Raw genomic sequence first — 56,796 nt, 5'->3', positions numbered from 1 at the left:
TCTCGATCCACGGCACCACGGAATTCGACTTCGTCGACAAGCGCCTCTCCTTCAAGGGACCGTTCAAGCGCGTGCCGATGCCGGATGCCGTCAAGAAAGCGACCGGCATCGATTTCCTCGCCATCAAGACCGATGAGGAAGCCCGCGCCGCCGCCAAGGCTGCCGGCTTTGCGGTCGAGAAGGACTGGACCTGGGGCGAATGCCTCGCCTTCATCTTCGAGGAAAAGGTGGAAGCGACACTGATTCAGCCGGCTCACGTCACGCATTTCCCAAAGGACATCTCGCCTTTCGCCAAGGAAGTGCCGGGCGAGCCGCGGCTTGTCGAACGCTTCGAGACCTATTGCAACGCCTGGGAACTCGGCAACGCCTTCTCCGAGCTCAACGATCCCGAAGAGCAGCGCCGCCGCATGGTCGAGCAACTGGAACAGGCGCTCGCTCGCGGCGAGAAGGAAAAACAGCTGGACGACGAATTCCTCGACGCGATCGACCAGGGCATGCCACCTGCCGGCGGCCTCGGCATCGGCGTCGACCGGCTGATCATGCTTCTGACCAACGCTCCGTCGATCCGCGACGTCATTCTCTTCCCGGCCCGCCGCAACAAGGCCGACTGACAGGAAAAAAATCGGAAAAAGCAAAGCGGGGGTGCCGGCCGGCGCTCCGCTTTTTACATGCCGCCCGTTCAGTGGGCCTTGGGGGCTTGCGCCGGCGGCTCTTCGGCCGGCGCCTCGGCCACCGCATCGGCGCCGTGACTCTCTGCAGCTGGCGGCGCTTCGCTTTCGGCAGCCGGTGCCGCGCCGTGTCCGCCGCCCTCGGCCTTGTTGTCCTTATCCTCAGTCTTCTTGCCCGTCGCCTCGCCCTTGGTCGATGCAACGGCGACCGGATCGACACAATCCTCGGGATCCTTGAACGAAGCGCTGATCATCGCGATCTCGTCGGCCGGCAGTTCGATGCGCTCGCCGAAGAACAGCCCGTTTTCGCTGGCCTTGCCGTCATAGTAGCGTGCGGTATAGCGCTTGTCGTCGAGGCCGGGAACGGTCTCGTCCGGATGCGGGATGAAGACGACATCAGCTCCGATCGCCCGACCGCGAATATCGGCACGCAGCGTCGGGCCGTTCTCATCAAGCACCACCACCTGTACCAGATCCGGTTTCTGCGCGGCATAGACGGCCTGGGCAACACGAAGTGCAGTCCTGACCCGCGTCATGCCATCGGTCGGTTCGGTCTTGATGTATTTGCGGACCCAGACATGATCCTGCTTCCTGATCGTCACGAGGTTGACGTCGCTGCATTCGAGCCCATGACCGCCACCAGAGACGCCGACCAGCCTGTCCTTGCCGACATAAAGCGCCGCGCCGCCGGAAACGCCCGCCAGAAGCGCGACTCCGCCGATGATGATTGCCAATTTCCGGGAAGGCCGGAATATGCGCAGTAAGGCCTTCACGCCAACTGCTCCGCCATCTCAAACTCCAACGCAGGACAGGTGCTGAGAATGCTAGGGAAATGACGTTTCGGAAAGTTTAAGTGGCTGCGCCGAGCTCGCTCCATTTCAGGAAAATCCCAAAAAAGGTCCGAATTTATCGGCTGCTTGCCACGGCACATTCCGCCATGCTCTAAACGCCCATGGCCTTCACGCTTCGCCAGATCCAATACTTCGTGGCCGTCGCCGAACAGGGTTCGGTGACGCGAGCCGCGCAGAACCTTTCGATCTCCCAATCCTCGGTGACGGAAGCGCTGAAGGAGCTCGAAACTGATCTCGGCGTCGAACTCTTCGAGCGCCATCCGCGCGGCCTGACGATCACCCACAACGGACATCAGTTCCTCCGTCACGCGACCAAGATTCTCGCCTCCGTCTCCGATGCGCGAACCAGCTTCTCCGGCCAGCAGAGTGCTCTCTCCGGCACGTTGAACATCGGCGTCACCTCGCTTGTCGCCGGCTATGTGCTCTCCGATCTGCTGGCGCGATACCGCCGCGCCTGCCCGGGCATCGAAGTCAGCGCCATCGAGGACAATGGCGGCTACCTCGAACATCTCCTGGTCGGCGGCGAACTCGACGTGGCGGTGATGGTGATATCCAATCTGCGCGACCGCATGGCGCTGCAGGCGGAAATCCTCGAAACCTCGCCCTATCGCCTCTGGCTGCCGATGGGCCATCCGCTGGTGTCGGCCGATATCATCTCCGTCGCCGATATCGCCCGCGAACCACTGATCATGCTGACAGTCGACGAGATTGAGGAGAATACCGGCAAGCTGCTCTCCGCACTCGGCGCCCGCCCGCATGTCGCCTTCCGCACCCGTTCGGTGGAAGCGGTGCGCAGCCTGGTGGCCACGGGCGCCGGCGTGGCGCTGCTTCCCGATCTCGTCTACCGCCCGTGGTCGCTCGAAGGTGACCGCATCGAGAGCCGCGACGTCTCCGGCTCGCTGCCGGTGGTCCAGGTCGGCATGGTCTGGCGCAAGGGCTCCAGCCTGCCGCAGGCGGCGCGCGATTTCGTCGGCATCGCCGAAACTCTGCGTTCCGGTCGAATCCGCTGATATCGGAATTTCCGATATCGCCTTTCTGATAAATGAATTTGCGAAACCGGGTTTTTCGCGTCACTTTTTCAGCCGGGAACAAATTGCCACAAAGTGGCACCAAACCGGGAGACGAACGATGACGAATCTGTTGAAATCCTGCACGGCAGCGCTCGCCTGCCTGAGCTTCGCGACACAGGTGGTCGCCGCCGAACCGCTGAAGGCCTTGGGCAAGGGGGAAGGCGCGGTCAGCATCGTCGCTTGGGCCGGCTACATCGAACGCGGCGAAACCGACAAGAATTACGACTGGGTCACCGGCTTCGAAAAGGAGACCGGCTGCAAAGTGTCCGTCAAGACGGCCGCCACGTCCGATGAAATGGTGTCGCTGATGAACGAGGGCGGTTTCGATCTCGTCACCGCATCTGGTGACGCGTCGCTCCGCCTCATTGCCGGCAAGCGTGTCCAGCCGATCAATACCGATCTGATTTCGAGCTTCAAAAATGTCGACAAGCGCCTGCAGGAGGGCCCGTGGTACACGGTCGGCGGCGTACATTACGGCGTGCCCTATCTCTGGGGACCGAACGTGCTGATGTACAATACCGATGCCTTCAAGGACAAGGCGCCGACCAGTTGGGGCGTCGTCTTCGAGGAGCAGACCCTGCCGGACGGCAAGTCGAACAAGGGCCGCGTGCAGGCCTATGACGGCGCGATCTATATCGCCGATGCGGCCATGTATCTGATGGCCCACAAGCCGGATCTCGGCATCAAGGACCCGTATGAACTCACCGAAGACCAGTACAAGGCCGCTCTCGACCTTTTGCGCGGCCAGCGCAAGCTCGTCTCGCGCTACTGGCACGACGCGATGATCCAGATCGACGACTTCAAGAATGAAGGTGTCGTCGCCTCCGGCTCCTGGCCCTTCCAGGTCAACCTGCTGCAGGCCGACAAGCAGAAGATCGCCTCCACCTTCCCGGATGAAGGCGTCACCGGCTGGGCCGACACGACAATGCTGCACGCCGACAGCGAACATCCGAACTGCGCCTACATGTGGATGGAACATTCCCTTCAGGCCAAGGTCCAGGGCGACGCCGCCGCCTGGTTCGGCGCCGTGCCCTCCGTTCCCGCCGCCTGCAAGGGCAACGAGCTGATGGGCGAAACCGGCTGCGCCACCAACGGCTTCGATCACTTTGACAAGATCAAGTTCTGGAAGACCCCGGTCGCCAAATGCGCAACGCAGAACGAATGCGTGCCCTATCACCGCTGGGTGTCGGATTACATCGGCGTGATCGGCGGACGGTGAGCCGATCCGATCGTATGCGTAAGAATCCCTCCCCAACCCCTCCCCACAAGGGGGAGCGGCTAAGAGTGGCACCGCCAAATCTGCCGAAACACCAAGGTATTTGCGAAGGGGTACGGCGGGTTAAGCCCCTCCCCCTTGGGGAGGGGCTTGGGGCGGGGTCTATATTGGCCAGGACCAAGCCCTCTTTAAACAGACAAGACCCGGAGTCCTCTCATGACGTCAGCCGTCCGTTTCCAGCAGGTATCGCGCCATTTCGGCCAGGTCCGCGCCGTCGACGGTGTCGATCTCGAGATCGCGCCGGGCGAGTTCTTCGCCATGCTCGGGCCGTCCGGTTCCGGCAAGACGACGTGCCTCAGATTGATCGCCGGCTTCGAACAGCCGACATCAGGCCACATCCAGATTTTCGGAGAGACGGCCGACGGCATTCCGCCCTACCGCCGCAACGTCAACACCGTCTTCCAGGATTACGCGCTCTTCCCGCATCTCAACATTCTCGACAATGTCGCCTACGGGCTGATGGTCAAGGGCGTCGGCAAGGCGGAGCGGAAGAAGGCGGCGAGCGATGCCCTCGAACTTGTCAAGCTGCCGGGCTACGGCGCTCGCCGCCCCGGCCAGCTCTCCGGCGGCCAGCGGCAGCGCGTGGCGCTCGCCCGCGCGCTGGTCAATAAGCCGAAGGTGCTGCTGCTCGACGAGCCGCTCGGTGCGCTGGACCTGAAGCTGCGCGAGCAGATGCAGGAGGAATTGAAGAGCCTGCAGCGCGCGCTCGGCATCACCTTTGTCTTCGTCACCCATGATCAAGGCGAGGCGCTGTCGATGGCCGATCGCGTCGCTGTCTTCAACAATGGCAATATCGTCCAGCACGGCACGCCGCAAGATATCTACCGCTGCCCGAAGACCCGCTTCGTCGCCGATTTCGTCGGCTCGTCAAATGTGATCGCGCCTGATCTGATGGCCGCGCTCGGCGGCGAGAAACGCTGGGCGAGCCTGCGCCCCGAGGCGATCCGGCTGGCAAGCGATGGCATCGAGGCGAAGGTCAAGCATGCGAGCTTCCTCGGCGCCGCCACCCGTCTCAGCGTCGATCTGAGCGGCAGCCGGCTGCATGTCACGCTGCCGGCAGGCACGCCTGTGCCGGATGTCGGCGCCGGCATCCGGCTCACCTGGCAGCCCGCCGATATCCACTACATGGACGATGTGGCATGACGGCACTCATCATCTCCGACGGCAAGACATCGATCCTTCCGGCACGCCGCGGCGTCTTCGGCCGAATGTCGGATGCCTTCTGGCGACACCCGAAACTGCTGCTCTTCCTGATGCTGACGCCACCGCTGCTTTGGCTCGGCATCATCTATATCGGCTCGCTGATCGCCCTGCTTCTGCAGAGTTTCTTCTCGATCGACGATTTCTCCGGACTGGTGAATTACGAATTCACCCTTGCGACCTACGCCCAGCTTCTGAGCCCGACGAACTTCGACATCATCATCCGCACCGTCATGATGGCCGCGTTCGTCACCATCGCTTCTGCATTGATCGCCTTCCCGATCGCCTACTACGCGGCGCGTTATGCGCAGGGCAAATGGAAGGTGCTGTTCTATCTCGGCGTCATGCTGCCGCTCTGGTCGAGCTATCTCGTCAAGATCTACGCCTGGAAGCTGATCCTCGCCAAGGAAGGCATCCTGACCTGGATCTTCGAACAGCTCCATCTCTCCTGGCTTCTCCAGGGCGTCTTGAACCTGCCCGTCGTCGGCGGCAATTCGCTTTCGGTCAGCTACCTCGGCACCTTCATCGTCTTTGTCTATATCTGGCTGCCCTACATGATCCTGCCAACGCAGGCCGCGCTCGAGCGTGTGCCCGGCAACCTGATCGAGGCCTCGGCGGATCTCGGCGCGACACCGCGCCAGACCTTCCGCACCGTGCTGTTGCCCTTGGCGCTGCCGGGCATCGTCGCCGGTTCGATTTTCACCTTTTCGCTGACCCTCGGCGATTACATCATCCCACAGATCATCGGCTCGTCCAGGCTGTTCATCGGCCAGGCCGTTTATGCGCAGCAGGGAACCGCCGGCAACGTGCCGCTGGCGGCCGCCTTCTCGGTCGTGCCAATCGTCATCATGGCGCTTTATCTGTCGCTCGCCAAAAGACTGGGGGCCTTCGATGCGCTCTGACCTCAAGACATCGCCGCTGCCCCTGAAGATCGCCGCCGCAGGCGGGCTGCTCTTCCTGCACCTGCCGATCCTGCTGATCTTCGTCTATGCCTTCACGACGGAGGAGAAGAGCTATCAGTGGCCGCCACCCGCGTTGACGCTGCAATGGTTCGCCGTTGCCTGGAATCGGCCAGACGTCTGGTCGGCGCTCGGCCTTTCCGTGCAGGTCGCCGTCATCGCCACCGCGATCGCGCTCATCCTCGGCACGCTCTGTGCCGCGGCCGTCAGCCAGACGAAGTTCTTCGGCCGCGAGGCGATCTCGCTGCTGGTCATCCTGCCGATCGCGCTTCCCGGCATCATCACCGGCATAGCGCTGCGCTCCGCCTTCAGCCTCTTCGACGTCCCGTTCTCGGTCTGGACCATCGTGCTCGGCCACGCCACTTTCTGCGTGGTGGTCGTCTACAACAACGCCGTCGCCCGCTTCCGCCGCACCTCCGGCTCGCTGATCGAAGCCTCGATGGATCTCGGCGCCGACGGCTTCCAGACCTTCCGCCATGTCATCCTGCCGAATATCGGCACCGCCTTGCTTGCCGGCGGCATGCTCGCTTTTGCCCTGTCCTTCGATGAGGTCATCGTCACCACCTTCACCGGCGGTCAGCAATCGACCCTGCCGATCTGGATGCTCGAAGAACTCATCCGCCCGCGCCAGCGCCCCGTCACCAATGTGGTCGCCATGGTCGTGGTGCTCGTCACCTTCCTGCCGATCCTGGCAGCCTATTACCTCACCCGCGACGGCGACCAGATCGCCGGCGCCGGCAAATAACAGGGAGAACATCATGGATACGCAAATGTTGATCGGTTCCCGCTTCGAAAAAGGCACGGAGACGGAAGAGCACATCCTGAACCCGAAAACTGGCGAGACGGTCACCGACCTTCCCGAAGCCTCGCTCTCCCAGGTCGATGCCGCCGTCGATGCCGCCGAAAAAGCCTTCAAGAGCTGGTCGCAGACGACGCCTTCCGAACGCTCGAGTTACCTGCTGAAGATCGCCGACGCTATCGAGAAGAATGCCGCCGGTTTCGCCGCGCTGGAAGCGCTGAACTGCGGCAAGCCGATCAATTCAGTGCTGAACGATGAAATCCCGGCGATCGTCGATTGTTACCGCTTCTTCGCGGGGGCAGTGCGCAACCTGCACGGACCGGCCGCGGGCGAATACCTGCCCGGCCACACCTCGATGATCCGCCGTGATCCAATCGGCATCGTCGGCTCGATCGCGCCGTGGAACTATCCGTTGATGATGATGGCCTGGAAGCTGGCGCCGGCAATCGCCGGCGGCAATACCGTCGTCTTCAAGCCGTCGGAGCAGACGCCGCTGACCGCGCTGAAGATGGCGAAGCTGCTTTCCGACATCCTGCCCGAAGGCGTCGTCAATGTCATCCTCGGCCGCGGCGAAAGCGTCGGCAATGCGCTGATCAACCATGCCAAGGTCAACATGGTCTCGATAACAGGCGATGTCGCCACCGGCAAGAAGGTGCTGCAGGCCGCCGCCAAGACCGTGAAGCGTACTCATCTGGAACTCGGCGGCAAGGCCCCGGTTATCGTCTTCGACGACGCCGACATCGATGCCGTCGTCGCCGGCATCCGCACCTTCGGCTATTACAATGCCGGTCAGGACTGCACCGCGGCCTGCCGCATCTATGCTGACGCCAAGGTCTACGACAATTTCGTCGCAGATCTCTCTTCGGCCGTCTCAAGCATCCGCTTCAACCAGGCCGACGATACCGAAAACGAGATCGGTCCGCTGATCTCCAGGCGCCAGCGTGACCGCGTCGAAAGCTTCGTCGCCCGCGCTTCCGAGCACAAGCACATGGAAATCACCACCGGCGGCAAGGTCTCCGGCGACAGGGGCTTCTTCTTCACCCCGACCGTCATATCAGGCGCCCTGCAGGACGACGAGATCGTCCGTCGTGAGGTCTTCGGCCCGGTCGTCTCGGTCACCCGCTTCTCCGACGCCGATGATGCCATCGCCTGGGCGAACGACAGCGATTACGGCCTCGCCTCCTCGGTCTGGACCAGGGATATCGGCCGCGGCATGAAGACCGCCGCCCGCCTGCAATATGGCTGCACCTGGATCAACACCCATTTCATGCTGGTCAACGAGATGCCGCATGGCGGCCTCAAACAGTCGGGCTACGGCAAGGACATGTCGGTCTATGCGCTGGAGGATTATACCGCCGTGCGTCACGTGATGATCAATCATGGCTGACGGTGAAACCGGCAGGATTATAGAGGCCAATGGCAGAGAACATCATCCGATTTCGCGCGTAGTGGAACAATTTCCCGGTTGCCGCGTCTTCTCAGGCAAACGCAAAGGATGATGTGTCATGCTGAAATGGGCTCTGATATTCTTCGTTATTTCGATCATCGCCGGCTTCTTTGGCTTCTCCGGCGTTTCCGCCGCCACAGCGACCATCGCCCGCGTGCTCTTCGGTATCGCGCTGGTGATTTTCCTGATCTTCCTGGTTCTGGCGTTGATGGCCGGCCAGGCGGTCTTGTAACCGAGCACCGCACAACCCGGAGCAATTCCGCGGCTCGGAGCCGCGGAATGTTCATGGCGCGCAAAAGCTTGCAGCCAATTGGCTACATCATCGCCCTCAGCCAGGGATGAAGGCTGCTACCCCGCTTTCTCAGCAGGTTGTCGATCGATATCGACCCCGCCCCCGAAGCCACCAGGACGAACACGCCGCCGGCAATCGCCAGATCCTTCTCGAAATGCAGGAGCTCGTTCTGGCTGTCAAAATTCGTGTGAAACATCAAGGCGGTCGCCAGGCAGAAGAAGGCCAGCGCTAACGCGCCAAGCCGACTGAGGAAACCCGCGGCAATGGAAAGGCCGGCGCCGAGCTGAAGTGCTATGACAGCAAATGCAACCGGCGTGGCAAGCCCCAGTTTTGCGAAAGTGTCGACGGTCGCGCTGATATCTGATGCGAGCACCGAACCTTCATGCAGGAAGATCAGCGACAGGAGCAGCCTGCCCAGGAGAAGAATGAAATCGGCCAGTTGAGACCGGCTTGCGGCGCTATCCATTACACCCTCCGATTTGCAGAGAACAGGCGGCTTGGCCGCCCGTTCTCACGTTCATGGACTCGTCAGTTGCCACCCTTGGCAGCGATGGCCTTTTGCAGGTCTTCGAGTTCTTCGCAGCCGCTTGGGCAAAGTTGCTTCAGCGATGATAGCTGCTCCTCCGCCTTCGCCATCTCGCCCGTTTCGGCAAAGAGCTCGCCGAGATATTCACGCGCAGCCTTGTGATCGGGTTGAAGCTCAAGTGCTTTGGTGTAGTAGGTCAGCGACGTTCTGTAGTCGCCGGTCTTGCGCAGCGTATACCCCATAAGATTATAGACATCTGCCTGTTGATTGTCTTCGGCAAGACCGCGAAGCTCCGCCAGGGCGCCGGCATAATCCTTGGCATCGATCTTGGCGCGTACCGACGTCAAATCGGGAGCGTCCGTCGATTCCATATTATCGACAGCAAAAGCGGGAAGCGCCGTCACCGCGGAGAAGCCCGCGGATATGGCGCAGAGCCAGATGAATCCGAGAATGAGATATTTCATCATGATGATCTCCATTCGGCCTTTCAGGCCTGGACTGTCGGCGTAAAGCCATAGGCGCTTCCGTCCTTGACGAAGGTGCCCGCGCCGGGGAAGGGGAAATGCGAGCCGCAAATGGCGATATTGTCGGCAATGATGCGGTCGATGAGACGGCGGCGGGTGTCGATGGCCGCCGGCCCATCCTGATCATAACTGCCCTGCCAGTCGGGGTGCGGCGCAAGCAGCGCCGGCACGTACATGATATCGGCCGAGACAAGCAGTTGCTTGCTGCCGGAGGCGACAAGATAGGTCGAATGACCCGGTGTATGGCCTGGCGCAGCAAGAAGCCGAACGCCGGGCGCAACCTCGGCACCCTCGTCCACCAGTTTCCAGTTCTTCCATTTCGGAAAGACCTCGGCGATGCGCTTGCCGGCCGGCCTGCGGCCTTCGGCAAGCTTCTCGACCCGGCCGGGCTCCGTCCACCAGTTATATTCGATGGCATTGACGATGAGTTCGGCGTTCGGAAAGACGGGTTCGTTCGTTCCCTTTTCCATCAATCCCCAGACGTGATCCGGGTGGAAATGCGAGAGCATGATCGTGTCGATCCTCTTATAATCGATGCCGGCGGCTGCCATATTCGCCGGCAGATGTGTGGCATTTGCCTGCCATTGACCGACGCCCGAGCCGGCGTCCATCATGATCAGCCGGTTGCCGAGTTTCAGGACGACCACCGTCAGCGGGATCGGCATGAATTCGGTCGTAAGCCCTGCCTTGAAAAGCGCTTCCTTGGTATCCTCGATCGAGGCATTCTTGATGAAGGTCGGGTCATGCGGTTTTTTCCAGATTCCGTCGTAGACCGCCGTGACCTCGACATCGCCGACCTGATATTTGTAGAAGCCGACGGTCGGCTCCAGCGTTGTTGCGGCGAGCGCCGGCCCGACGAATTCGAGCTTCGACGACAGCCCGAATGCAGCTGCCGCGGCAGCCGATCCAAGGACGGCGCGACGTGACATGTTAAACATGGATATGCCTCCTCTTGTCGATGAGATTTCAGCTGGCGAAGACCGCAATTATTCGGATTCCCTCGCTGATGAACTAGATCGTCAGCCGGACGCGCTTATTCCCGATCTCGAGCGTCGTTTGTTCAAGCGCTTGAAAAGACATCGTCATTTCTATCGCCCCGGCCGGCTGTCCGGCCACGTGCCAATAAATTGGCTTCGGTTGGAATAAAACCGCGTGCCGGTCGGTCTAGACGGCAAGGGACCGCACTCCATGCCTGAGGATCTCGCTTTTAAATTCGGCTTCTATTGAGGCAGGGGAGGATGATGACAGACGCTCAGATCACCAATCCCATCGGATCAAACGAGTGGTTGCCGTTGGCGTGGCGACATTGGAAGGACCGTCTTCGACCATCGCCGCTGGCCTTGCTTCTCGACAGCGCAGCGCGGTTGTTCCACCCTATGGTCTCGGAAAAGTCGAGGGGCGAGCAGGTTGCTTCGGCGGCCGATGTGAGCGCGCAGCGTGAACTCATGCAGCGCTTTCAGAACTTGATCGTTCCGCACCTTGACGCTGCCTATAATTTTGCCCGCTTCCTCAGCCGCGACGCGGATGCGGCGCAAGATATCGTCCAGGATGCATTCCTGCGTGCCTTCCGCAACTTCGATAGCTATCGCGGTGGCGATCCGCGCGCCTGGCTCTTTGCCATCGTGAGAAACTGTTGCCATGCCTGGCGCCAGCAGGATCGCCGCAAGGCGCGGTTCGAGCGGCATCTGAGTGATGGCGACGACGATGAAACAGGTGAGAACGAGATCGCCTCGGAGGAGGATTCGCCAGAGGCGGCGACGATCCGGCGAAGTGAACAGCAGCGCGTGCGCGCTGTCATTAGTCGGCTCCCCGAGGCAATGCGGGAAATCCTCGTCTTGCGGGAGCTTGAGGATCTCTCCTACCGGCAGATCGCCGAAATCATCGACGCGCCGATCGGCACTGTCATGTCGAGGCTTGCAAGGGCGCGGCATGAATTTGGTGAAGCCTGGCACGCATGCGACAAAGGCGAGATTGCAGGATGAGCGACACGCACCAAAAAGGCTGCCCGGAATGGCGTGTCATGCTGCATGGCTTTGTCGATGGCGAACTCGATTCAGACCACGCGGCACAATTCGAGGATCATCTTGCTGCCTGTACGGATTGCAGAGCGGAGGTGGAAAGGGTTCAGGCCGTGAGAGAGATCATCGATCAAGATGGCGTCAAATGGCGGCCGCCCGAAGCGCTGCGTTCACATGTCCTGTCGATGCTGTCGTTTGAACAGGCGACAACATCCGGCCTGCCGTTGCCACGCCGGGTGGCCGGATGGCGCCGCGCCCTGGTTTTCTTCCGGCAATGGAGCTTCGTTCCTTCACTCGCGGCATTGGCGGTCGGCGCCTTCCTGTTCGTCAACGCACCGTCTCAGACCGCGCTTCTGCAGGAACAGATCCTTTCAAGCCATATCAGGTCGATGATGGCCGACCATCTGACCGACGTGCTGACCTCGGATCAGCATACGGTAAAACCGTGGTTCAACGGCAAGCTCGATTTTTCACCGCCGGTCAGCGACCTATCCAAGGACGGCTTTCCACTGATCGGCGGGCGGGTCGACTATCTCGGTGGTCGCGCCGTTGCGGCCCTCGTCTATCGGCGCCACGGCCATGTCATCAACCTGTTCGTTTGGCCCGCAGGATCGGCCGCAGAGACGACAGCCGTGCATGACGGCTACAATATGGAGCAATGGTCGGATGGCGGGCTCGTTTTCTCAGCGATTTCAGATGTCGCCGCCGGCGATCTGGCCGAGTTCGAGGCGCTCTTCAGGAAGGCGGCAAGGGGTTAAAGCAGGCTTGCGCCGACATTGATCGCCAGCGCCAGGATCGTCGTGTTGAACAGGAACGACAGCACGGCATGCAGCAATGTTAGCTTGCGCATGCTGGTCGAACTGACCCCGACATCCGCGGTCTGCGCGGCAACGCCGATGGTGAAGGAGAAATAGAGGAAGTCCCAATAGCCGGGCTCTTCGATTCCGTCGGGAAATTTGAGGCCGCTCTCTTCGTCCGCCCCGCCATAAAAGTAATGGGCATAGTGGATGGTGAAAAGCGTATGCAGAAAAATCCAGGAGATCAGGATCGTCAGCACCGCGGCACCCGCCCGCGTCAGCGCGACGTCAGGTGGCGCCTCCTTGATCGAATGAAGCTCGGTGCCGATGCCGGCGATGCTCGCAAGCGCAGCGCCGATCGAAAGGGACAGCAAAACGGTATCCGAAAAATCGAGATCGGCGGAGCGTTTCCGGATCGTTTCGACCGTCGCCCGCAGCATCTTGCGCCAGCTGAGCGCGACAAAAACAATGGCGCTGATATTCCAGCCGAACAGGATATTGCCGGCGCTGACCTCCCGCGAGGTGACAGCCAAGAAGACCACCAGTCCAGCAACAGCGGCGATGATGAAGCTTGCGTGCTTGCGGGCAAGTGCAAGTGCCACAGGCGAACTTGCCGGTTCCTCCTCCGCCATATCGGTCTCCGACAGCATATGTCATTGATAAGAGCATGAAAAAGGCGCGGTTGCCAGCCGGCATCCGCGCCTTCGATCCTTGAGGTGCTCTATCACGCGGCGGCGAGCTGCAGTTCCTTCTGCACCATGGTGCGCAGCGTCGTCAGGTCTTTGGCGAAGGCGCGGATGCCTTCGGCGAGCTTTTCCGTCGCCATCGCGTCCTCGTTCATCATCCAGCGGAAGGTCTTTTCGTCGACCGAGACCTTGGCATCGGGTTTGCGGCTTTCCGGCGAGAGCTTGCGCTCCAGTTTGCCGTCATCCTTGGAAAGTTCGTCGAGCAGCGCCGGGCTGATGGTCAGCCGGTCGCAGCCGGCAAGGGCTTCGATCTCGCCGGCGTTGCGGAAGGAGGCACCCATGACGATCGTCTTGATATCGTTCGCCTTGTAGTAATTGTAGATCTCGCGAACGGAGATGACGCCCGGATCTTCCTCGGCGGTGTAGTCCTTGCCGGTCGACTTCTTGTACCAGTCGAGGATGCGGCCGACGAAGGGGGAGATCAGGAACACCTTGGCATCGGCGCAAGCAATCGCCTGGGCCTTGTTGAACAGAAGCGTCAGATTGCAGTCGATGCCTTCCTTCTGCAGCACTTCCGCGGCACGAATGCCTTCCCAGGTGGAAGCGAGCTTGATGAGGATGCGGTCCCGATCGATGCCGCGGTCCTTGTAGGCGGCGATGATCGAACGTGCCTTGGCAAGCGAAGCCTCGGTATCGAAGGAGAGATCGGCGTCGACCTCGGTCGAGACGCGGCCCGGGACGAGCTTCACCAGCGCGGCGCCGACGGATATCGCGAGGCGATCGGCGACGGCCGAGGAGACCGCTTCCGGATTGCCGCCCTGCTTCTTGCCCCAGGCGACGGCTTCCTTGATGGCGTCGGCAAACATCGGCGTACCCAATGCCTTCAGCACGATGCTCGGATTGGTCGTGCAATCCACAGGCTTCAGGCGCGCGACAGCCTCGATGTCGCCGGTATCCGCGACGACGGTGGTAATCTCGCGAAGTTGGTCAAGCTTGGATGTCATGGTCAATAATCCTTGTTGAACTTGGGCTGCGGGGCCGGCGCGTTCCGCCCGGCAAAGGTGATCTGGGGACAAACGGCCTGCATCCAGCGGTGAAGGACAGGCGCAACCGTCACGGATGATTCATAAACGTGAAGCACACTGGCCATGTTCCTGATGCAGTCGAACGGCTCCTCGAACACAAGCGGGGTCGCCTGCGGCTCGGAGACCGATCGTGACTTTCGGCATGCCCGCACTATGTCCTCCTCGAACGGGACAGGGACGACTTCGTGTCGCGAGGACTATCGCCGTTCGCGCAAGGAAAAGTCAAGGACATTTGTGCATTCCGATTGACATAAGTGTCACACCCGTCATTATCCCGGCGACAAACGCACAGGCGCAGCCTTTCGTCCCACAAGGGACTTAGGCGAAAATCCTGCGGGAGGAGACGTGGTCAAGCTCAAACGCGGCACCCATACCGCCTATTCGGAAGCGTCCTCGCTGCGGCTGAGGGCCGCATGGCTCTATTACAATGAAGGCCTGACCCAGAAAGACGTCGCCGAACAGCTCGGCATCAGCCGGACAACGGTGATCCGCCTGCTCGACGAGTCGATGAAACGCAGCGAAGTCCAGATCTGGATCAACGATTCGATCGGCGAATGCGTCGAGCTGTCCGTCAAGCTGGAGCGCGCCTATGGCCTTGACGAGGCGATCGTCGTGCCTGCGCCGGTTCATTGCGATGTCGATTCGCTGGCAAAGAATGTCGGCTTGGCGCTTGGCCAGTTCCTCTCCGAAGCCATCCCCGACGACTATACAATCGGCGTCGGCTGGGGCCGCACCATGACCGCTTCGCTGGCGAGCTTCCGGCCGCCACGCCGCGCCAATTGCAAGGTCGTTTCGCTGCTCGGCGGCATCGTTGCCGTGCACCAGACGAACCCGATCGATTACACCTGGCGGCTGGCCAATCAGCTCGGCGCCGAATGTTACATGTTCCTGGCGCCGCTTCTCGTCGATTCCATCGAAACCAAACGCAATCTGATCGACAAATGCGGGTTGGACACGATTTACCGTCTCGCCGAGAACCTCGATCTCGCGATCGTCAGCTGCGGTGATATCGGGCCGCACTCGACCTCGCTATCGGAAGGCTGGATATCGAAGGCCGAGTTGCGCGAGCTGATCAATGCCGGCTGCGTCTGCGACACCATGTTCAACTTCCTCGACAGGGACGGCAATTCGGTCGACCACTCGATCAACCAGCGCGTGATGTCCGTCGACCTCGATATGTTGAAAGAGGCCAAGCACATCGTGCTTTCCTCCGGCGGCGCCCACCGGGCCACCGCCATCCGCGCCACGATCAAGCGCATCGGCTGCAATACGCTGATCACCGATGAAGGTGCGGCGCGAGCATTGCTTGATCTGGCCGAACAGGCCTGAAGCGCGCCGTGATCTTTCAGGTCGGCTTGCCGCGCCTCATGCCGTGCTTTTTAGCAAGGCATGCTTTACGCATGCGCCGATTCCCAGCCGAGCATCGCCCGTTTGCGTGTGAGGCCCCAGTGGTAACCCGTCAACGCCCCGTTCTTGCCGAGCGCCCGGTGGCAAGGCACCACGAAGGAGATCGGATTTGCGCCCACCGCCGCGCCGACAGCGCGCTGCGCCGTCGGCCGGCCGATATCGTTGGCGATGTCGGAATAGGTGACCGCCTTGCCGAACGGTATCTTCATGAGGCTCTGCCAGACGCGCACCTGGAAGTCCGTGCCGATCAGTACGACGCGGAGCGGCTGCTCGGAAGACCATTTTCCGGGTTGGAAGATGCGGGCGGCATAGGGCATCGTCGCCTGCAGGTCTTCGATGTATTCGGCATTCGGCCAGCGGCCGGTCATGTCCTCGAGGCAAGCCCTTTCACCGCCGGAATCGCTGAAGGCAAGGCCGGCAAGACCGCGATCGGTCACCATGATCAGCGCCACGCCGAAGGGGCAGATGTGGAAGCCGTAGCGGATGGAGAGGCCGCCGCCTTTTGCCTTCCATTCGCCGGGTGACATCGCCTCATGGGTCACGAAAAGGTCGTGCAGGCGGCTTGGCCCGGAGAGGCCGACTTCGATCGACGTCTCGAGCAACGGCATGTCTTCCTTGCGCAGCAGCCGCTTGGCGTGGTCGAGCGTCACCGCCTGCAGGAAACCTTTCGGCGAGAGGCCAGCCCAGCGGGTGAAGGTCTTCTGCAATTGCGTCGGCGACTGGTTGAGCCTAGCGGCGATCGCCTCCAGCGACGGCTGATCGCGATAATCCTCGGTGATGAGTTCGATGACCCGACGGACGATATCATAATCAGGGCCGTCAGGCGTGATGTCGGTCTGCAGGTTCGCAATCATATCCATGGTCTTTCTCCTTGTAACAAGGAGATAATCAATAGGCGGAGCGTAAACCACCCGATTCTTGCGCGCTCGCCTATAGGCTCAGATACGCTGTTTGACCGTGGCGAGCGCGCCTTTGAAGGCCTTGGCGAAACTTTCGCGGTCGTCAGGATTGAGGAAGGAGCCGATATCCGTGCGCCGGCCCTCGCCGAAAATATGCATGGAGAGGATGCCGATCTCCTGGTGCCTTCGGACGAGGAACCGCGCCCAGAACGGGTTGAAATGATGCTCCACGATCCGCCCCGATGGGGCAACCTTGCGCACCGATACGTCCGTGCGCGACACGGTGACCTGTTCGCGCACCCGTCCGGAGCGGTAATTCAGCCAGAAGGCGCCGTAAAGAAGCGCGAAATCCAATCCGAAGAAGAAGCCGATCGGCCAGGCGCCGCTGGCGATGAAGAACATCCCGTAGAGGAAGCATACGGCGCCGGACAGAATGAGCAGCACCTTGAAGCCCCGGCGGCCGAGCGACCGGTGGGGGAAGAGCTCGGCGGCGAAAACAGGCTGCTCGTTGGAGCTGTTGGCGTTGCCTTCCATCATGACCGCTGAGTATAGAGTTTCTATGGCGAATCCGAAACTCAAATCCCTGCCGCAAGGCACGAACATGATCACCCGCCGCAAACCGGCGGCGGCGGTCAAAACCGCCTATTCGCCGGCTGAACGCGAGGAAATCTTCCGTCGCTTTTCGGTGCAGCGGCCCGAGCCGCGGGGCGAGCTGGAGCACACCAACCCTTTCACCCTTGTCGTGGCGGTGGCTCTCTCCGCCCAGGCCACCGATGCCGGTGTCAACAAGGCGACGCGGGCGCTCTTCAAGGTGGCCGATACGCCGCAGAAAATGCTCGATCTCGGCGAGGACAAGCTTCGCAATTACATCAAGACGATCGGCCTTTACCGCAACAAGGCGAAAAACGTCATCGCGCTCTCGCAAATGCTGGTCGACGACTTCGCCGGCAAGGTGCCGGAAACGCGTGAGGAACTGGTTCGCCTGCCTGGCGTCGGCCGCAAAACTGCCAATGTCGTGCTGTCCATGGCCTTTGGCCAGGCCACCATGGCCGTCGACACGCACATCTTCCGGATCGCCAATCGCATCAGGCTTGCGCCCGGCAAGACACCGGATGAAGTCGAAGCGCGATTGATGAAAGTGGTGCCGAAACACTACCTCTATCACGCCCATCACTGGCTGATCCTCCACGGGCGCTACACCTGCAAGGCACGCCGACCCGAATGCGAGTGCTGCGTCATCGCCGACATTTGCAAATCGTCGGAGAAGAGCTCGGACGTGCCGGCCCCACTCGTCGAGCTACCGCCGCAGGTGATTGGCGAGGCCGTCGAGTAAAGCAGCGATTGCCTGCTCGTAACTCCGCCGTTCGGCACCCGCTTCGATCGCCAGCGCAGCGCGGTCGAAGGCCGCCGATAGCAGCAATGCCAGAGGCTCGAGCGCAGCGCCGGCTCTCGGAAACATGGCTGCAAGTCCTGCCCGCAAGGTCGTTTCGGCATTGTCAGCATCGATCGCCTGAGTCGCCGCCAGACCAAGAACGGCCGGCGCTTCGATCAGCAGCAGCCGCGTGCGGCCCTCTGCCATCATCGCATTGAAATAGGCCGCAGCGCCCGCAGTCAGCGCGTCGCGCGGCGTATCATCGGGTGTCGAAGATGCCGCGATCGCTTCGGCAACTGCGCGCGCCTCGGCTTCGACGACCGCGCGAAACAGCGCCTTCTTGTCCTCGAAATGATGATAGAGCGCTCCGCGCGTCATACCCGCCGCCGCTGCGATCTCCGGCGTCGCCGTTTCGGCATACCCCTTTTCGACGAAGAGGCGTCGTCCGGCATCGATCAGCGCCTTTTTTGTCTGTTCCGTTCTTTGGCGATTGCTGCGGCTCATTTCTCCCATTTACATACAAACAGCCTGTATGTTAAGAACAAAAAACATACAGGCTGTATGCATCCAAGGAGGAAAGGGATGAAATCGACGAGCTATTACCCTGTCATCATGACCGACGACGTCGCCGGTTCCGCCCGCTTCTACTGCGCGCATTTCGGCTTCAGGGCAGTGTTCGAGAGCAACTGGTACGTACATCTGCAGTCGGAAGAGGAGAAGCATGTCGCTCTCGCCGTTCTCGATGGCAACCACGAAACCATTCCGGCTGCGGCTCGGGGCAAAGTGTCCGGATTGCTCCTCAATTTCGAGGTTGCCGATGTCGATGCGGTCTACGCTGCTTGCCGTAGCGCAAACCTTCCGATCCTGCAGGAGATCCGCGACGAGGATTTCGGCCAGCGGCATTTTATCACCGCCGATCCGAACGGCGTGCTGATCGACATCATCAAGCCGATCCCGCCGAGCGCCGAATTCGCGGCAATGTACGAGACATCTGAATTACCTGGCTGAGCCTCAGGCGCGGAAACCGGCGTCCTTTGCGGAAATCAGCTTGTGCAGATGCACCATCATACCCGCCGCGAAGAGGGGCGTCAGCAGGTTGACCACCGGGATCGCCAGAAAGAGGGCGATCACCAGCCCGCCGAGAAAGACCGTCGGCGCATGTTTGGTGCGGAAGAGCCGCGCCTCATGAGGCGGACGGAAGCGCATGGCGGCGAATTCGAAGAATTCCCGTCCGAGCAGGTAGCCGTTCACCAGAAAGAACGCGACCAGATTGACGCCGGGAACGAACAGTAGCAACAACGCCACGATATTGCCAAGGATCACAACCCCGAGAAATTTGATCGAGCTCGCCATCGCCGGGCCGAGCGGCATTGCGGCACCCGGCGCGTCGCCGGGATAGTCACGTTTTTCGATAACGTCGGCGACATCGTCGAGGAAAAGGCCTGCGATCAGCGCCGTCACAGGCGAAAGCAGCAGCGCCAGCACGAGCGCAAGGCCGATCCCGGCGAAGATCGCGAAAACCAGCGCGAACCACCCCGCCCAGTCCGGCATCTCGGGAAAGAAGCTGGTGAGCCAGGGAAAGAGAAAGGCCATGAAGGCCCCGCGTAGCGCGAACCAGAGGCCGACGAGGACGAGAAGCGTCAGGCCGAGCACTTTCCAGAAGACCGAGCGTGTCTCCGGCGCGAACAGATTGGCGAGCGAAAGGCGTGCGGCATCAAGAATCATTTCTTCAGCGTCTCCGGTTACGCAGAAGATGTAGGAAAGGCGAATGCTACCGACAAGAGAGAATAAAATTGCATGCTTTAATAGAAACTTGTCGCAATATTAGAACGAATATAATATTATCGGACGCAGAAATACGAGCCTGAGAAGCAGCTTCCGAAAATAGTTGCAAAGACAAAGGGTCGCGTTAGCGCATCCACGGAACGCCTCTGAGGAAATACGGGGAGGCTGATGTGGAAGACTTTGTGCACAAACTCAGGCAATACGTAAAAAGCGGCACACCGGCCGAGCGTCGCATCGCGAAATATTTCTCCGAGCACCTCAACGACCTGCCGTTTGAGACGGCAGCATCTGTCGCCGACAGGCTGGACCTCTCGCCGATGACCGTTGGGCGCTTCCTGCGCGCGCTCGGCTACCAGGGTTTGGACAGCGTCAAAGTGGAAATTCGCGAGACCGTGACGACATCGCCGGCGCAATTGCAGAGCGCCATGAGCGAGCTGCATGCGGACGCCGCGGAGGGCAAGCCGCTTGCCGTGCTGGTTGCCGAGCAGATCCAGGCCCTGCATCACATCTATCATCTGACGGCGCAGCCGCTTTGGGCCGAAGCCGTCCGCCTGATCAGCACGGCCCGCGAAGTATCGATCGCCACCCATGCGCGGCTCGCAAGCCTTGCCAATCACTTCTGCCAGCGGCTGACGCAGGCCCGCGATGGCGTCCGCACGCTCGATGCCACCGACAACCGTTTTGCCGAACTCTTCGCCCGGCAGGCCGTGGACGACGCTTTGCTCGTCATCATCGATTGCCGCCGTTTCGCCAAGGCGCGGCTGCTTGCCAGAACCGCGCGGCGCTACGGCTACAAGGTCGTGCTAATTTCGCCGCAGCAAGCAGACTGGATGGCGGATCAGTCAAACGTCATGCTGTCCTTGCCGCCGGCACGCGCCCCTGATCTCGACAATCTTCCGCCGCTGATTGCGCTGCTCGATTGCCTGTCCGAATCCGTCATTCTCGAAGTCGGAGAGGAGGCAGCCCTCCGCCGCCGCCGCATGCTGGAATTTGCGACCGTCCTCGGTGAAACCGCGAACCACTAGATGTGAGCTTTCAGAACATCGCTTCCAGTTCGGCGCGGTGCCGGTGCATGGCCAGAAGACGGCGATAGTCGCGGTCGTAAAGCGCCTGTTTTGCCTTGTCTGGAAGCCGTTCGTCGCCACCCGGATACATCGCTTCGCCGGCTGCCGCCAAATTCTCGTGCAGGCCGCAGGCGACGGATGCCGCAATCGCCGTGCCGAGCAGCACCGCCTCGTTCATCTTCGGCACCACGACCTTGCAGCCGGTGGCGTCGCTATAAAGCTCCATCAGCACCGGGTTCTTCACGTGTCCGCCCGCGATATGCAGCGTATCGGGCACGTGGCCATATTCCTTCATCGTCTCCAGGATATGGCGGATCCCGAGAGCGATCGCGACTGCAGACCGCCAGTAGAGCGCGCAGAGCCCGTCGAAGGAGGTGTCGAGCGTCAGCCCGCTGATCACACCGACGGCATGCGGATCGGCAAGCGGCGAGCGATTGCCGTGAAAGTCTGGCAGCACAAAAATGCGCTCTCCGAAAGCGTTGCCCTCCTCTGCCCGCAATTCGGCGATGCGCGCGACGATCTTCTGGTGCAGCGCCGCCGTCGGCTCGCCGCCGGCCGCATGCATGCGGACGATATGGTCGAGCAGCGCACCGGTCGCAGATTGCCCCGCCTCCACCAGCCAGGACTGCGGGAAGACAACCTCATAATAAGGCCCCCACATGCCGTGGCTCGGCTTACACTCCTGCGAGAAGGCGACGATGCAGCTCGACGTGCCGGCGATCAGTGCCAGCTTAAGCTCACGTGTTACAGGATCGGCGGCATAACCGCCGAGCGCCCCGAGCGCGCCGGCATAGGCGTCGATCATTCCCGCCGAGACATGGCACTCCGTGGTCAGCCCCAGCGCCTCGGCCGCATCAGCCGTCAGCCGGCCTATACTGCCGCCGACCGGCACAGTCTCATCCGGTAGCCCGCCGCGGGCCTGAAGATCGTCGAGCCCGATCCGCTGCAGAAAATCCTGCTGCCATCCCTTTTCGAGATGGGCGAGATAGTTCCATTTTGCCGTCAGCGTGCAGCGAGAACGGGCAGTCGATCCCGTCGATTTCCAGGTCATGAAATCGGCAAGATCGAAGAAATAGCCCGTCTTTTCCCATGTCGCCGGCAGCTTCTTCTTCAACCACATCAGCTTCGGCATTTCCATTTCCGGCGACATGACGTGCCCGGAATGTTCGAGCACCCTGTGCTCCGTCGCCGTGCAGAAGTCGGCTTCCTTCAGCGCCCGATGATCGAGCCACACGATGGTGTCGAAACGCTGCTCGCCGCTGGTGGATACACTGATCTGCCGGCCTTCGACATCGCGGACGACGAGCGAACAAGTCGCGTCGAAGCCGATTGCTCCGACCGAGGCGGCGGCGATACCGGATTGCTCCATCGCCCTGCGCACCGCGGTGCAGGCGGCCGACCAGATGTCTTCGGAATCGTGCTCGGCGTGGTTTTCACGCGGCCGGTTCATGACGATGGGATGTTCCGCCTTGGCCAGCAGACGGCCGCTGGCATCGAAGACGCCGGCGCGCGCGCTGCCGGTGCCGACATCCACCGCAACCACATGATCACGCATCAAATCTCGGTCCCGTCCAGCTTATGGTTGCGGACAAGGTGTATCAAATCCGGCATGGCGTCAAACACCACATCAGGCGAAAGCCGGTCGAGTTCGGCCCGGTATCCGGCGAAATTCGCATGCGATCCGCCGGTGAAGGCAAAGACCGTCATGCCCGCCGCCTTGGCGGCGGCAATGCCGGCCGGACTGTCCTCGATGACAAGGCAGGATCCCGGCTCGACATGCATCTGTCGCGCCGCGTGGAGGAAGAGATCGGGCGCCGGTTTGCCGCGCTTGACCATCGTCGCGCTGAAAATGTCGGGGAGCCTGTCGAGAAGTCCGGTGACGGACAGCGACAGCCGGATTCGCTCCATCTGGCTTGATGAAGCGACACAGCAGGGAATGCCGAGCCCGTCGATCGTCGCCGCGATGCCGTCCATCGGCTTCAGCTCGGTGCGGAACCGCGCGTAGAGATCGGTGCGGATGCGCTCGAGGAATTCTTCGCCGGCGTGAATATTGAACTCGGTTTCAAGCGTATCGATGAGGGTTGCCAGGCTGCGACCGAGAAAACGCTCATAGGCCTGGTCTTCGGTGATCGAAACGCCGAGATCGCTCATCGCCCGGACGAGTACGCTGATCGAGATCGGCTCGCTGTCGACGAGCACCCCGTCGCAATCGAAAATGACCAGCCGTGGTTCAGCATCAGCCATGAAAGACCCAACCTGACTTCAATTCAGACGCGTGATCGTGCCGCTTCGCCCGCAAAGCGGGATGGATGGCGCCAGCCGATGCCGCCATCCGCATTCCCTTACATTGCGAGCTTGTCGTCGAGATAGAGCTGCAGCGTTTCCCGCGTACCCTTTTCCCACAAGGTTTTAAGAGCATGAGCGAACCGTCTTCGGAAAAGGTCCGATTTCGCCACCTCGCCGAAAATATCATCAAAGGCAAGGAAGGCCGACGGATCGTCCTTTGCCTTCAGGGCCGCCGCGTGCAGGCGCTCGGCGCTGGCGTCGTTGAAGACGATATCCTTGCCGCTGTCGGTCTTGCCGGCGAAATAACGGCACCAGAGCGCCGAGACCAGCGCCAGGCCGATGACGTCCCTGCTCTGGCGCAGATTGTCGAGCGTCGACGGCAGGATGAACTTCGGCTGGCGGTTCGAGCCGTCCTGCGCCAGACGCGGGATGGTGTCCGCGATCTTCGGATTGAGAAGCCGATGCTCGATGAGAGCAAAATAATCCGTCAGCGAGGTATTCGGCACCGGCGGTACGATCGGAATGATCTCGTCCTTCTCAAGCTTGGCCAGGAAAGCCCGGATCAGCGGATCTTCCATTGCATCATGCACGAAATAAATGTCCATCAGCGCCGCTGGATAGGCGATCGCGGCATGTCCACCATTCAGGATGCGGATCTTCATATGCTCGTAAGGCGTGACATCGGGAACGAAGGTGACGCCAACCTTTTCCAGGGCCGGGCGGCCAGCCGTGAACTTGTCTTCGAGCACCCACTGCTTGAATTCTTCGCAATAAACCGGCCAGTTATCCTCGATGCCGAAATTGTCCCTGAGGAAATCGATCTCCCGCTGGCCGGTCGCCGGCGTAATGCGATCGACCATCGCGTTTGGGAAGGCGACGTTAGCCCTGATCCAGTCGGCAAGGGCGGCATCCGAAAGGGCGGCTGTGCCGATCACGGCATTGGCGGTGACGACGCCGTTATGAGGAATGTTGTCGCAGGACATCACGGTGAAGGGCCCGATGCCCTTGTCCTTGCGCGCCTTCAGGCCGGCAACGATCAGACCGAAGACCGTCTTCGGAGCACCGGGATTTTGTCCGTCGGCGGCGATAGCAGGATGGGCCGGATTGAACGTGCCTGACGCATCGATGAAATAACCGCCCTCGGTGATCGTCAGCGAGACGATGCGGATCTCAGGATCGGCAAGCCTGGCGATGATGGCGGCGGGATCGCCCACCGGCAGAATATCGATCATCGGGGCAGTCACTCGCGCCGCCGTTTTGTTGTTGTCCTGCTCCACCACCGTCGTCAGGAAATCCTGCGCCGCAAGCTTCTCGCGCATGGCGGCATCCGATGGCAGAACGCCGGCACCGACAATTGCCCAGTCGTGATCGACGCCGTGGTTGAAGAGATCGTCGAGATAGATCGCCTGATGGGCGCGGTGGAAATTGCCGACGCCGAAGTGCATGATGCCGGCATTCAGCGACGCCCTCTCATAGGAAGGGATGGCGGCAGTGCGCGCCGCGTCCGAAAGCGTTGCCAGCGATAGTTTGCACGTCATGTTTCAGTCCTCTTGAAGGTCTTGCCGAGACGGCCGGGCGCCATCGCCCGGCTCGCATGCCTGCCCCCACCCGGCCGCCTGCTCAGATGGCAAGGCCGCCCTCGTTGAATTTATGAATGCGCGAACGATCCGGCGTCAGATAGACCATATCGCCCGCCTTGGCGGCGAAATCGCCGCTGCCGCGCGCCGTCACCATGCCGATCCCCTCGACATCGATATGCAGGAACGTATCGGAGCCGAGATGCTCGGCGACCACGACCCTGCCCTTCCAGTCGCCGCTCTCCATCGACAGCAGCATGTGTTCGGGGCGGATGCCGATCGTATGCGCGCCAAGCACGGCAGCATTCTGACCCTTGATGAAATTCATCTTCGGCGAACCGATGAAGCCGGCGACGAAAAGGTTGCGCGGGCGGCTGTACAGTTCGAGCGGCGAGCCGACCTGCTCGATATTGCCCCTGTTGAGCACGACGATTTTGTCGGCCATGGTCATGGCCTCGACCTGGTCATGGGTGACATAGATCATCGTCGTCTTCAGCTGCTGATGCAGTTCGCTGATTTCGAGGCGCATGTTGACGCGCAGAGCGGCGTCAAGGTTCGACAGCGGCTCGTCGAACAGGAAGGCCGAAGGCTGGCGCACGATGGCGCGGCCGATCGCGACGCGCTGGCGCTGACCGCCGGAAAGCTGGCGCGGCTTTCGCTCCAGATAGTCCGTGAGATTGAGCACCCGCGCGGCATCCGTCACCTTGCGGTCGATCTCCGCCTTGTCGACGCCTGCCATCTTCAGCGGGAAGGCGATGTTGTTGCGCACGCTCATATGCGGATAGAGCGCATAGGATTGGAACACCATGGCAAGGCCACGCTCGGACGGCGCTTTTTCGGTGGCGTCCTTGCCGTCGATGACGATCTTGCCTCCGGAGACGTCCTCGAGGCCGGCGATCAGCCTGAGCAGGGTGGACTTGCCGCAGCCGGACGGACCGACGAAGACGACGAATTCGCCGTCGTTGATATCGAGATCGATCGAAGGGATGACCTTGGCTTCGCCGAAGACCTTGGAAACCTTCTGAAGGGTAATGCTGCCCATGTTTGTCTCCCTTTTCTTATTTCACTGCGCCGAAGGTCAGGCCGCGGACGAGTTGCTTCTGGCTGAACCAGCCGAGGATCAGGATCGGCGCGATCGCCATGGTCGAGGCCGCCGAAAGCTTGGCGTAGAACAGGCCTTCCGGGCTGGAATAGGAGGCGATGAAGGCCGTCAAGGGCGCTGCCTTTGAGGCGGTGAGGTTGAGCGTCCAGAACGCCTCGTTCCAGGCAAGGATGATGTTCAGAAGCAACGTCGAGGCAATGCCGGGCACCGCCATCGGCGTCAGCACGTAGACGATCTCCTTCATCAGCGACGCTCCGTCCATGCGGGCTGCTTCCAGGATCTCGCCGGGGATTTCCTTGAAGTAGGTGTAGAGCATCCAGACGATGATCGGCAGGTTGATCAGCGTCAGCACGATCACCAGCCCGGTGCGCGTGTCGAGCAGACCAGAATTGCGGAACATCAGATAGATGGGGATGAGCGCGCCGACGGGCGGCATCATCTTGGTCGAGAGCATCCACATCAGCACGTCCTTGGTCCGCTTGGTGGGCGCGAAAGCCATCGCCCAGGCGGCCGGAATGGCGATGACCAGCCCGATCAGCGTCGAGCCGAAGGAAATGACCACCGAGTTCATGAAGTGGCTGAGATAGTTCGACCGGCTCTGCACTTCCGCATAGTTTTCCGTCGTCCAGTGGAAGAACAGGAACTGCGGCGGCGAGGCAATGGCATCGGCTTCCGATTTGAAGCTGGTCAGGAACGTCCAGAGGATTGGAAAGAAGATCAGGATGCCGAGCGTCCAGGCAATCGCGGTCATGATGACCTTGCGCTGAGTTGTGACTTTTCTGGCCATCTCAAGCCTCCAGATTCTTGCCGACGAGGCGGACGAGGAAGATCGCGACGATGTTGGCAAGCACGACCGCGACAATGCCGCCTGCCGAAGCGCCGCCGATATCGAACTGCAGGAGTGCCTGCGCATAGACGAGATAGGTGAGATTGGTGCTGTCGGTGCCCGGCCCGCCATTGGTGGTGACGAGGATTTCGGCGAAGACCGAAAGCAGGAAGATCGTCTGGATCAGGATCACCACGGTGATGGCGCGCGCCATGTGCGGCAGGATGATATAGATGAATTTCGAGATTGCTCCGGCGCCGTCCATTTCGGCGGCCTCCTTCTGCTCTTCGTCGAGCGACTGCAGCGCCGTCAACAGAATGAGGGTGGCAAAGGGCAGCCACTGCCAGGCGACGATGAGGATGACGGACAACAGAGGCGCATTCGCCAGCCAGTCGATCGGCTGCAGGCCGAGCGCCTTCGCCAGATGCGCAAACAGGCCGTTGACCGGGTTCATGAACATGTTCTTCCAGACGAGTGCCGCCACTGTCGGCATAACGAAGAACGGCGCGATAACGAGGATCCGCACGATGCCCTGGCCGTACATCGGCTGGTCGAGCAACAGCGCAAAGGCAATTCCGCCGACGACGGTAACGACGAGAACGCCGGCGACAAGCAGCAGCGTATTGATCAGCGCGGCGATGAAGGCCGGATCGGACAGGAAATATTCGTAGTTCAGCAGGCCGACAAAGCTCTCCATGCCGGGGCTGAGCAGATTGTAGTTCAGCAGCGAGAAGTAGATCGTCATCGCGAGCGGAACGATCATCCACGCAAAGAGGAACAGCACGGAGGGCGCAATCATCAGGCGCGCCGCGGAGCGAGTATGTGTTGTTGCCATGGCAATCACCGATCTGATCTGAAGCAGGGAGCGGCCGCAAGGCAGCTTTAATCTGGAAAGAGGCCGCCGATGCGGTTCGGGCAATCGGCGGCCCAGAGGGGCGGATTGTCAAGGATCCGCCTCTTCTCAGGAGGTTTTATTTAATGTAGCCGGCTTTGGTCATTTCGCGGGTTGCCAGCTGCTGTGCGCTCTTCAACGCCTGATCGACCGAAATCTGGCCGGCAAGGGCTGCCGAGAACTGCTGGCCCACCGCCGTGCCGATGCCCTGGAATTCCGGGATCGCCACGAACTGGACGCCGACATAGGGGACCGGCTTGACGGTCGGCTTGGTCGGGTCGGCCGAGTTGATCGAATCGAGCGTCATCTTGGCGAAGGGGGCAGCCTTCTGATACTCCGCATTCGCATAAAGCGAGGTGCGGGTGCCGGGAGGTGCATTCAGCCAGCCTTCCTTCTCGGCAACAAGGTTGGTGTAGTCCTTGCTCGTTGCCCAGGCGACGAATTTCTCGGCGGCTTCGACCTTCTGCGAGCCTGCCGGAATAGCGAGGTTCCAGGCCCAGAGCCAGTTGCCGCGCTTGCCGAGGCCCTTGTCCGGAGCGAGCGCGAAGCTGACCTTGTCGGCGACCTGCGACTGCTTCGGATCGGAGACGAAGGACGCGGCGACCGTTGCATCGATCCACATCCCGCACTTGCCGGTCTGGAACAGCGCCAGGTTCTCGTTGAAACCGTTGGAGGAGGCGCCCGGAGGGCCGGCTTCCTTCATCAGGTTGACGTAGAAGGTCAGCGTGTCCTTCCACTCGGGCTGATCGAACTGCGGCTTCCACTTCTCATCGAACCAGCGCGCCCCGAAGGAGTTCGACATCGCCGTCAGGAAGGCCATGTTTTCGCCCCAACCGGCTTTGCCGCGCAGGCAGATGCCGTAGATTTCCTTGTCCTTGTTGGTGATCTTCTTCGCAGCGTCTGCGATGAAGTCCCAAGTCGGCGCATCGGGCATCTTCAGACCGGCGGCGTCGAAAAGATCCTTGCGGTACATGACCATCGAGCTTTCGCCATAGAACGGCGCTGCATAGAGCTTGCCGTCCATGCTGATGCCGCTGCGGATGGCCGGCAGCAGGTCGTTGACGTCATAGGCGTCGCCGAGGTTGTCGAGCGGCAGCAGCCAGCCCTGCTTCGCCCAGATCGGAACTTCATAGGTGCCGATCGTCAGAACGTCGTACTGGCCGCCCTTGGTCGCGATGTCGGTCGTGACCTTCTGGCGCAGCACGTTTTCTTCGAGGGTGACCCATTCAAGGTCGATGCCGGGATTCTTCGCCTTGAAATCATCCGTCAGCTTCTGCATCCGGATCATGTCGCCGTTGTTCACGGTCGCGATTGTCAGCGTTTCGGCCGAAGCCATGCTGGCAAACGCCAATGCTGAGCAGGCGCCCAGCAGGAAAGTTCTCAATGTCATATCTTCCTCCCAGAAGACGAGATGTGAGCATTCGCTTTGCTCATGAGCAATTACTCACCACTCGACGAAAAATGTCAATCGGCAATCGTTGCTGCGATGCCGAAGACAAAGGTCTTCCCTTTGATTTGATTGAGATATTTTTTGCTCAGCTTTTGAGCAAAAATTCGGCCGTCTCTTCGTCGGTGATCAGAGCGTTGATCTGATGGCCGACAACGGCGGCTCTGATCGCCTTGAATTTGCGCTTGCCTTTGGCGAGCCCGATGACCATCGATGCCTCGCGGGATGGGATCGGCGCCGAGGCGACGCGCTCGTTGATCGGGTTGTCGAGCAGCTTGCCGTCGACATCGAAGATCCAGCCGCAGATTTCACCGACGGCGCCCCCGCGCATCAGTTCCATCATCTCGTCCTTTTCCAGAAAGCCGTCGACGCAGAGCGGCCCGTCGATGCCGAGCTCGCCGATGCCGACGAAGGTGACGTCGGCCTGCGCGCTCATGTCGAGCGTCGAGCGCACCAGTTGCTGGCCATGCAGCAGCTCCCGTTCTTCGGCCGAGGTGACGAGCACCGGCAGCGGCATCGGATAGTGCCGCGCCTTCACCGCATCCGCCATGCTGAAGATGACGTTGTAATAGGCGGCCGAACCGTCCGGCGCGATATTGCCGGTCAACGAGACGATCCGGTGATTGGGACATTCGATCGCCGGAAGCTGGTCGACCGCCGCCTTCAGCGTGCGGCCGGTGCCGACCGCCAGCACGATCGGTTCCGGCCGCTTCAGCCAGCGCTCGATCTCGGCCGCACCCGCCTCGGCGATGCCGACGGTGGTCGATGAGGAACCCGCGTCGCTCGGCACCACCTCCACATGTTTCAGCCCGAATTTTCGCCGCAGCTGGTTGGCAAGCTCGAGGCAGGCGGCGATCGGATGGTCGAGCCGCACTTTGATCAGACGCTCGGCGACCGCAAGCGAGACCAGCCGCTGCGCCGATTGCCGTGAAATGCCCATCGCGGCGGCGATTTCATCCTGCGTGCGTCCGGCGACGTAATAAAGCCAGCCGGCACGGGCTGCATCGTCGAGCCGTGCAGGGGTCTCTGATCTTTTTGCCATCTACTGCCTACCGCGCAAAATGAGCCGGCTTGCCGCCGCCGGCTTGATGTGAGTCTCTATGCGCCAGATCAAAACAAAATTCCCGAAAATGTCGAGCCTGTTGACGCCACCGCTCAGGCAAACCATTGCATGACGAAATAAATCGACGCCTTTGCGAGACCGTAGATCACGCTGCCGGCAATGACGAGCGACACAGTCGTCATGATAAAGCCGATGAGCGCGAAGAGCCCGTCACGCCCCATGATGCCGAAAGCGAAGACCGAGATGGTGATCGCCGGCAGGATGTTGCCGAGCGGAACCGGCAGAACCAGCACGATCGAAAGCAGCAGACAGGCAGGGCCGGCGAAATATTCCGCCGGCGGCTCGGCGAAGATCGCAAGCCGCGGCTTCAGCATGCGCTCCGCCCAGGCGAGCCAACGGTGGATGCGGCCGACGATGGTCTCGAAGTCTTCCCGCCGCATCGACCGGTTTGCGATCGCCTTCGGCAGCCAGGGTTTCAGCCCGAAGGTCAATTGCACCGCCAGGAAAACCAGCGGCGCGCCGAGCACTGCCGAGGTGCCGGGCGGGGTGGGAAAGGCGTTCGGCAGCGCGAAGATCAGCATCAGAGCACTGATCGCCCTGTCACCCATCGTCTCGAACAGATCGCCGATCGAGATCCACTCCCGGCTTCGGTCGCCTGCCAGCTGCCGCAGGACCGCTGAGAGGCGGCGGCCTTTGGGACGTGGCGGACGGGGTCTTCTGCGTCTGTTGGAATCGGCGTTTTCGATGGTCATGATACCGGTAGATGATGGAAGTGCGGGGTCCGATCCTGGCCGCGCAATATGCCAATTGAATGACTTAAGGGACAGGAAATCAATGAAAGACCTGTCGGCGGCGATTTACGTTCGACCGTCGCTCCTTTGCGCCGCAAGCGCATGGCAGGCAGGTGCATGAAGGCTTGAAATTCCCGGCCAACAGTGCGAGCAGACGCTGATGGCCAGAGAAACGGCAGGCAGGCAATGATTATTTCATTCGACATCGGCGGCTCCGCCATCAAGGGCGGCATCGCCCGCTCCGAGACAGACATCGTGCCCCTCGGCCGCCGTCCGACGCCGAAGGAGGATTTTGCCGCTTTCGTCGAGACCCTGCGCAGCATTATCGCCAAGACCGGCGAACAGCCGAGCCGCATTGCCCTGTCGATCGCTGGCGTCGTCGATCCCGATACCCAGCGCCTGACCTGCGCCAACATTCCCTGCATCCACGGCCGCACGCTCGCAGCCGACCTAGAAGCCGAACTCGCCCTGCCTGTTTTGATCGCCAATGACGCCGACTGTTTCGCGATGGCTGAAGCCGGTCTCGGAGCCGGCCGCGGCCACCGTATCGTCTTCGGCGCCATTCTCGGCACCGGTGTCGGTGGCGGCCTGGTCGCCGATGGGCGCCTCGTCAACGAGGCCGGAGGTTTTGCCGGCGAATGGGGTCATGGACCGATCATCGCATCGGCAGCCGGCAATCCTCCCGTCGCCATTCCCGCCTATGCCTGCGGCTGCGGCCAGAAGGGCTGTGTCGACACCGTTGGCGGCGCGCGCGGCCTGGAGCGCCTGCACAAGACGCTGCATGATCTCGACCTTGCGAGCGAAGAAATCATCGATCAGTGGCGGCGCGGCGAGGAGAAGGCAACCCGCACCATCGACGTCTATGTCGATCTCGTCGCCTCGCCGCTCGCCCTGACGATCAACATCACCGGCGCGACCATCGTGCCGGTCGGCGGCGGGCTTTCCAATGTCGAGCCGCTGCTGGCCAAGCTCGACCGGGCGGTGCGTACCCGCACCCTGCGCAAGTTCGACCGTCCGCTGGTGGTGCCGAGCGAATGCCGCATCGAACCAGGCCTGATCGGCGCAGCGCTGCTGGGACTGAAAGCCGATGCCGCTGCATCCTAAAGCACCGGCCACATCCGTACGATCGCTGCGAACCGGTCCCAGTCCTTGCGTTCCAGGGGCGTCCAGGCGGCTTCGGCGACGGCCGAAAGGCGCGGGAAGACCAGCCGGTTGAAATAGGCGCCAGAGAGGAAGTTTTCAGTCCAGATGCAGGCTTGGACGCCGCGCATCTTCTCGCGTAGGGTATCCGGCAACTCGCCCTCGGCCTCGTAAGCATAGCTATGTTCCGGTGGCGCATGGCCCGCCCAGCTCGCACCGGGCTCGGACCAGGCTTCCGCCTGCGCCATGTCGAGATAATAGGCTTGGCCCGGCGTCATCACCACATCGTAGCCTTGCTGCGCCAGCTCGATGCCGACAGCGTGCTTTTCCCAGGCCATCAGCAAAGTACCGTCGCGATCGACGCCGCCGCCATGTGAGACTTCGTTCCAGCCAGCGAGCTTCCTGCCGCGCTCCGACAACATGGCCTTAATCCGTTTCAGGAAATAGGATTGCAGCTCCGCGGTGCCGGCAATTTTCTCCCGTTCCATCAGCGCCTTGCAAAGCGGCGAGGAAAGCCAGGCGCCGCTTGCGACCTCGTCGCCGCCGATATGAATATATTCGCCGGGAAACAGCGTGACCATCTCGTCGAACACCTTGCCGAGAAATTCATAGGTGAATTCGATCGCCGGGTTGAGGGCATTGTTGGAATAACCCTGCACGGCGCGGTAGCTGTCCGGCGCCTCCTGCCCGTCGACGAGGCCGGGCAATGACAACAGCGTCGCGGTGCTATGGCCGGGAACATCGATTTCCGGCACCACCTCGACATGCAGAGAGGCGGCATGCGCGACGATCCGCCTGACATCCTCCTGCGAGTAATGGCCGTAGCGCGGTTTCGCCCCGTCACCAAGCTGCGGCACGAGCACCTCGTCCGGGCCATGCCGCGCGCCGATCTCCGTAAGCTGGGGATAGGCCTTGATCTCCAGCCGCCAGGCTTCGTCGTCGGTCAGGTGCCAATGGAAGACGTTGAGCTTGTTCCAGGCGAGGATATCGATTAGCCGCATGACGTCAGCCACCGGATAGAACTGTCTGACCACGTCGAGATGGCAGCCGCGCCAGTCATAACGCGGCTGGTCGGCGATCGTGCCGAAATTCGGAAATCTGAAGCTCTCCCGATCGGCACGCGCGCCGTGCATGAGTTGCGCCAGACTGATCAGGCCACTGTGTCGACCCGTCGCATCCGCGCTGGAGAGCACGACCTCATGCGTGGTAAATCGTATTTCATAGGCGAACGCAGCGATCGATGATTCGGTAACGAAACGAATAGCGCGCCCGCCCTTTACGCCGCAGAGCGAGAACGGCACGTTTTTGGCCGGATAGAGCCGCTGGTAAAGCGAAAGAACCAGGGACAACGCCTTGACCGCGTCGGGTCGCGTGCTCTCGGCCGGATAAAGGACGACCGGCAGTTCCCCCGCCTTCAGCGCGAGCGCCAGCGGCCAGGGCAGCAGCGAATACGGTTCCTCCACCCGGCCCGGCGGCAGAAGCGGCGGCGCAATGCCGCCATCCCGGCCTTCGAGAAGGAGATCGCCGAAACCGACAGGAACATGGCGCCCGTCGCCAAGTGTCAGATAGGCCGATTTGACCCCTGATGTCACATGTTTCGGTTCTCGGGTCAGCCCCTCGACGGTGAACCGCCAGTGGCCGCCCGGCGGCACGCTCAGTCCCTCGGGCGGGCGGAATTCATGGAAATGCGCGAGCTGTCGCTCCAGGCTGCCGCCATCGCAGACATATTTGTCGGCAACCCGCGTCTCCGACGTATAGGCGAGCGAGAAGCCGGAGAGAGGCTCGGCTGAAAGATTGAAGAGAGTGAAGATCAAGCGCCCGAAACTGCCTTCGACCGGGTGCCAGCTTGTTTCCAGACGATAATCGGCCATGGTCGCGCCTCCCCTGTCAATGGACGGCCGGGATTACGGCTCGCGCCCCGGCATGCTTTCAAAAGCTTAGCTTTTTCGAGACGGCAATGGAATCGGCGCGAGTCGAGACGAAGCGGGCAGTGATGAGAACCGTGAGAGTGTGACCTGCAAGGAAAACGGCGCGGCTTTCGCCGCGCCGTCCTCACTCGGCTGCCAACGCCGGCGGATGTCTGTCATCCGCCTCTTCCTGGATGGCGTCGGCATCCCGGCCTGGCTCGTCCTTTGCCTTCGGCTCGCGGCCGAAGAAAAGAGCGTAACCGGCCGGCAGAACCAGAATGGTGAGCACTGTCGCGACCAGGATGCCGCCCATCATGGCGAAGGCGAGCGGACCCCAGAAGACGCCGCGCGAGATCGGGATCAGCGCCAGCACAGCCGTCAGCGCCGTCAGCATGATCGGCCGGAAACGACGCACGGCAGCCCCGACGATCGCCTCCTGCCGGTGCATGCCGGCCTTGATATCCTGGTCGATCTGGTCGACCAGGATGATCGAGTTGCGCATGATGATGCCGAGCAGCGCAATGACGCCCAGGATCGCCACGAAGCCGAAGGGCGCGCCGCTGATCAGCAGGGCGGCCGCAGCCCCGATGATGCCGAGCGGACCGGTGGCAAGCACCAGCATCGCCTTGCCGAAATGCTGCAGCTGCACCATCAGCAGCACGATGATGACGGCAAGCATGATCGGCGCCTTTGCGGCGATCGACATCTGGCTTTCCGCCGCATCCTCGGCGCCGCCCTGGATCTCGACGTTGTAACCGGCCGGCAGGCTGTCGCGCAGGTCCTTCATGTCGGCATACATCTTCATGACGACGTCGTTCGGCTGCACGCCATCCGGCAGCGTCGCGCGCACCGTGATCGTCGGCAGCCGGTCGCGCCGCCATTCGATGCCCTGCTCCATGACGGGCACGACCTTGGCGACCTGCGAGACTGGCACGAAGCCACCGAAATCGGTCGGGACATAGACGGAATTCACCGCCGACAGCAGCGAGCGGCTGGCGTCCGGCTCGCGGGCGACGATCGAGACCGTCTCCTCGCCATCACGGAAATCATCGAGCGGCGCCCCGGACATGGCGGTCTGCAGCATCTGGCGCACGCGCTGCGAGGTCACGCCCAGCGCCCGGGCACGATCCTGGTCGATCACCAGCTTCATCGCCGGCACCGGTTCCAGCCAGTCGTCGTGAATGGCGCCGAGCATCGGATTGGCCGTAAAGCGCGCCTTCACCTGATCGGCGATCGCTCGCACTTCCTGACGATCAGGCCCCATGATGCGCATCTGCACCGGCCAGCCGGTGGGCGGGCCGAGGAAGAGGCGGTCGACCTTGCCGCGGATCGATGGGAAGTCTTCGGCAAGAATGGTGCGCAGCTTGACGATCAAGCGTTCGCGCGCCGGCTCGTCCTTCGCCATGACCAGCAGCTGGGCGAAATTCGGATTGCGCAACTGCTGATCGAGCGGCAGGAAGAAGCGCGGTGCGCCTTCGCCGATATAGGTGGCGATGAACCGCTTGTCGGGATCATCCATCATCTTCGCTTCGAGCGCCTTTGCCTGCACCTCGACTTCTTTGATGCTGGTGCCCTCGGGCAGCCACAGATCGACGAGAATCTCAGGCCGCGACGACTGCGGGAAGAAATTCTGCGGAATGAACTGGAATGCCCAGAGGCTGGTGACGAAGGTGCCGAGCGTCAACAGCAGCACGATCACCCGATGGCGAACCGCCCAGCCGACCGTGCCGCGCAGTCGGCGGTAGAAGCTCGTGTCGAAAGCATCGTGATGCTCGCCGGCGTGATGGCGCTGCTTGAGGATCATGTAGCCGAGCCACGGCGTGAAATAGACTGCGACGAACCACGAGGTAACAAGCGCGATGCCAACGACATAGAACAGCGAACGGACATATTCGCCGGCCGTCGATGCGGCGAAACCGACGGGAATGAAGCCGGCCGTCGTGATCAACGTACCGGTCAGCATCGGGAAGGCCGTCGAGGAATAGGCAAAGCTTGCCGCCTCGATTTTGACCAGCCCCTCCTCCAGCTTTCGCTCCATCATTTCGACGACAATCATCGCATCGTCGACGAGCAGGCCGAGCGCGATGATCAGCGCGCCGAGCGAGATGCGCTGCAGGTCGATGCCGAGTTCGTACATCAGTGCGAAAGTGGCGGCGAGCACCAGCGGAATGGCGATGGCGATGACGAGGCCGGAGCGCCAGCCGATCGACAGGAACGAGACGACGAGCACGATGACAAGCGCTTCGCCGAGCGCATGCATGAATTCGCTGACCGCGTCCGTCACGACGTCGGGCTGGTTGGCGATCTGGTCGACCGCGACGCCGTAAGGCAGAGCTTCCTCGAAGCGCTGATAGGTCGCCTCCACGCCCTTGCCGACATCGGTGACGTTGAAGCCCTTGGCCATGACGACGCCGACCTGAACGCTGTCATGGCCATTGAACCGGTATTTGCGCTGGTAGGGATCCTCGAGCCCGGAACTGACGGTGGCGATATCGCCGAGGCGGGTCACCTGGCCGCCTGCGCGAAGGCGCAGCTCGCGGATATCGGCCACCTTCTTCATGTCGCCTTCGACTGAAATGCGCACCGAGCGCAGACCGGTATCGACCGAGCCTGCCGGATCGACATTGTTCTGGCCCTTGATGGCGTTCTGCAGGTCGAGGACCGTCAGGCCGCGCTCGGCAAGCGCCTTGGACGAAACGTCGATATAGATCTTCTCAGGCTGGTCGCCGATGATGACGGCCTTCTCGACGCCCGGTGTCGTCAGCAGCATGTCGCGCGCCTGGATCGCGAATTTCTTCAGTTCCGGATAGGAATAACCCTCGCCGCTGATCGAATGCAGCGTGATGAAGGTATCGCCGAACTCGTCGTTGAAATAGGGACCGAGCAGGCCCTGCGGCAGTTCGCTGGAAATGTCGCCGACCTTCTTGCGCACCTGGTAGAAGGCATCCGCCACCTCCTGCGAATTGGTGTCGCCCTTGACCTGTAGGGTGATGATCGCACTGCCCGCCCGCGTATAAGACTTGACCCAGTCGATATGCGGCGTCTCCTGCAGCTTGCGTTCGATCTTGTTGACGACCTGATCTTCCATTTCCTGAATGGAAGCGCCCGGCCAGATTGCCTGCACGACCATGACGCGGAAAGTGAATTCAGGATCTTCGCGCTGGCCCATGCGCATCAGGCCGAGCACGCCGGTGATGATGATCAGCCCGAAGAGGAAGCGGGCGATGCTTGGATGCCCGATCGCCCAGCGCGACAGATTGAAGGGCCGCTTTTCGGTGTTGGCGTCCATGGTCATGTTTCCTTTGGAGCATGATGCCGAAAAGTGTCAGCGGTTTTCGGGAACATCATGCTCAAATTGCTTTAATTGCGCGATCAACGCACGGTCTGGTCGGTATCGGCCGAGGCCGATTGCTGCTCCGGCACCTTCACCTTCAGGTTCTCACTCATGAACTGGGTGCCGGCGGCAACGACGAGATCGCCGCTATCGAGGCCCTCGGTCACATGCACGCCATCGCCGGTGAAATCGGCGACCTTGATATCGCGGCCATGTACCGTCGCCGTGTCGCGGTCGACCGTCCAGACCATTTGCTTGCCGTGCTTCTCGGCCAGCGCGGTAAGCGGGATCGAGACATAGCTGTTATCGTTGTTGACGTCGGTTTCGATCGTCGCGGTCATGCCGAGCAACACGCGAGGATCGTTCGGCAGGCTCACGCGAACGGCAAAGGTGCGCGACTGCTCGTCGGCGCTGCCGGAAACCTCCCGCACCTTGCCGTCGAGCACCAGCTTGTCATCCGCCCAGAAACGGGCCTTGACCGTCTTGCCGGGCTTGAATTCGGCAATGTCGTTTTCCGGAACCGCGATCTGCACTTCCTTCTCGCCTTCGACGGCAACGGTGACGACGGGGCTGCCGGAGCCGACGACCTGGCCGATATCGGCATTGATCGATGTCACGATGCCATTCTGCCCCGCCTTGAGATCGGTATAGCTCACCTGATTCTTCGCCTGGCCCAGCGCCGCGAGCGCTGCATCGCGCTGCGAGATCGCCTGATCATGGCTGAGCGCGGCCTGCTCGAGCTGCGACTTCGGGGCGACGCTCTTGTCGAACAGCTGCTCGGCGCGCTTGTTGGCGAGATCGGCGGTTTCGACGCCCCTTTCGGCCGCGGCGAGATTGGCCTCTGCCGTCTTGACCGCGAGCTGGTAGTCCGTGGCGTCGACGCGGGCGAGAACGTCGCCGGGCGTCACCCGGTCACCAATATCGACGAGACGCTCCGTGATCTTGCCCGCCACCCGGAAGCCGAGGTTCATTTCCGTCCGCGCCTTGACCGACCCCGAATAATCGAGCTTGCGGGTATCGTCGGCCTTGGCGATCTCCACGACCTTCACCGGCCGGATGACTTCCTTGACCTCAGCTTTTTCTTCCGAGCAGGCGGAAACGCCAATCCCGACGGCGCCGACGAGCGCGAGGCTCGCGACGGACGGCATGCGATTGCTGAGGATCTTGAGCGAAAACATCTTCCGCACTCCTGGAATGTTTCGGGGGATCGACGGCGGCTGCCGTCGGTTATTTCTTGAGCGCCCTGATGACGTAGTCGATCAGTTCGTCGACGGCAGCGCGGTTGGTCTTCGCAAGACATTGCGCCACCATCTGGGGATGACAGAGATTGACCGTCGCCGCGCCGAAGCAGCGCGAGGCGACCACCGGATCCTGCTCGGCGAACTCGCCGGCAGCGATGCCTTCGGCGATTATTTCAGCAATCAGATCATGGACGCGATCGATATGTTTCTCGATGACATGCCAGTCGCGCTCGATCGCGACCACGATCATCTCGTGCACCTTCATCTCGTCGAGCATCGTATCCATCGTCCATTGATACTGGGTCTCGACATAGAGGCGCAGCCGTTCGCTGGCGCTGAGCGGCTGGTGGCGGACGTCATAGGCGAGCTGATAGCAGGTGGCGAGCATGCGCCCGCAGAGCGCCTGATGGATCTCCACCTTCGAAGCGAAGAAACGATAGATATTGGCGGGAGACATGCCAAGATCGCGGGCGATATCGGCAACTGTCGTCTTGCTATAGCCGTAGTGACGGAACAGCCGCTCGGCCGCGTCAAGAATGCGCGTGACATTCTCCTGCCGCGTGACGTCGAGCGTATTTTCCGCGATGTCGTTCATGAGTATCAGAGCCTCGACTTACGACTGACGATTTTTGAATTTCGTCAGTCGTAAAACATCAGGCATCACTTGTCAATGCCGGCTGCATGGCGCGAGCGGTGTGATGGATCTCGAGACGATGTGACGATGAACGTCAGCCACAATTGAAAAGTGCCGCGACGTCAAAAGCGCGGCACTTCAGCGGCAACAGCAGAGAAAAAAGTCAGGCGAGCTTGACGTCGAGCGTAATCGGAACGGCGGCAAGCGCCTTAGAAATCGGGCAGCCGGCCTTTGCCTTATTGGCCAGTTCGTTGAAGGTCGCCTCATCGGCGCCGGGTATGCGGCCGGAAAGCGAAAGATGGATGGCGGTGACGGCGAAGCCACCCTCGACGCTTTCGAGCGTCACCTTGGCCGAGGTTTCCATATGCTCGGCGGTGAAACCGGCTTCGCCAAGGATCAGCGACAGCGCCATGGTGAAGCAGCCGGCATGGGCAGCACCTATCAGCTCTTCCGGATTGGTGCCGGGAATGCCTTCGAAGCGGCTGGCAAAGCCGTAGGGATAGTCCGTCAGCGCCCCGCTCTGCGTCGAGATCAGGCCCTTACCGTCCTTGAGTCCACCGGCCCAATGAGCCGAAGCCGTACGATTGATCTGCATGCCGTCCTCCTAATTAGAATGAGTTCCAGGCAGCGGCGGGCGCCGCTCCGAGCCTGCGGGAGATCAGGTTAGAGCCTTCCCGACAGGCAATATAACGCTCTATCGGGAGAAGACGACAGGCTTGTAAAAAACAACTTTTCTCAAGCGGGATGCTGCTGCACGCTGAGGCCGCCGTCGATCGTCAGGCAAGTAGCGTTCATGAACGGGCATTCGTCGGAGATCATGAAAACCGCGGCCATGGCGATCTCCTCCGGCGTTGCGATCCGCCCGCCGGGATGAAGCTTCATCGTCTCGGCTTTAGCTGCCTCCGGATCGGGGAAGCTGTTCCAGTAGTCGATCACCTTCTGTGTCGAGACATAACCCGGCGCCAGCGCGTTCACCCGGATATTGCGGGGCGCGTACTCCAAGCCCAGGGATTTCGTCATGCCGAGCAGCGCATGTTTCGCAAGCGGATAGGGAAATGTGTGCGGGATGATCGTGAAAGCGTGCGTGGAGGCAATGTTGAGGATGACGCCGCCGTCGCGCTCGATAAACCCGGGCAGCACCGCCTTGCAGCAATTCCATGCTCCCTTGAGATTGATATCGAAGCAGCGGCTCCACTCCTCGTCGGTCGTGGCGAGCGGTTCGGCAAAGACATTGACCCCGGCATTGTTGACGAGCCCATTCAATGGGCCGATCTCGTCGTTCGCATGGGCAACCGCCCTGGTGATCGTTCCGACATCTGTTATGTCGGCCGGCAGATAACCGACCTGGCCGCCGGTGCTTGCGAGCTCTGCCGCCGCCTGCGCCAGCAGGGCTCCATCGCGATCGACGAGATAGACCGCAGCATTCTCCCTGACGAAAGCCTTGGCGATCGCAAGGCCGATACCCTGCGCAGCGCCGGTGATCAGAATATTCTTGCCCTGCAGGCGATCGCTCATCTATCTCCCCTCCGGTTGAGGCGGCAGCGCTGACAGATCGATCGTGACCCTGCCGAAAAGAACCTCGCCTGGCTCAAGAGGTTTGAGCCCTCCGAAATTCGGCAGATGATGCCCATTCGGCAGGTGGCTCATCGGTTCCAGGCAGAAGAAATCTGTCCGGTCGAGCCGCATATACAGCATGAAGCGATTGAGCGCTCCATCGGCTTCCAGCGTCGCCTGGTTTCCAAGTTCCGGCCAGGTGATGGCTGCCCGTCCATTCCATCCTTCGAAAGCGTTGTTCATCCACTGCTGCGGCAACACCGCACCGGACGTGAAATTGAATTCAGCGGGTACCGGGCCGGGTGCATCAGGGAGATGGTCCAACCGTTCGCTCCAGAAGCGGTCGGCTGCGATGGTCAACCGTGTTTCCGGCGTCCGTGTGAAGAAGGGATGCTGCCCCAGCCCGAAGGGCAGGACCGCCTCTCCCCTGTTCTCCACCGAAAGCGTCAGCGCCAGCCGATTGCCGCTGAGACGGATCTCTTGCCGACTAAGATAGGCATAGGGCGAGACCCGGTCGGCATCACGCGAAAAGCAGAGCTGCGCGTGCTTGGAACTCGATTCTTCCACCTGCCATGGGCTGATCCAGCCATCGCCATGCAGGTAGAGCGGGTCGTGGCAATTTCGCTGGAAGGCATAGTCGCATCCGCCGAAGGACATGGCATTGCCTTCCACGCGATTGCCGAACGGGACCAGAGGAAAACTCGCAAAGGTCCCATCCGGGCCACCTGTCGAAACGAGGAAAGGCTTGCCCCGGAATGTTGCGGCAGTGACGGCCGCGCCCTGGCGGCTGATCCTCACGGAGAGATCGCCGTGGCTCAGATCGATGCTGTCCCCGCCATGCCCTTTGCTCATCCGCGCCGCCCCGTTGCCGAAGACCTGAGATTGTCGAGCAGCACGGCGATCAGCAGGATCAGCCCGCGCACGACATACTGATAGAATGCCTGAATATTCAGGAGGTTCATAACGTTTTCGGCAATGCCCATGATCAGCACCCCGACGATAACACCGCTCATTGTCGCCCGGCCGCCGGCGAGCGAAACGCCGCCGAGGACGCAGGCCGAGATCACCGAGAGCTCGAGCCCCGTCGCCGCGTTCGGCTGGCCGGAAGTGATGCGCGAAGCAAGCAGAATGCCGGCAATTCCGCAGACGAGACCCTGCAGTGCAAAGATCCAGACGCGCATGGTGACGACATTGACGCCGGCAAGCCGCGACGCCTCGGGATTGCCGCCGATCGCCAGCGTGTTCTTTCCGAAAACGGTGCGGTTGAGCACGAAGCCGAAGAGGAGGAAAAGGATCAGCATGATCCAGATCGGCATCGGCACGGTCAGGAATCGCGATAGCGCAAGCTGGTAGAAAGCCGGATCGTTGATGCCGACGGCGCGGCCGTCCGAGGCGATCAGCGCCAGCCCGCGCACGATCTGCATGGTCGCAAGCGTCGTGATCAGCGCATTGATGCGGAACCGGGCGATGACGATGCCGTTGACGAAACCGACGACGGCGCCGCAGAGCAGGGCGGCCAAGAGCCCTACGGGAATGGAGCCCGTCGCGTTCGAGACCATTACTGCGGCCATGCCGGAGAAAGCGACGATCGATCCCACCGAAAGATCGAAATCGCGGGAGGCTAGGCAGAACATCATCGTGCAGGCGACGATGCCGATCGTGACGACCGATTGCAGCAGCCCCAGCATATTTCGCTCGGTCAGGAAATTCGGAACGAAGAGCGAGACGATCACGAAGGCGGCGGCGAAGATCACCACCAGTCCCTGTTCGCCGAGAAGGATTTTTTTCAACGAAGTCATCGTCCGTGTTCCCAGTCTTAAATGATGCCTGCGGCGTTCTTGTCGGGGAGTGCCGCCGTCAGGATGCTGCGCTCGTCGAAATCCGGGCGGGCAACATTGGCCGCCACCCTGCCCTGACACATCACCATGATGCGATCGGAGATGCCCATGACCTCGGGCAGCTCGCTTGAGATCACGACGATCGCCATGCCGCCGGCCGCCAGCTCATAAAGGATTTCATAGATTTCCGACTTCGCCCCGACATCGATGCCGCGCGTCGGTTCGTCGATCACGAGAACCTTGATACCCTGCTCGGAGAGCCAGCGGCCAAGGATGACTTTCTGCTGGTTGCCACCGGACAAGTTGATGATGTCCTGCTTGCGCGACGGCGTGCGCACCCGCAGCCGGGCGATGAACTGATCGGCCAGCGCCGCCTCCTTCTTCGGGTTCAATATGCCGAAGGGCGAGAAATGCCGGCGCGACGAGATCGCGATATTCTCTTCGATCGATCGGCCCTGGACGATGCCGTCGAACTTGCGGTCCTCCGGGCAGAGCACCATGCCGGCCCGGATCGCCGTCGTCGGATCGTTCGGCGAAACGGCAATACCGTCGATCGTTACCTCGCCCCGATGCCTGTGGTCGGCGCCGTAAAGCAGCCGCGCCATCTCGCTGCGGCCGGCGCCGACCAGCCCGAAGAAGCCGAGAATCTCACCCTGGCGGACCGAAAAACTGATTGGATTGCGCAGCCTCGGTCCCGACAGGCCCTTGACCTCAAGCCTGACGCCGCCGAGCGGGCGCTCACGCCATCCCCAGACATTGCTGATCTTGCGCCCGACCATTTCGGCAATGATCTGCTCGCGCGTCGTCTTCGCGATCTGGGCATGATGGGCGGCAAGCCTGCCGTCGCGCAGCACGGTCAGGCTGTCGCAAAGCCGAAAAATCTCGTCGAGGCGATGCGAAACATAGAGAATGACCGTTCCCTTCGCCTTCAACCTGTCGATGAGTGAAAACAGGATTTCGCTTTCACGCGAGGAAAGCGATGAGGTGGGCTCGTCGAGCGCGATGACCCGCGCCTCGAACATGACCGCCTTGGCAATCTCGACCATCTGCCGCGCGCCGATCGAAAGCGAAGCGACCTTGGCCGACGGATCGACATCGATGCCGATCTCTTCGAGTTTCGACCGCACCGTCTCGTTCAGGGTTTTGGCATCAATCACTCCGCCCTTGCCGGGAAAGCGGCCAAGCCAGAGATTTTCGGCCACCGTCAGCTCCGGAACGAGCTGCAGTTCCTGATGGATGACGATGACGCCGGCATGGAGGGCGTCGCGCACCGAGACATATTTCTGTTCTGCGCCATCGATGAGAATGCTGCCGGCATCGGCGGCCTGATCGCCCGACAGCACACGAATCAGCGTCGATTTGCCCGCGCCGTTCTCACCCATTAGGCCGTGGACGGCGCCCTTCTCGACTGAGAAAGAAACGTCCGACAGCGCCTGTACGCCGGGATAGCCCTTTGAGATATGTTTGAATTCGAGAAAAGCCATCATCACCCCACCGGAGGTTCCGGCGGCACGCTCAAGCGGCCGCCGGAGATGCATTATCGCGGGCGATGATTACTCGATGCCGAGTTCCTTGCGGACCTTCTCATAATCGCCGCGCAACGCCAGCGAACCTGCCGTCAAGGTCAGCTTTTCCGGCTCCTTGCCGTTGGCGATCCAGTCGTACATGTTGAGCGCCGTCTCGTAGCCGTGACGCTTCGGCGAGATGATGACCGTGCCGAAGAAGCCCGTCGCTGCCGGCTTCTTGAACTCGTTGATCGCCGATTCCGCGCCGCCGATGCCGACACCGATCACGTTGGTCGCCGGAATACCGACCGATTCCGAAGCGCGGACGGCGCCGAGAACGGCTTCGTCGTTGAGGCCGAAGGCCACCCAGTATTTCACGTCGGCATGCTTGTTGAGGACGGTGGTCGCCGCGTTGAGTGCTGCCTCGGTATCCGTCTTCGCCTGCGGCGCATCATAGATGTTCTCAGCCGGGAACCCGGCGGACTTCAGGACCGAGATCGCACCTTCGACGCGGTCGACGGCGGTCGGCAGCTGATCGTAGGAAACCCGGATCGCGCCGACATTCTTCATGTCCCAGCCGCGCTTCTTGATTTCGTCGACGATGGCCTGTCCGACGGTCTCGCCGATCTTGGTGGCGGAAATGCCCATATGCGGCACGTCTTCCAGCGGCTTGCCGTCGGCACTGACGAGGCGGTCGTCGACCGTCATCAGCTTCAGCTGATTGGCTTCGGCCTTGGCGACGATGCCGGGGCCGAGTTTGACGTCGGGCGTGCAGATGATGAAGCCTTGCGCACCCTGCACGCCGAGATTGTCGATCGCCGACTGAACCTTCTCGCCGTCTTCGGCGCCGATCTTGACGACCGTGAAGCCTTTATCCTTGGCGGCCTGATCGGCGAATTTCCATTCGTCCTGGAACCAGGGCTCCTCCGGCTGCTTGACGATGAAACCGATCTTGACGTCTGCGGAAAATGCCGAGCCGGTGCTCAGAATGGCGAACGTGCCAGCCAGAATAGCTGCTTTGAACAAGCGCATGTCTCTCTCCCTAAACTCTGAAATCGAGCAGCTGCCTCCCAGGCAGCGCCCAATGAATTATGTTAAATCATCATACCAGTCAATTGCTAATGTATGATGATTAGAATAATAGGGTAGTGGCGAGAACGGATGGACCCGTCGCAAACTGGATCGAATTCGGTTAATCAGGTTCGGTTGCTGCCCGGGAGAGAGCGCGGAGAGGTGAAGTTGGAATCGACTGAGGAACAAGGCCGAACGGAAAGCTCCGGCAGCGAACGCCGGCCGCGCGTACGCCGCAACGTGATGGCGGCCATCGCTCAGGACATCTGCGCCGACCGCTATCCCTCGGGCTCGCCGCTGCCGCGCGAGAACGACCTCTGCGAACTCTACGGCGTTAGCCGCACCGTCATTCGCGAATCGCTGAAAGTGTTGGAATCCAAGGGGCTTGTCCGTGGCAAGCCGCGGGTCGGAACGACCGTTTGCGATCGGGATGAATGGAACATCCTGGATGCCGAGGTGCTCGACTGGATGGGGCCTTACATCAAGGACTTCGACCTGCTGGGATGCATTCTCGAAGCCCGCCGCACCATCGAACCGGCGGCCGCCGAATATGCCGCCGAACGCGCCAGCGCCCAGGAGATCGCCGATCTCGACAGGGCCTGGCGGCAGATGCGCGACAGCGCAGGCGATCCGGAACGCTTCACCGACGCCGACGTGATGTTTCATACGGTGCTGCTGACCGCCAGCCACAACCAGGTGTTCCGCCGCCTGTCAAGCGCCATCCATGCTGCGCTGAAATATGCGCTGCATGCCTCCAACATCGCCGTCGAAAACCGGGAGGATGCGGTGCTCGTTCACGGCGAACTCGTCGAGGCCTTGCGCATGCGCGACAAAACAGGCGCGAGGGAATGCGCCAATCGTATGCTCGACCTTGCGGTACGCGACCTTGCCGCCGCAGAGAAGGCAATCGGCAGGGCGAAATGATCAATCACGAAAAGCCGTGGACGCGCTGCCCCATCGCAAATCCGAGAAGAGATTAAGAACCACGATGAAGATCACCAAACTCACCACCTATATCGTTCCGCCGCGATGGCTGTTTCTGAAGGTCGAGACCGACGAAGGCATCGTCGGCTGGGGTGAACCGGTCGTCGAGGGGCGTGCGCTGACCGTCGAGGCCGCCGTCCACGAACTGGAAGACTACCTGATCGGCAAGGATCCTTTCTTGATCGAGGACCATTGGACGGTGATGTATCGCGGTGGTTTCTATCGCGGCGGCGCGGCCCATATGAGCGCCATCTCGGGCATCGACCAGGCGCTCTGGGACATCAAGGGCAAGGCGCTCGGCCAGCCGATCCATTCCCTGCTCGGCGGCCAGCTGCGCGACCGCATCAAAGTCTATTCCTGGATCGGCGGCGACCGCCCCGCCGATGTCGCCAACAATGCCAGAGACGTCGTCGCCCGCGGCTTCAAGGCGATCAAGCTCAACGGCTGCGAGGAAATGCAGATCGTCGACACCAACGAGAAGGTGGAAAGGGCGGTCGAGACCATCGCCGCCATCCGCGAGGCGATCGGCCCGCATATCGGTATCGGCGTCGATTTCCACGGCCGCGTCCACAAGCCGATGGCCAAGGTTCTCGCCAAGGAGCTCGAACCCTACAAGCTGATGTTCATCGAGGAACCGGTGCTTTCGGAAAACAAGGAAGCGCTGCGCGACATCGTCAACCATACCTCGACACCGATCGCGCTTGGTGAGCGGCTCTATTCGCGCTGGGATTTCAAGCAGGTGCTTTCGGACGGCTATGTCGACATTATCCAGCCGGATCTTTCCCACGCCGGCGGCATCACCGAATGCCGCAAGATCGCGGCGATGGCCGAAGCCTATGACGTCGCCCTGGCCCCGCATTGCCCGCTCGGCCCGATCGCGCTCGCTGCCTGCCTTCAGGTCGATGCCGTCAGCTATAATGCCTTCATCCAAGAACAGAGCCTCGGCATCCATTACAACACCGGCAACGATATCCTCGACTACATCTCCAACAAGGAGGTGTTCGAATATGCCGATGGTTTCGTTTCGATCCCGCAGGGGCCGGGCCTCGGCATCGAGGTCGACGAGGCCTATGTCAGCGAGCGCGCCAAGGAGGGACATCGCTGGCGCAACCCAATCTGGCGGCACGCCGACGGCAGCTTTGCCGAGTGGTGAGAGAATGAAGGGTCGCGCAAGCGGCCCTTTTTCATTCGCAGTGTAGGATATCGGCCACCTCCTGCGTCATAATGGCAGCTCAAAAGGAGGTTTCCCATGGCCAGAGCAATCGTAATCATCATCGCCCGCTTCATCTTCAGCCTCATCTTCTTCATGGCCGCCGGCTTCAAGTTTGCCGATATCGGCGCCACGGCGAGCTACATTGCCGCCGCCGGTTTCCCGATGGCGACCTTCCTCACCTGGGTCGCGGCCCTTTTCGAGATCGCGTTGGCCCTTGCCTTCATATCGGGCGCTTTCTTCACCGAGGCGAGCCTACTGGCAGGCATCTACGTGATCTTCCTTGCCTTCGCCTTCCACGGACCGGCCCACTGGCAACAGAACCAGGCCGAGTTCGGCTTCTTCGTCGATCACTTCACCTTCCTCGCCGGCCTGCTCTTTGCCGCCGTCCACGGGCCGGAGAGATGGGCCTTGCGGCAAACGTTCCTCCGTTAGGCTTTTCCCTCCGGAACGAACTGCCGCGCCAAACATTGGCCTATCTGCAGAACGTCACGGAGGGTCGCCCATGGAGCTGAAGGACAAGGTCGCGCTGGTCACTGGTGCCGGTTCCGGCATCGGCAAAGCGGCCGCATTGAAACTCGCCGCCGAAGGTGCAAAGGTCGCAGTCCTGAGCCGGACGGCAGACGAGGTCGAGAAGACCTGCGCCGAGATCAAGGCCGCCGGCGGCCAGTCGATCTCGCTGACCGCCGACACCAGCGACGAAGGCCAAATGCGAGCTGCGGTGCAGAAACTCACAGAGACCTTCAACGGCCTCGACATCGTTGTCGCCAATGCCGGGATCAATGGCGTCTGGGCGCCGATCGACGATCTGAGTCCGGATGAATGGGACAAGACGATCGCCGTCAATCTGCGCGGCACCTATCTGACCCTGCACTTGACGGTTCCGCATCTGAAGCGCCGCGGCGGTTCGATCGTCGTCGTCGCATCGATCAACGGCACCCGCACCTTCACTACGCCGGGTGCCACCGCCTATACCGCAACCAAGGCAGGCCAGGTCGCCATGGTCCAGCAGCTCGCCCTGGAACTCGGCCGCCACGGCATCCGCGTCAATGCCGTCTGCCCGGGCGAGATTGAGACCAATATCAACGCCAATACCGACAGCCGTTATCGCGAGGAGACGGAGGTTCCGGTGATCTGGCCACAGGGCGACATCCCGATTGCCGGCGGGAAGGCAGGCAAGAGCGAGGATGTTGCCGAAACGATCCTCTTCCTTGCCTCCGATCGGGCCCGGCACATCACCGGCACACCGATCTGGATCGACGGCGGCCAGGGCCTGTTGCGGTAGTCCTCGGAGGTTTCGCGAAAAAGTCAGCCGTTCAGCCGGGCGCTGTCGAGTGTATAGAGTTCCTGGGCACGCTGCACCCCGCGCAACGCATAACGTCCGACGCATGCCAGCGCGGCGCGCTCTTCCGCCGGTATGGCCGCGGCGAAATCGGAGGAGATCAGCAGGTTGAGGTCGACCGAACGGCACATGGAGGCGATCCGGCTGACCTCGTTGACGGCAGGGCCGATGACGGTGAAGTCCAGCCGGTCCTGGCTGCCGATATTGCCGTAGAAGACATCGCCAATATGAAGGCCGATATAGACGTCAGTCGTCGCGCGGCCGTCGGTAGCGCGCGCGGCATTCAGCTTGGCGAGCTTTTCCCGGAGCAGCGATTCGGCGCGAAGCGCCGAACGGCAGGTTTCGGCCGGCACCTCGCCCTTGAAGATGGCCAGCACACCATCGCCGATCAGCTTCAGCACATTGCCGCCGGCCTCATGGATCGCCGAGATGGCGACCTCGCTGTAATCGTTGAGCAGCGGAATGATTTCCTCCGGCGGCACACGGTCGGAAATCTTGGTGTAGTTCAACAGATCCGAAAACCACAGCGCCGCCGAGATCCGCTCCGATTTGCCGCGGCTGATCTTGCCTTCCATCACCTGGCGCGCCGCATCCTCGCCGAGATAGACTTCCGCGATGGTCCGCGCGATGCGCCCCAGCGCAATGCACTTGATCGCCAGTCCGAGGACCGGCACGAGCTTGCGCAGAATGGCGAGATCGTGATCCGAGAAACCCTCGGGATGCTTGGTTGCGAAATGCGAAAAGAAGCAATCCATCTCACCAATCGTGCCGGCTTCGCTGAAACGGTGCATCATTGCTACGAAATCGGTGTTGCCTGCTTCGGCGATCTTGTCGAGCATGGTGAAATCGATCGGATCGCCGAAGCCGATGCGTCGGCGGACCTCCCGCTCGTTTCCCGACCAAAGATAATAGAAGGCAGAGCGTTGCCAGGTCGCAGCCGCTTCGCCCGAGCCCGTCGGGCCATACTCGAATTCGGTTTCGATCTCTTCCACACTATCCCAGCGGAAGGCCCGGCCCTCATGCACGGGGTGCAGCGTGTCCATCAGCGCCATGCCGCGGTCGAGCGGCAGGCCGGCATCGCGGCAGGCCGCGCAGAAGCCGGTCATGAGCTCCGCTTCCGAAGCGCCCTTCAGCCCCTGTTCCGTAACCCAGGCTGCGATACTGCTGACGTCGCTGTAATCCATGGCGCTCACCTCTACCTGTTCTGAAGCTTTAGCCCAAATGCGTAATGGACGAAAAGCCGATTGGCTCAATCGCCTGCAGGCAAGTTGTAGGGCGTAACGATTTCGATGGAAGAATGCGAGGTCGAAATCGTCCGAACGGAGGCCGCGGTCCGGCTCATGATCGCCCTGAAGGCCGAACGCGCATCGGTTCGGAGATCGTGATGCAGCACGAAGCCGACGCGGCGCGCGGCAAGCAGGGCGCGATTGTCCGCATCCAGATCGTGAGCGACGAAAATGCGGACGGGACGTTCGGCTGCATCGAAGGCCGTCAGCACCGCCCGATTGCCGCCGCCGATCGAATAAACGGCATTGATGGCAGGATCGGTCGCAAGCGCTGCCGCCACAAGCGTTCCCGTCACGGCATCGGTGCCGTGTCCCTCGCTGATTTCTGTGATGCCGATCCCGGGATAACGGGTGCGAATGATGCGGCGAAAACCGATCTCGCGCTCTTCCTCGCCGCGGAACCGTCCGCTCGACAGCGTCACAAGTACCTGACCGCCGTCAGAGCCGAGGAACTCGCCGATGAGATAGGCCGCCGTCTCCCCCGCCGTCCGGTTGTCGGCGCCGGCATAGGCTATGCGCGCCGAATTCGGCAGATCCGTCACGAGCGTGACCACGGGAATGCCGGCCGAATCCGCCCGTGCGACGGCAGCCACCACCTCGGCGACGTCAGGCGCCTTCAGCACGATGCCGTGCGTGCCGCGCAGCCGGATGCGGTCAAGAAGCTGCACAAGTTCGGCCGGTCTCATCACCTCAGCGAAATGGAAGCGGCAGCGGAAGACACCGGGCAGAAAGGCCGCCATCTCTGCCTCGAAGGCCGCACGCACTGCATCGCTAAACCGCTGGGGCGTCTCCATGACGATATCGATCGCTAGCGTTCGCCCGCTGACCATCGTTCCCGTCTGCTGCTTCTCCAGCTCCGCGATCGCTGCCCTCACCCGCATTTCCGTCTGCCGGCGCACACCTGGCCTGCCGTTCAGCACCCGATCGACTGTCGCGGTGCTGAGCCCCGCCTGAAAGGCGATGTCTTTGATAAGAAAGAGATGCGCCATCGGCTCCGTCTGATGGTTTTTTGATGGATTGCTGATCTATATCAGCTTGCGGCCCGGCGTATAGTGCCTCCATCGGAACCAGGGAGGAGCCGCTATTGAAAACCGATGACCTGCAGAAACTGCGCGCCGACCGCGTCTGGCTCAGCGAAGACGCCTGCAATCTCCACGACTTTCGACGGCTTGCGGAAAAACCGACCGTCCTTGCCGAATATCCAACAGCTTCGGCGGTCGAAAAAAACATCCTGATCTATGACAGCCGCAAGGTGGCGGCAGCGGCCGATACGCCGGAAGGCCGGCGCGCCGTGCTGGCCGAAATCTGCGACGCCTTCGGCGAAGGGCCGGGTGTGGTCGTGTTCAAGCGCGCTTACGAAGACACCGGCATCATCGACCGTGCCAGCGCGCTCTTCGACGCAATCATCGAGGAACAGCACCGCACCTCGACTGGAGGCGGCGATCACTTCGCCAAGCCCGGCGCCAACGACCGCATCTGGAATTCGCTGGAAAAACACTGCCTCACCGATCCGGATAATTTCACCGAATATTACGGCAATGCCATCATCGCGCTCGCAAGCGAAGCCTGGCTCGGCCCGAGCTATCAGATGACAGCACAGGTCAATCGCGTCAATCCAGGCGGCGCGGCGCAGACGGCCCACCGCGACTACCATCTCGGTTTCCAGTCGTCTGCGGTCATCGAGCAATTTCCGGCGCATGTTCACCGTCTCTCGCCGGTTCTGACGCTGCAAGGCGCGGTTGCCCATTGCGACATGCCGCTCGAAAGCGGTCCGACACTCTTCCTGCCGCACAGCCAGACCTATGTGCCGGGTTATCTGGCGCTGAAGCGCCAGGAATTCCGGGATTATTTCGAGGCCAACCACGTCCAACTGCCGCTCGAAAAGGGCGACGTCGTCTTCTTCAACCCCGCCCTCTTCCACGCCGCCGGTACCAACCGCTCGGCCGAAATCAAGCGTGTCGCCAACCTCCTGCAGGTCTCCTCCGCCTTCGGCCGTGCCATGGAAACGGTCAACCGCGAGAGAATGAGCGCCAGACTCTTTCCCGCCCTGAAGGCGTTGCAAGACCGGCTCTCGCCCAAAGAAATCGCCAACGCCGTCGCCGCCTGCGCCGAGGGTTATTCCTTCCCCACCAATCTCGATCGCGACCCGCCGCTCGGCGGGCTGGCGCCGAAGACGCAGGCACAGCTGATGCACGAGGCACTCAGGGAAGGCTGGAGCGACGAAGTTTTTGCGACAGCACTTGCCGAACAGGCGCGAAGGAAATTGAGTTGATTTTGGAAATCGACCCCCCTCATCCGCCCTACGGGCACCTTCTCCCGAGGGGAGAAGGGAGAATCGAGGCGCCGCCACCTGTCTCTTCTCCCCACCGGGCAGAAGGTGCCGGCAGGCTGCTGAGAGGGCCACACGGCACCGACATGCGAGCCTCCCGCACGCGCGGGAGGCCATTCGCACATGAAAAGGGAGGAACCACATGAGCACGGATCACGGCCGCTTCGACGGCAAGATCGCCATCGTCACCGGTGGTACGCAGGGCCTGGGCGCAACCATCGCCCGTCTCTTCGCCGAACGCGGCGCGGCAGGCATCGTCATCTGCGGCCGCAATGAAGCCAAGGGCAAGGCGAAGGCCGCGGAGATTTCGGCTGCGACCGCCGCCAGAGCCGTCTACGTCAAAGCTGATCTCGGCAAGGTCGAGGACGTCCGAAATGTGGTGCAGGTCTGCGACCAGACCTTTGGTCGTGTCGACGCCCTGGTCAATGCCGCCGCCATCACCGATCGCGGCACCATTCTCGACACCAGCCCCGAACTGTTCGATGCCATGTTCGCCGTCAATGTACGGGCGCCGTTTTTCTTGATGCAGGAGGCGGTAAAGGTCATGCGCCGCGAAAAGATAGAAGGCACGATCGTCAATATCGGCTCGATGTCGGCTAAAGCCGGCCAGCCCTTTATCGCCGCCTATTGCGCCTCGAAGGGCGCGCTGGAAACGCTGACGAAGAACACCGCCTATGCGCTGCTGCGCAACCGCATTCGCGTCAACGGCCTCAACATCGGCTGGATGGCCTCCGAAGGCGAGGACCGCATCCAGCGCGAATATCACGATGCACCTTCCGACTGGCTGGAGAAGGCGGCGGCGAACCAGCCCTTCGGCCGGCTCGTCGATCCGCACGAGGTGGCGCGCGCCTGCGCCTACCTGTCATCGGCGGAATCCGGCCTGATGACCGGCTCCGTCATCTGTTTCGACCAATCGATCTGGGGTGCCTACGACGACTCGCCGCATCCGGTCGCCGCCCTCTGAGAAGACCCAAGCCTGACATTTCCCATTGCCGGGCTCTGGCACCTCGCAGGATTTATCGCTACGAGAAGGACGACCGCATTCAGGGAGGAACTGGCGTGGCCGACAATTCGCTTTACGACATTCGCGATGAGCGCTTCGCTGCCATGGTCATCGGCAGCGCCGCGCTCGAGGAGCTTTATTCCGGCTGCCGCTGGACGGAGGGCCCGGTCTGGTTCTCCGACCTGAACTGCCTGCTCTGGAGCGATATCCCGAACGAACGCATGATGCGCTGGACGCCGGATGGCACGGTCTCCGTCTTCCGCTCGCCTTCCAATTACGTCAACGGCAATACCCGTGACCGGCAGGGCCGGCTCATCTCCTGCGAACATGGCGGCCGCCGAGTCACCCGCACGGAAATGGACGGGAGCATCACCGTCCTCGCCGACAGCTACAAAGGCAGGAGATTGAACTCGCCGAACGACGTCGTCGTCCACTCAGACGGCGGGATCTGGTTCACCGATCCGACCTACGGCATTCTCTCGGACTATGAGGGTCATAAGGCTGAACCTGAGCAGCCGACCCGCAACGTCTACCGCATCGACCCCGCGAGCGGCGCGACAGAGGCGGTCGTGGAGGATTTCATCCAGCCGAACGGCCTTGCCTTCTCGCCCGATGAAACGAAACTCTACATTGCCGATTCAGGCTCGGGCAAACATGAAGTGCCATGCCATATCCGGGTCTTCGATGTCGTCGACGGCAGAAAGCTTGCCAACAGCCGCTATTTCTGCAGCCTCGATGCCGGCCATCCCGACGGCTTTCGTTTCGATGTCGGCGGCAATCTCTGGACGAGCGCGGGTGATGGTGTGCATTGCTTCTCACCCGATGGAACGCTGCTCGGTAAGGTCAAAGTGCCGCAGACGGTGTCCAATCTCACCTTTGGCGGCCCTAAGAAGAACCGGCTCTTCATCACCGCGACCCGTTCGGTCTATTCGATCTATACCAAGACGAACGGGGCACAATATCCGTAACTTATGGAAGCACGACGGCGTGCGTGCGACAGGCATGCCTGACGATATCGCCGCCGGCGGCGGGGCGGCGTTGCCGCCGGCGCGTCATCTGCAAGGGGCGGCAACGGTTCCGGATGACGACCTGTACGAAAAACGCTAAAGCGCATCACATGAATCAGATTTGCGACGCGCTGGAGCGCTGGCGCCTCGATGCATCAAGGAGGACTACCCGATGATCCGATTTTCACGCGCCAAGGGGAGCCGCACGGCTCCTGGTGCCACGACCGGGAGAGCCTGAGATGCGTTCCGTCGTTTCCTTCAACGAGGGCTGGAGTTTCCACGAGGGCTTCGGCCAGCGCCTGCTCGAAAACTTCGATGCCGCCAAGCCGGTCAGCCTGCCCCACACCGCCGTCGAACTACCCTTCAACTATTTCGATGAGAAGGACTATCAGCGCGCCTTCACCTATCAGAAGGTGCTCCGTTGGCTACCGGAATTCGAGGATCGCGAGGTTTCGCTGATCTTTGACGCCGCCATGGCGGACAGTGTCGTCTATCTCAACGGCGAGCAGATTATCGCTCACAAAGACGGCTACACCCCCGTCGAAGCCCGCCTCACCGGCAAGCTGGTGAAGGGCGAAAACCTGGTGACCGTCAAGATCGACGGCAGTGAAAATCCCGCCATCCCACCTTTCGGCGGTCGCATCGATTACCTGACCTATGCCGGCATCTACCGCGATGTCTGGTTGAAGGTCACCGACCCGGTCTCGATCCGCAACCTCAAGGTCGAAACATCAGACGTTCTTGCCCCTCAGAAATCGGCGACGGTCCGCGTCGACATCGCCAATCCCGAGCGCCGCAGCTTCTCGGCGACCGTCACGGCTACGCTGAAGCAGGCCGACGGCACGGTGATCGCCACTGCAGCGACTGAAACGATCGGCGACCGCACGACGCTTTCCTTCGGCGGCCTCACCGGCATAGCACTCTGGGACATCACCAATCCGACGCTCTATGAGGTCACGGTCGAAGTCAGGACCGAGCACGGCTCCGACCGCCTCTCCACCCGGTTCGGCTTCCGCACCGCCGAATTCACCCCGGAAGGTTTCCTGTTGAACGGCAAGCCGTTGAAACTGCGCGGCCTCAACCGCCACCAGGCCTTCCCTTATGTCGGTTATGCCGCCGGCCGGTCCGCCCAGGAGCGCGACGCCGACATCATGAAGAGAGTGCTGAAGTGCAATATCGTCCGCACCTCGCATTATCCGCAGTCGAAATGGTTTCTCGATCGTTGTGATGCGATCGGCCTGCTGGTCTTCGAGGAAATCCCCGGCTGGCAGCATATCGGCGATGCCGACTGGCAGAAGGAATCGATCGAGAATGTCCGCCGCATGATCGAGCGCGACTGGAACCATCCCTCGATCATCATCTGGGGCGTGCGCATCAACGAGTCGCAGGATAGCCACGACTTCTACGTTGAGACCAACCGCTTGGCCCGTGAACTCGACAGCACCCGCCAGACCGGCGGCGTGCGTTATATCACCGAGAGCGAATTGCTCGAGGACGTCTACACGATGAACGACTTCATCCTCGGCAATGAGGAATTGCCGGGCGCCAACCGTCCGCGCACCGTGCTGCGCGGCCAGCAGGAAAATACCGGGTTATCCCGCAAGGTGCCGTACCTCATCACCGAGTTCAACGGTCACATGCACCCGACGAAGATTTATGATCAGGAACAGCGCCAGGCCGAGCATGTGCGCCGTCATCTCGAGGTGCTGAACGCCGCCTATGGCGATCCGGATATCTCGGGCGCCATTGGCTGGTGCATGTTCGATTACAACACCCACAAGGATTTCGGCTCCGGCGACCGCATCTGCTATCACGGCGTCATGGATATGTTCCGTGAGCCCAAGTTCGCGGCCTATGCCTATATCAGCCAGTGCGACCCTTCCGAGGAAATCGTCATGAAGCCGGTGACCTTCTGGGCGCGCGGCGAGCGCAATATCGGCGGCGTGCTGCCGCTGATCATCCTGACCAATTGCGACGAGGTGGAACTGCAATATGGCGCGCTTTCCAAGCGCATCGGTCCGGATCGCGAGAACTACCCGCACCTGCCGCATCCGCCCGTCGTGCTCGACCACCGGCACTTCACTGCCGATGAGCTCGGCACCTGGGGGCTCGAATGGATCGACGGCACCTTTACCGGTTATATCGGCGGTCAGCCGGTGGCGAGCCTGACGCTGGCTGCGGATCCTTTACCGACGACGCTTGAGATCGTTGCCGACAGCCAGACGCTGAAAGCCCGCGAACGCGACAGCACTCGCGTCATCATCCGCGCCCTCGACCAGTGCGGTCAGCGCCTGCCGTTCATGAACGACTGCATTTCGCTGAAGGTGCATGGCCCGGCAAAGATCGTTGGCCCGACCAATGTGCCGCTGCAGGGCGGCACATCAGGCTTCTGGCTGGAGGCGACCGGGCTGGTGGGAGACATTACCGTCGAGGCTGTCTGCTCACGTTTCGCGCCGGTGACCCTCAGCGTAACAGCCGTCGCCTGACGCATAAGCCGAACTGAAGGTGTTGGAGCGCTCTTGCCACGTCTTATCGGACACGCGGCGCTCCGCCTTACGGAATCCGCGCCTGTGTTTCCGGGTCGAAGAACACAGCCTTGTCGAGATTGAAGGCGAGGCGTGTGTGCTGGCCGGGTGCGATGCCGGCATCGGCGCGCAGTCGGGCGACCACTTCCTTGCCGCCGAGCTTGGTGACGGCGAAGG

54 protein-coding genes and 1 pseudogene (1 of these 55 only partly in view) are annotated in these 56,796 nt (G+C 61.5%); 23 read left to right on the top strand and 32 right to left on the bottom strand.

Annotation, left to right across the window (positions count from 1 at the left end; genetic code table 11):
- On the top strand, positions 1-611 hold the 3' end of the coding sequence (gene lysS / locus HJB91_RS09275; protein WP_210629772.1) for a lysine--tRNA ligase. 886 nt of this gene lie to the left of the window's left edge; the window shows 611 of its 1,497 coding nt (coding positions 887-1,497); the start codon falls outside the window, past its left edge; it ends in the stop codon at positions 609-611.
- A gap of 68 nt (positions 612-679) precedes the next feature.
- Here lysS and HJB91_RS09270 read toward each other — a convergent pair whose 3' ends face one another.
- On the bottom strand, positions 680-1,441 hold the full coding sequence (locus HJB91_RS09270) for a hypothetical protein (protein WP_221154494.1): 762 nt from the start codon (positions 1,439-1,441) through the stop codon (positions 680-682).
- A gap of 179 nt (positions 1,442-1,620) precedes the next feature.
- Here HJB91_RS09270 and HJB91_RS09265 point away from each other — a divergent pair, with 179 nt between their 5' ends.
- The 7 genes from HJB91_RS09265 to HJB91_RS09235 all read left to right on the top strand — a co-directional run bounded on the left by HJB91_RS09265 (position 1,621) and on the right by HJB91_RS09235 (position 8,502).
- Complete coding sequence (locus HJB91_RS09265) at positions 1,621-2,529, top strand: LysR family transcriptional regulator (protein ID WP_210629770.1); 909 nt, start codon at positions 1,621-1,623, stop codon at positions 2,527-2,529.
- 118 nt (positions 2,530-2,647) lie between these two features.
- Positions 2,648-3,808, top strand: a complete 1,161-nt coding sequence (locus tag HJB91_RS09260) for an ABC transporter substrate-binding protein (protein WP_210629769.1) — start codon at positions 2,648-2,650, stop codon at positions 3,806-3,808.
- Between the two features lie 213 nt (positions 3,809-4,021).
- Positions 4,022-5,008, top strand: a complete 987-nt coding sequence (locus HJB91_RS09255) for an ABC transporter ATP-binding protein (RefSeq protein ID WP_210629768.1) — start codon at positions 4,022-4,024, stop codon at positions 5,006-5,008.
- Positions 5,005-5,967 (top strand): ABC transporter permease, encoded by a 963-nt coding sequence (locus HJB91_RS09250; RefSeq protein WP_221146356.1) that lies wholly within the window; start codon positions 5,005-5,007, stop codon positions 5,965-5,967. The genes HJB91_RS09255 and HJB91_RS09250 overlap by 4 nt, the downstream gene beginning before the upstream one ends.
- Positions 5,957-6,769, top strand: a complete 813-nt coding sequence (locus HJB91_RS09245) for an ABC transporter permease (RefSeq protein WP_221154493.1) — start codon at positions 5,957-5,959, stop codon at positions 6,767-6,769. The genes HJB91_RS09250 and HJB91_RS09245 overlap by 11 nt, the downstream gene beginning before the upstream one ends.
- A gap of 13 nt (positions 6,770-6,782) precedes the next feature.
- Positions 6,783-8,210 (top strand): gamma-aminobutyraldehyde dehydrogenase, encoded by a 1,428-nt coding sequence (locus HJB91_RS09240; protein ID WP_221154490.1) that lies wholly within the window; start codon positions 6,783-6,785, stop codon positions 8,208-8,210.
- 118 nt (positions 8,211-8,328) lie between these two features.
- Entirely contained in the window at positions 8,329-8,502 is a 174-nt protein-coding gene (locus tag HJB91_RS09235) for a DUF1328 domain-containing protein (RefSeq protein ID WP_004678026.1), read from the top strand.
- An 82-nt stretch (positions 8,503-8,584) separates the two neighbouring features.
- Here HJB91_RS09235 and HJB91_RS09230 read toward each other — a convergent pair whose 3' ends face one another.
- From HJB91_RS09230 to HJB91_RS09220, 3 genes are all read right to left on the bottom strand, one after another.
- Positions 8,585-9,028: a DoxX family protein gene (locus HJB91_RS09230; protein ID WP_221154488.1), complete on the bottom strand. Its 444-nt coding sequence runs from the start codon at positions 9,026-9,028 to the stop codon at positions 8,585-8,587.
- A 62-nt stretch (positions 9,029-9,090) separates the two neighbouring features.
- Positions 9,091-9,555, bottom strand: coding sequence for a tetratricopeptide repeat protein (locus HJB91_RS09225; RefSeq protein ID WP_221146352.1), 465 nt, complete (start codon positions 9,553-9,555; stop codon positions 9,091-9,093).
- A gap of 20 nt (positions 9,556-9,575) precedes the next feature.
- Complete coding sequence (locus HJB91_RS09220; protein WP_221154486.1) at positions 9,576-10,550, bottom strand: MBL fold metallo-hydrolase; 975 nt, start codon at positions 10,548-10,550, stop codon at positions 9,576-9,578.
- A 300-nt stretch (positions 10,551-10,850) separates the two neighbouring features.
- On the opposite strand from HJB91_RS09220, the gene HJB91_RS09215 reads away from it, so the two are divergent.
- Positions 10,851-11,594, top strand: a complete 744-nt coding sequence (locus HJB91_RS09215; protein ID WP_221154485.1) for a sigma-70 family RNA polymerase sigma factor — start codon at positions 10,851-10,853, stop codon at positions 11,592-11,594.
- Positions 11,591-12,388, top strand: a complete 798-nt coding sequence (locus HJB91_RS09210) for an anti-sigma factor (RefSeq protein WP_221124196.1) — start codon at positions 11,591-11,593, stop codon at positions 12,386-12,388. Before HJB91_RS09215 ends, HJB91_RS09210 begins: the two co-directional genes overlap by 4 nt.
- Here HJB91_RS09210 and HJB91_RS09205 read toward each other — a convergent pair.
- Together HJB91_RS09205 and tal are read right to left on the bottom strand one after the other, a co-directional pair.
- Complete coding sequence (locus tag HJB91_RS09205) at positions 12,385-13,059, bottom strand: DUF1345 domain-containing protein (RefSeq protein ID WP_210629760.1); 675 nt, start codon at positions 13,057-13,059, stop codon at positions 12,385-12,387. The two genes, HJB91_RS09210 and HJB91_RS09205, sit on opposite strands and share 4 nt — an antisense overlap.
- Positions 13,060-13,151: 92 nt before the next feature.
- A complete protein-coding gene (tal, locus tag HJB91_RS09200) occupies positions 13,152-14,117 on the bottom strand; it encodes a transaldolase (protein ID WP_221154484.1) in 966 nt (321 codons plus the stop codon).
- Between the two features lie 426 nt (positions 14,118-14,543).
- Between tal and HJB91_RS09195 the strand changes: the two genes are divergently transcribed.
- Positions 14,544-15,527 carry a sugar-binding transcriptional regulator gene (locus tag HJB91_RS09195; protein ID WP_210629758.1) on the top strand — a complete coding sequence of 328 codons (984 nt, stop codon included), beginning with the start codon at positions 14,544-14,546 and terminating at the stop codon, positions 15,525-15,527.
- A 65-nt stretch (positions 15,528-15,592) separates the two neighbouring features.
- On the opposite strand, the gene HJB91_RS09190 is transcribed toward HJB91_RS09195, so the two are convergent.
- Together HJB91_RS09190 and HJB91_RS09185 are read right to left on the bottom strand one after the other, a co-directional pair.
- Entirely contained in the window at positions 15,593-16,465 is an 873-nt protein-coding gene (locus HJB91_RS09190; RefSeq protein ID WP_210629757.1) for a bifunctional helix-turn-helix domain-containing protein/methylated-DNA--[protein]-cysteine S-methyltransferase, read from the bottom strand.
- A gap of 78 nt (positions 16,466-16,543) precedes the next feature.
- On the bottom strand, positions 16,544-17,041 hold the full coding sequence (locus HJB91_RS09185; protein WP_221154482.1) for a DUF2244 domain-containing protein: 498 nt from the start codon (positions 17,039-17,041) through the stop codon (positions 16,544-16,546).
- On the opposite strand from HJB91_RS09185, the gene nth reads away from it, so the two are divergent.
- Positions 17,040-17,837, top strand: a complete 798-nt coding sequence (gene nth / locus HJB91_RS09180) for an endonuclease III (protein WP_210629755.1) — start codon at positions 17,040-17,042, stop codon at positions 17,835-17,837. The two genes, HJB91_RS09185 and nth, sit on opposite strands and share 2 nt — an antisense overlap.
- Here the strand turns inward: nth and HJB91_RS09175 are convergent.
- Positions 17,802-18,380, bottom strand: coding sequence for a TetR family transcriptional regulator (locus HJB91_RS09175; RefSeq protein ID WP_210629754.1), 579 nt, complete (start codon positions 18,378-18,380; stop codon positions 17,802-17,804). The genes nth and HJB91_RS09175 overlap by 36 nt on opposite strands.
- A gap of 78 nt (positions 18,381-18,458) precedes the next feature.
- Here HJB91_RS09175 and HJB91_RS09170 point away from each other — a divergent pair, with 78 nt between their 5' ends.
- Positions 18,459-18,884, top strand: coding sequence for a VOC family protein (locus HJB91_RS09170; protein WP_210629753.1), 426 nt, complete (start codon positions 18,459-18,461; stop codon positions 18,882-18,884).
- Between the two features lie 3 nt (positions 18,885-18,887).
- On the opposite strand, the gene HJB91_RS09165 is transcribed toward HJB91_RS09170, so the two are convergent.
- Positions 18,888-19,601: a sulfate transporter family protein gene (locus tag HJB91_RS09165; protein ID WP_210629752.1), complete on the bottom strand. Its 714-nt coding sequence runs from the start codon at positions 19,599-19,601 to the stop codon at positions 18,888-18,890.
- Positions 19,602-19,831: 230 nt separating this feature from the next.
- Here HJB91_RS09165 and HJB91_RS09160 point away from each other — a divergent pair, with 230 nt between their 5' ends.
- The gene (locus tag HJB91_RS09160) at positions 19,832-20,686 is read left to right on the top strand and encodes a MurR/RpiR family transcriptional regulator (protein WP_011426888.1); all 855 of its coding nucleotides are present in this window, start codon (positions 19,832-19,834) and stop codon (positions 20,684-20,686) included.
- Positions 20,687-20,696: 10 nt separating this feature from the next.
- Here the strand turns inward: HJB91_RS09160 and HJB91_RS09155 are convergent, their stop codons facing one another.
- From HJB91_RS09155 to HJB91_RS09115, 9 genes are all read right to left on the bottom strand, one after another.
- Positions 20,697-22,280 (bottom strand): FGGY-family carbohydrate kinase, encoded by a 1,584-nt coding sequence (locus tag HJB91_RS09155; RefSeq protein ID WP_210629751.1) that lies wholly within the window; start codon positions 22,278-22,280, stop codon positions 20,697-20,699.
- Positions 22,280-22,969 (bottom strand): HAD family phosphatase, encoded by a 690-nt coding sequence (locus tag HJB91_RS09150; protein ID WP_210629750.1) that lies wholly within the window; start codon positions 22,967-22,969, stop codon positions 22,280-22,282. The genes HJB91_RS09155 and HJB91_RS09150 overlap by 1 nt, the downstream gene beginning before the upstream one ends.
- A gap of 98 nt (positions 22,970-23,067) precedes the next feature.
- On the bottom strand, positions 23,068-24,549 hold the full coding sequence (locus HJB91_RS09145) for a mannitol dehydrogenase family protein (RefSeq protein WP_210629749.1): 1,482 nt from the start codon (positions 24,547-24,549) through the stop codon (positions 23,068-23,070).
- Positions 24,550-24,631: 82 nt separating this feature from the next.
- A complete protein-coding gene (locus tag HJB91_RS09140; RefSeq protein ID WP_210629748.1) occupies positions 24,632-25,630 on the bottom strand; it encodes an ABC transporter ATP-binding protein in 999 nt (332 codons plus the stop codon).
- Positions 25,631-25,646: 16 nt separating this feature from the next.
- On the bottom strand, positions 25,647-26,477 hold the full coding sequence (locus tag HJB91_RS09135) for a carbohydrate ABC transporter permease (protein ID WP_085860523.1): 831 nt from the start codon (positions 26,475-26,477) through the stop codon (positions 25,647-25,649).
- A gap of 1 nt (position 26,478) precedes the next feature.
- Entirely contained in the window at positions 26,479-27,351 is an 873-nt protein-coding gene (locus HJB91_RS09130) for a carbohydrate ABC transporter permease (protein WP_085780200.1), read from the bottom strand.
- A gap of 136 nt (positions 27,352-27,487) precedes the next feature.
- A complete protein-coding gene (locus HJB91_RS09125) occupies positions 27,488-28,798 on the bottom strand; it encodes a sugar ABC transporter substrate-binding protein (protein ID WP_210629747.1) in 1,311 nt (436 codons plus the stop codon).
- A gap of 145 nt (positions 28,799-28,943) precedes the next feature.
- Positions 28,944-29,897 carry a sugar-binding transcriptional regulator gene (locus HJB91_RS09120; protein WP_064805109.1) on the bottom strand — a complete coding sequence of 318 codons (954 nt, stop codon included), beginning with the start codon at positions 29,895-29,897 and terminating at the stop codon, positions 28,944-28,946.
- Between the two features lie 113 nt (positions 29,898-30,010).
- Positions 30,011-30,589, bottom strand: a complete 579-nt coding sequence (locus tag HJB91_RS09115) for an exopolysaccharide biosynthesis protein (protein ID WP_210631558.1) — start codon at positions 30,587-30,589, stop codon at positions 30,011-30,013.
- A gap of 306 nt (positions 30,590-30,895) precedes the next feature.
- Between HJB91_RS09115 and HJB91_RS09110 the strand changes: the two genes are divergently transcribed.
- Positions 30,896-31,813 carry an ROK family protein gene (locus tag HJB91_RS09110; protein WP_221154480.1) on the top strand — a complete coding sequence of 306 codons (918 nt, stop codon included), beginning with the start codon at positions 30,896-30,898 and terminating at the stop codon, positions 31,811-31,813.
- Here HJB91_RS09110 and HJB91_RS09105 read toward each other — a convergent pair.
- The 10 genes from HJB91_RS09105 to HJB91_RS09060 form a co-directional block, all read right to left on the bottom strand.
- On the bottom strand, positions 31,810-33,720 hold the full coding sequence (locus tag HJB91_RS09105) for a beta-N-acetylhexosaminidase (protein WP_221154479.1): 1,911 nt from the start codon (positions 33,718-33,720) through the stop codon (positions 31,810-31,812). The two genes, HJB91_RS09110 and HJB91_RS09105, sit on opposite strands and share 4 nt — an antisense overlap.
- Positions 33,721-33,901: 181 nt before the next feature.
- Complete coding sequence (locus tag HJB91_RS09100; protein ID WP_221122963.1) at positions 33,902-37,045, bottom strand: efflux RND transporter permease subunit; 3,144 nt, start codon at positions 37,043-37,045, stop codon at positions 33,902-33,904.
- 83 nt (positions 37,046-37,128) lie between these two features.
- A complete protein-coding gene (locus HJB91_RS09095) occupies positions 37,129-38,268 on the bottom strand; it encodes an efflux RND transporter periplasmic adaptor subunit (protein WP_221154478.1) in 1,140 nt (379 codons plus the stop codon).
- Positions 38,269-38,317: 49 nt separating this feature from the next.
- The gene (locus HJB91_RS09090; protein ID WP_168301271.1) at positions 38,318-38,926 is read right to left on the bottom strand and encodes a TetR family transcriptional regulator; all 609 of its coding nucleotides are present in this window, start codon (positions 38,924-38,926) and stop codon (positions 38,318-38,320) included.
- 202 nt (positions 38,927-39,128) lie between these two features.
- Positions 39,129-39,560, bottom strand: a complete 432-nt coding sequence (locus HJB91_RS09085) for an OsmC family protein (protein ID WP_221154477.1) — start codon at positions 39,558-39,560, stop codon at positions 39,129-39,131.
- A 140-nt stretch (positions 39,561-39,700) separates the two neighbouring features.
- The gene (locus HJB91_RS09080) at positions 39,701-40,480 is read right to left on the bottom strand and encodes an SDR family oxidoreductase (RefSeq protein ID WP_221154476.1); all 780 of its coding nucleotides are present in this window, start codon (positions 40,478-40,480) and stop codon (positions 39,701-39,703) included.
- Positions 40,481-41,371 (bottom strand): aldose 1-epimerase, encoded by an 891-nt coding sequence (locus tag HJB91_RS09075; protein WP_221154475.1) that lies wholly within the window; start codon positions 41,369-41,371, stop codon positions 40,481-40,483.
- Positions 41,368-42,318: an L-arabinose ABC transporter permease AraH gene (araH, locus tag HJB91_RS09070; RefSeq protein WP_221122960.1), complete on the bottom strand. Its 951-nt coding sequence runs from the start codon at positions 42,316-42,318 to the stop codon at positions 41,368-41,370. The genes HJB91_RS09075 and araH overlap by 4 nt, the downstream gene beginning before the upstream one ends.
- Positions 42,319-42,335: 17 nt before the next feature.
- Positions 42,336-43,841: an L-arabinose ABC transporter ATP-binding protein AraG gene (gene araG / locus HJB91_RS09065; RefSeq protein ID WP_221154474.1), complete on the bottom strand. Its 1,506-nt coding sequence runs from the start codon at positions 43,839-43,841 to the stop codon at positions 42,336-42,338.
- A 69-nt stretch (positions 43,842-43,910) separates the two neighbouring features.
- Complete coding sequence (locus HJB91_RS09060) at positions 43,911-44,894, bottom strand: arabinose ABC transporter substrate-binding protein (RefSeq protein WP_221146339.1); 984 nt, start codon at positions 44,892-44,894, stop codon at positions 43,911-43,913.
- 207 nt (positions 44,895-45,101) lie between these two features.
- Here HJB91_RS09060 and HJB91_RS09055 point away from each other — a divergent pair, with 207 nt between their 5' ends.
- From HJB91_RS09055 to HJB91_RS09040, 4 genes are all read left to right on the top strand, one after another.
- Positions 45,102-45,857: a FadR/GntR family transcriptional regulator gene (locus tag HJB91_RS09055; RefSeq protein ID WP_259669862.1), complete on the top strand. Its 756-nt coding sequence runs from the start codon at positions 45,102-45,104 to the stop codon at positions 45,855-45,857.
- Between the two features lie 64 nt (positions 45,858-45,921).
- Positions 45,922-47,070 (top strand): galactonate dehydratase, encoded by a 1,149-nt coding sequence (gene dgoD / locus HJB91_RS09050; RefSeq protein ID WP_210629736.1) that lies wholly within the window; start codon positions 45,922-45,924, stop codon positions 47,068-47,070.
- Between the two features lie 96 nt (positions 47,071-47,166).
- Positions 47,167-47,562 (top strand): DoxX family protein, encoded by a 396-nt coding sequence (locus HJB91_RS09045; protein ID WP_210629735.1) that lies wholly within the window; start codon positions 47,167-47,169, stop codon positions 47,560-47,562.
- A gap of 70 nt (positions 47,563-47,632) precedes the next feature.
- Positions 47,633-48,412 (top strand): SDR family NAD(P)-dependent oxidoreductase, encoded by a 780-nt coding sequence (locus HJB91_RS09040; RefSeq protein WP_221154468.1) that lies wholly within the window; start codon positions 47,633-47,635, stop codon positions 48,410-48,412.
- 23 nt (positions 48,413-48,435) lie between these two features.
- Here the strand turns inward: HJB91_RS09040 and HJB91_RS09035 are convergent, their stop codons facing one another.
- Together HJB91_RS09035 and HJB91_RS09030 are read right to left on the bottom strand one after the other, a co-directional pair.
- Positions 48,436-49,653, bottom strand: coding sequence for an adenylate/guanylate cyclase domain-containing protein (locus tag HJB91_RS09035; RefSeq protein WP_221122956.1), 1,218 nt, complete (start codon positions 49,651-49,653; stop codon positions 48,436-48,438).
- Between the two features lie 65 nt (positions 49,654-49,718).
- Positions 49,719-50,744: a LacI family DNA-binding transcriptional regulator gene (locus tag HJB91_RS09030; RefSeq protein WP_221154466.1), complete on the bottom strand. Its 1,026-nt coding sequence runs from the start codon at positions 50,742-50,744 to the stop codon at positions 49,719-49,721.
- 95 nt (positions 50,745-50,839) lie between these two features.
- Between HJB91_RS09030 and HJB91_RS09025 the strand changes: the two genes are divergently transcribed.
- The 4 genes from HJB91_RS09025 (at position 50,840) to HJB91_RS09010 (ending at position 56,580) form a co-directional block, all read left to right on the top strand.
- Positions 50,840-52,027 (top strand): phytanoyl-CoA dioxygenase family protein, encoded by a 1,188-nt coding sequence (locus tag HJB91_RS09025; RefSeq protein WP_221154464.1) that lies wholly within the window; start codon positions 50,840-50,842, stop codon positions 52,025-52,027.
- Between the two features lie 199 nt (positions 52,028-52,226).
- The gene (locus HJB91_RS09020) at positions 52,227-53,048 is read left to right on the top strand and encodes an SDR family oxidoreductase (RefSeq protein WP_221154455.1); all 822 of its coding nucleotides are present in this window, start codon (positions 52,227-52,229) and stop codon (positions 53,046-53,048) included.
- 95 nt (positions 53,049-53,143) lie between these two features.
- Complete coding sequence (locus tag HJB91_RS09015) at positions 53,144-54,055, top strand: SMP-30/gluconolactonase/LRE family protein (protein WP_221146334.1); 912 nt, start codon at positions 53,144-53,146, stop codon at positions 54,053-54,055.
- Between the two features lie 278 nt (positions 54,056-54,333).
- On the top strand, positions 54,334-56,580 hold the full coding sequence (locus HJB91_RS09010; protein ID WP_221154452.1) for a glycoside hydrolase family 2 TIM barrel-domain containing protein: 2,247 nt from the start codon (positions 54,334-54,336) through the stop codon (positions 56,578-56,580).
- A 67-nt stretch (positions 56,581-56,647) separates the two neighbouring features.
- Here the strand turns inward: HJB91_RS09010 and HJB91_RS09005 are convergent.
- Positions 56,648-56,796 (bottom strand): annotated as a pseudogene (locus tag HJB91_RS09005) (sugar ABC transporter ATP-binding protein); the annotation flags it as partial.

This window comes from Rhizobium sp. NLR10b (assembly GCF_019685435.1).
Classification (GTDB): domain Bacteria; phylum Pseudomonadota; class Alphaproteobacteria; order Rhizobiales; family Rhizobiaceae; genus Rhizobium.
This window is presented reverse-complemented; position numbering and strand designations above follow the sequence as displayed.

Bases quoted from the DNA above. Each gene is read 5' to 3' on its own strand.
- HJB91_RS09035 (WP_221122956.1), bottom strand. From the start codon at position 49,653: ATGGATTACAGCGACGTCAGCAGTATCGCAGCCTGGGTTACGGAACAG.
- HJB91_RS09060 (WP_221146339.1), bottom strand. From the start codon at position 44,894: ATGCGCTTGTTCAAAGCAGCTATTCTGGCTGGCACGTTCGCCATTCTG.
- HJB91_RS09190 (WP_210629757.1), bottom strand. From the start codon at position 16,465: ATGGATATGATTGCGAACCTGCAGACCGACATCACGCCTGACGGCCCT.
- HJB91_RS09130 (WP_085780200.1), bottom strand. From the start codon at position 27,351: ATGGCAACAACACATACTCGCTCCGCGGCGCGCCTGATGATTGCGCCC.
- HJB91_RS09165 (WP_210629752.1), bottom strand. From the start codon at position 19,601: ATGATTCTTGATGCCGCACGCCTTTCGCTCGCCAATCTGTTCGCGCCG.
- HJB91_RS09030 (WP_221154466.1), bottom strand. From the start codon at position 50,744: ATGGCGCATCTCTTTCTTATCAAAGACATCGCCTTTCAGGCGGGGCTC.
- dgoD (WP_210629736.1), top strand. From the start codon at position 45,922: ATGAAGATCACCAAACTCACCACCTATATCGTTCCGCCGCGATGGCTG.
- HJB91_RS09075 (WP_221154475.1), bottom strand. From the start codon at position 41,371: ATGAGCAAAGGGCATGGCGGGGACAGCATCGATCTGAGCCACGGCGAT.
- HJB91_RS09140 (WP_210629748.1), bottom strand. From the start codon at position 25,630: ATGGGCAGCATTACCCTTCAGAAGGTTTCCAAGGTCTTCGGCGAAGCC.
- HJB91_RS09215 (WP_221154485.1), top strand. From the start codon at position 10,851: ATGATGACAGACGCTCAGATCACCAATCCCATCGGATCAAACGAGTGG.
- HJB91_RS09205 (WP_210629760.1), bottom strand. From the start codon at position 13,059: ATGGCGGAGGAGGAACCGGCAAGTTCGCCTGTGGCACTTGCACTTGCC.
- HJB91_RS09010 (WP_221154452.1), top strand. From the start codon at position 54,334: ATGCGTTCCGTCGTTTCCTTCAACGAGGGCTGGAGTTTCCACGAGGGC.
- HJB91_RS09210 (WP_221124196.1), top strand. From the start codon at position 11,591: ATGAGCGACACGCACCAAAAAGGCTGCCCGGAATGGCGTGTCATGCTG.
- HJB91_RS09125 (WP_210629747.1), bottom strand. From the start codon at position 28,798: ATGACATTGAGAACTTTCCTGCTGGGCGCCTGCTCAGCATTGGCGTTT.
- HJB91_RS09240 (WP_221154490.1), top strand. From the start codon at position 6,783: ATGGATACGCAAATGTTGATCGGTTCCCGCTTCGAAAAAGGCACGGAG.
- HJB91_RS09095 (WP_221154478.1), bottom strand. From the start codon at position 38,268: ATGTTTTCGCTCAAGATCCTCAGCAATCGCATGCCGTCCGTCGCGAGC.
- HJB91_RS09080 (WP_221154476.1), bottom strand. From the start codon at position 40,480: ATGAGCGATCGCCTGCAGGGCAAGAATATTCTGATCACCGGCGCTGCG.
- HJB91_RS09150 (WP_210629750.1), bottom strand. From the start codon at position 22,969: ATGGCTGATGCTGAACCACGGCTGGTCATTTTCGATTGCGACGGGGTG.
- HJB91_RS09105 (WP_221154479.1), bottom strand. From the start codon at position 33,720: ATGGCCGATTATCGTCTGGAAACAAGCTGGCACCCGGTCGAAGGCAGT.
- HJB91_RS09230 (WP_221154488.1), bottom strand. From the start codon at position 9,028: ATGGATAGCGCCGCAAGCCGGTCTCAACTGGCCGATTTCATTCTTCTC.
- araH (WP_221122960.1), bottom strand. From the start codon at position 42,318: ATGACTTCGTTGAAAAAAATCCTTCTCGGCGAACAGGGACTGGTGGTG.
- HJB91_RS09135 (WP_085860523.1), bottom strand. From the start codon at position 26,477: ATGGCCAGAAAAGTCACAACTCAGCGCAAGGTCATCATGACCGCGATT.
- HJB91_RS09045 (WP_210629735.1), top strand. From the start codon at position 47,167: ATGGCCAGAGCAATCGTAATCATCATCGCCCGCTTCATCTTCAGCCTC.
- HJB91_RS09225 (WP_221146352.1), bottom strand. From the start codon at position 9,555: ATGATGAAATATCTCATTCTCGGATTCATCTGGCTCTGCGCCATATCC.
- HJB91_RS09145 (WP_210629749.1), bottom strand. From the start codon at position 24,549: ATGACGTGCAAACTATCGCTGGCAACGCTTTCGGACGCGGCGCGCACT.
- HJB91_RS09175 (WP_210629754.1), bottom strand. From the start codon at position 18,380: ATGAGCCGCAGCAATCGCCAAAGAACGGAACAGACAAAAAAGGCGCTG.
- HJB91_RS09040 (WP_221154468.1), top strand. From the start codon at position 47,633: ATGGAGCTGAAGGACAAGGTCGCGCTGGTCACTGGTGCCGGTTCCGGC.
- nth (WP_210629755.1), top strand. From the start codon at position 17,040: ATGACCGCTGAGTATAGAGTTTCTATGGCGAATCCGAAACTCAAATCC.
- araG (WP_221154474.1), bottom strand. From the start codon at position 43,841: ATGGCTTTTCTCGAATTCAAACATATCTCAAAGGGCTATCCCGGCGTA.
- HJB91_RS09250 (WP_221146356.1), top strand. From the start codon at position 5,005: ATGACGGCACTCATCATCTCCGACGGCAAGACATCGATCCTTCCGGCA.
- HJB91_RS09100 (WP_221122963.1), bottom strand. From the start codon at position 37,045: ATGGACGCCAACACCGAAAAGCGGCCCTTCAATCTGTCGCGCTGGGCG.
- HJB91_RS09020 (WP_221154455.1), top strand. From the start codon at position 52,227: ATGAGCACGGATCACGGCCGCTTCGACGGCAAGATCGCCATCGTCACC.
- HJB91_RS09245 (WP_221154493.1), top strand. From the start codon at position 5,957: ATGCGCTCTGACCTCAAGACATCGCCGCTGCCCCTGAAGATCGCCGCC.
- HJB91_RS09085 (WP_221154477.1), bottom strand. From the start codon at position 39,560: ATGCAGATCAATCGTACGGCTTCGGCTCATTGGGCCGGTGGACTCAAG.
- HJB91_RS09185 (WP_221154482.1), bottom strand. From the start codon at position 17,041: ATGATGGAAGGCAACGCCAACAGCTCCAACGAGCAGCCTGTTTTCGCC.
- HJB91_RS09155 (WP_210629751.1), bottom strand. From the start codon at position 22,280: ATGCGTGATCATGTGGTTGCGGTGGATGTCGGCACCGGCAGCGCGCGC.
- HJB91_RS09170 (WP_210629753.1), top strand. From the start codon at position 18,459: ATGAAATCGACGAGCTATTACCCTGTCATCATGACCGACGACGTCGCC.
- HJB91_RS09120 (WP_064805109.1), bottom strand. From the start codon at position 29,897: ATGGCAAAAAGATCAGAGACCCCTGCACGGCTCGACGATGCAGCCCGT.
- HJB91_RS09235 (WP_004678026.1), top strand. From the start codon at position 8,329: ATGCTGAAATGGGCTCTGATATTCTTCGTTATTTCGATCATCGCCGGC.
- HJB91_RS09260 (WP_210629769.1), top strand. From the start codon at position 2,648: ATGACGAATCTGTTGAAATCCTGCACGGCAGCGCTCGCCTGCCTGAGC.
- HJB91_RS09265 (WP_210629770.1), top strand. From the start codon at position 1,621: ATGGCCTTCACGCTTCGCCAGATCCAATACTTCGTGGCCGTCGCCGAA.
- HJB91_RS09255 (WP_210629768.1), top strand. From the start codon at position 4,022: ATGACGTCAGCCGTCCGTTTCCAGCAGGTATCGCGCCATTTCGGCCAG.
- HJB91_RS09110 (WP_221154480.1), top strand. From the start codon at position 30,896: ATGATTATTTCATTCGACATCGGCGGCTCCGCCATCAAGGGCGGCATC.
- HJB91_RS09220 (WP_221154486.1), bottom strand. From the start codon at position 10,550: ATGTTTAACATGTCACGTCGCGCCGTCCTTGGATCGGCTGCCGCGGCA.
- HJB91_RS09090 (WP_168301271.1), bottom strand. From the start codon at position 38,926: ATGAACGACATCGCGGAAAATACGCTCGACGTCACGCGGCAGGAGAAT.
- tal (WP_221154484.1), bottom strand. From the start codon at position 14,117: ATGACATCCAAGCTTGACCAACTTCGCGAGATTACCACCGTCGTCGCG.